At 73.6% G+C, this 50,383-nt stretch carries 41 protein-coding genes and 2 pseudogenes (1 of these 43 only partly in view); 15 read left to right on the top strand and 28 right to left on the bottom strand.

Features of this window, described 5'->3' with window-relative positions:
- The 12 genes and pseudogenes from ACFY6U_RS37945 to ACFY6U_RS37890 form a co-directional block, all read right to left on the bottom strand.
- A pseudogene (locus ACFY6U_RS37945) lies at positions 1–439 on the bottom strand (zinc ribbon domain-containing protein); the annotation flags it as partial.
- Positions 436–996, bottom strand: a complete 561-nt coding sequence (locus tag ACFY6U_RS37940; RefSeq protein WP_390045713.1) for a phage tail protein — start codon at positions 994–996, stop codon at positions 436–438. The gene ACFY6U_RS37940 and the pseudogene ACFY6U_RS37945, both read right to left, overlap by 4 nt.
- Positions 997–1,024: 28 nt before the next feature.
- Positions 1,025–2,986: a putative baseplate assembly protein gene (locus tag ACFY6U_RS37935; protein ID WP_390045711.1), complete on the bottom strand. Its 1,962-nt coding sequence runs from the start codon at positions 2,984–2,986 to the stop codon at positions 1,025–1,027.
- Between the two features lie 5 nt (positions 2,987–2,991).
- Complete coding sequence (locus tag ACFY6U_RS37930) at positions 2,992–3,435, bottom strand: GPW/gp25 family protein (RefSeq protein ID WP_181806072.1); 444 nt, start codon at positions 3,433–3,435, stop codon at positions 2,992–2,994.
- 64 nt (positions 3,436–3,499) lie between these two features.
- On the bottom strand, positions 3,500–5,410 hold the full coding sequence (locus ACFY6U_RS37925; RefSeq protein ID WP_390045709.1) for a VgrG-related protein: 1,911 nt from the start codon (positions 5,408–5,410) through the stop codon (positions 3,500–3,502).
- Complete coding sequence (locus ACFY6U_RS37920) at positions 5,410–6,132, bottom strand: LysM peptidoglycan-binding domain-containing protein (RefSeq protein WP_351494129.1); 723 nt, start codon at positions 6,130–6,132, stop codon at positions 5,410–5,412. The genes ACFY6U_RS37925 and ACFY6U_RS37920 overlap by 1 nt, the downstream gene beginning before the upstream one ends.
- Positions 6,133–6,167: 35 nt before the next feature.
- Positions 6,168–6,590 carry a phage tail protein gene (locus ACFY6U_RS37915; RefSeq protein WP_089100302.1) on the bottom strand — a complete coding sequence of 141 codons (423 nt, stop codon included), beginning with the start codon at positions 6,588–6,590 and terminating at the stop codon, positions 6,168–6,170.
- A 69-nt stretch (positions 6,591–6,659) separates the two neighbouring features.
- The gene (locus ACFY6U_RS37910; protein ID WP_390045707.1) at positions 6,660–7,220 is read right to left on the bottom strand and encodes an extensin; all 561 of its coding nucleotides are present in this window, start codon (positions 7,218–7,220) and stop codon (positions 6,660–6,662) included.
- Positions 7,221–10,175: 2,955 nt separating this feature from the next.
- Positions 10,176–10,346 carry a DUF6760 family protein gene (locus tag ACFY6U_RS37905; protein ID WP_089100305.1) on the bottom strand — a complete coding sequence of 57 codons (171 nt, stop codon included), beginning with the start codon at positions 10,344–10,346 and terminating at the stop codon, positions 10,176–10,178.
- A complete protein-coding gene (locus ACFY6U_RS37900) occupies positions 10,343–10,813 on the bottom strand; it encodes a hypothetical protein (protein ID WP_390045705.1) in 471 nt (156 codons plus the stop codon). Before ACFY6U_RS37900 ends, ACFY6U_RS37905 begins: the two co-directional genes overlap by 4 nt.
- Positions 10,813–11,256 (bottom strand): phage tail protein, encoded by a 444-nt coding sequence (locus ACFY6U_RS37895; protein WP_093500609.1) that lies wholly within the window; start codon positions 11,254–11,256, stop codon positions 10,813–10,815. Before ACFY6U_RS37895 ends, ACFY6U_RS37900 begins: the two co-directional genes overlap by 1 nt.
- 62 nt (positions 11,257–11,318) lie before the next feature.
- A complete protein-coding gene (locus ACFY6U_RS37890) occupies positions 11,319–12,902 on the bottom strand; it encodes a phage tail sheath subtilisin-like domain-containing protein (protein ID WP_390045703.1) in 1,584 nt (527 codons plus the stop codon).
- A 342-nt stretch (positions 12,903–13,244) separates the two neighbouring features.
- On the opposite strand from ACFY6U_RS37890, the gene ACFY6U_RS37885 reads away from it, so the two are divergent.
- From ACFY6U_RS37885 to ACFY6U_RS37870, 4 genes are all read left to right on the top strand, one after another.
- A complete protein-coding gene (locus ACFY6U_RS37885) occupies positions 13,245–18,461 on the top strand; it encodes a hypothetical protein (RefSeq protein WP_390045702.1) in 5,217 nt (1,738 codons plus the stop codon).
- 93 nt (positions 18,462–18,554) lie between these two features.
- Positions 18,555–20,147 carry a DUF4157 domain-containing protein gene (locus tag ACFY6U_RS37880; protein WP_390045701.1) on the top strand — a complete coding sequence of 531 codons (1,593 nt, stop codon included), beginning with the start codon at positions 18,555–18,557 and terminating at the stop codon, positions 20,145–20,147.
- A gap of 83 nt (positions 20,148–20,230) precedes the next feature.
- Positions 20,231–21,664: a hydrolase gene (locus ACFY6U_RS37875; protein ID WP_390045700.1), complete on the top strand. Its 1,434-nt coding sequence runs from the start codon at positions 20,231–20,233 to the stop codon at positions 21,662–21,664.
- A gap of 4 nt (positions 21,665–21,668) precedes the next feature.
- Complete coding sequence (locus ACFY6U_RS37870) at positions 21,669–23,114, top strand: RICIN domain-containing protein (protein WP_390045698.1); 1,446 nt, start codon at positions 21,669–21,671, stop codon at positions 23,112–23,114.
- Between the two features lie 104 nt (positions 23,115–23,218).
- On the opposite strand, the gene ACFY6U_RS37865 is transcribed toward ACFY6U_RS37870, so the two are convergent.
- The 3 genes from ACFY6U_RS37865 to ACFY6U_RS37855 form a co-directional block, all read right to left on the bottom strand.
- Positions 23,219–25,186 carry an ATP-binding protein gene (locus ACFY6U_RS37865; protein ID WP_390045697.1) on the bottom strand — a complete coding sequence of 656 codons (1,968 nt, stop codon included), beginning with the start codon at positions 25,184–25,186 and terminating at the stop codon, positions 23,219–23,221.
- A complete protein-coding gene (locus ACFY6U_RS37860) occupies positions 25,183–25,842 on the bottom strand; it encodes a DUF4255 domain-containing protein (RefSeq protein WP_390045695.1) in 660 nt (219 codons plus the stop codon). The genes ACFY6U_RS37865 and ACFY6U_RS37860 overlap by 4 nt, the downstream gene beginning before the upstream one ends.
- Positions 25,843–25,977: 135 nt before the next feature.
- Positions 25,978–26,628, bottom strand: coding sequence for a response regulator transcription factor (locus ACFY6U_RS37855; RefSeq protein WP_362580375.1), 651 nt, complete (start codon positions 26,626–26,628; stop codon positions 25,978–25,980).
- A 427-nt stretch (positions 26,629–27,055) separates the two neighbouring features.
- Here ACFY6U_RS37855 and ACFY6U_RS37850 point away from each other — a divergent pair, with 427 nt between their 5' ends.
- On the top strand, positions 27,056–29,788 hold the full coding sequence (locus ACFY6U_RS37850) for a LuxR C-terminal-related transcriptional regulator (RefSeq protein ID WP_390045693.1): 2,733 nt from the start codon (positions 27,056–27,058) through the stop codon (positions 29,786–29,788).
- A gap of 12 nt (positions 29,789–29,800) precedes the next feature.
- On the opposite strand, the gene ACFY6U_RS37845 is transcribed toward ACFY6U_RS37850, so the two are convergent.
- The gene (locus tag ACFY6U_RS37845) at positions 29,801–31,036 is read right to left on the bottom strand and encodes an amidohydrolase (RefSeq protein ID WP_390045691.1); all 1,236 of its coding nucleotides are present in this window, start codon (positions 31,034–31,036) and stop codon (positions 29,801–29,803) included.
- Positions 31,037–31,244: 208 nt separating this feature from the next.
- Here ACFY6U_RS37845 and ACFY6U_RS37840 point away from each other — a divergent pair, with 208 nt between their 5' ends.
- Positions 31,245–31,475 (top strand): antitoxin, encoded by a 231-nt coding sequence (locus ACFY6U_RS37840; RefSeq protein WP_390045689.1) that lies wholly within the window; start codon positions 31,245–31,247, stop codon positions 31,473–31,475.
- Positions 31,476–31,493: 18 nt separating this feature from the next.
- On the opposite strand, the gene ACFY6U_RS37835 is transcribed toward ACFY6U_RS37840, so the two are convergent.
- Together ACFY6U_RS37835 and ACFY6U_RS37830 are read right to left on the bottom strand one after the other, a co-directional pair.
- Positions 31,494–32,429: an MIP/aquaporin family protein gene (locus ACFY6U_RS37835; RefSeq protein ID WP_351486487.1), complete on the bottom strand. Its 936-nt coding sequence runs from the start codon at positions 32,427–32,429 to the stop codon at positions 31,494–31,496.
- A 126-nt stretch (positions 32,430–32,555) separates the two neighbouring features.
- On the bottom strand, positions 32,556–33,221 hold the full coding sequence (locus ACFY6U_RS37830; protein WP_390045687.1) for an SDR family NAD(P)-dependent oxidoreductase: 666 nt from the start codon (positions 33,219–33,221) through the stop codon (positions 32,556–32,558).
- Positions 33,222–33,343: 122 nt separating this feature from the next.
- On the opposite strand from ACFY6U_RS37830, the gene ACFY6U_RS37825 reads away from it, so the two are divergent.
- Positions 33,344–33,697 (top strand): VOC family protein, encoded by a 354-nt coding sequence (locus ACFY6U_RS37825; RefSeq protein ID WP_390045685.1) that lies wholly within the window; start codon positions 33,344–33,346, stop codon positions 33,695–33,697.
- A gap of 30 nt (positions 33,698–33,727) precedes the next feature.
- Positions 33,728–33,874, top strand: coding sequence for a hypothetical protein (locus ACFY6U_RS37820; RefSeq protein ID WP_390045683.1), 147 nt, complete (start codon positions 33,728–33,730; stop codon positions 33,872–33,874).
- 10 nt (positions 33,875–33,884) lie between these two features.
- Here the strand turns inward: ACFY6U_RS37820 and ACFY6U_RS37815 are convergent, their stop codons facing one another.
- Positions 33,885–34,553, bottom strand: a complete 669-nt coding sequence (locus tag ACFY6U_RS37815; RefSeq protein ID WP_390045681.1) for a hypothetical protein — start codon at positions 34,551–34,553, stop codon at positions 33,885–33,887.
- Positions 34,554–34,700: 147 nt separating this feature from the next.
- Between ACFY6U_RS37815 and ACFY6U_RS37810 the strand changes: the two genes are divergently transcribed.
- Positions 34,701–35,639, top strand: coding sequence for a formylglycine-generating enzyme family protein (locus ACFY6U_RS37810; protein ID WP_390045679.1), 939 nt, complete (start codon positions 34,701–34,703; stop codon positions 35,637–35,639).
- A 29-nt stretch (positions 35,640–35,668) separates the two neighbouring features.
- Here the strand turns inward: ACFY6U_RS37810 and ACFY6U_RS37805 are convergent, their stop codons facing one another.
- Both ACFY6U_RS37805 and ACFY6U_RS37800 read right to left on the bottom strand, forming a co-directional pair.
- Positions 35,669–36,409 (bottom strand): DUF4232 domain-containing protein, encoded by a 741-nt coding sequence (locus ACFY6U_RS37805; protein WP_390045677.1) that lies wholly within the window; start codon positions 36,407–36,409, stop codon positions 35,669–35,671.
- A 138-nt stretch (positions 36,410–36,547) separates the two neighbouring features.
- Positions 36,548–37,276 carry a DUF6445 family protein gene (locus ACFY6U_RS37800; protein WP_390045675.1) on the bottom strand — a complete coding sequence of 243 codons (729 nt, stop codon included), beginning with the start codon at positions 37,274–37,276 and terminating at the stop codon, positions 36,548–36,550.
- 214 nt (positions 37,277–37,490) lie between these two features.
- Here ACFY6U_RS37800 and ACFY6U_RS37795 point away from each other — a divergent pair, with 214 nt between their 5' ends.
- On the top strand, positions 37,491–38,312 hold the full coding sequence (locus ACFY6U_RS37795; RefSeq protein WP_390045673.1) for a DUF4142 domain-containing protein: 822 nt from the start codon (positions 37,491–37,493) through the stop codon (positions 38,310–38,312).
- 6 nt (positions 38,313–38,318) lie between these two features.
- On the opposite strand, the gene ACFY6U_RS37790 is transcribed toward ACFY6U_RS37795, so the two are convergent.
- Positions 38,319–39,965, bottom strand: a complete 1,647-nt coding sequence (locus tag ACFY6U_RS37790) for an alpha-amylase family glycosyl hydrolase (protein WP_390045672.1) — start codon at positions 39,963–39,965, stop codon at positions 38,319–38,321.
- A 251-nt stretch (positions 39,966–40,216) separates the two neighbouring features.
- On the opposite strand from ACFY6U_RS37790, the gene ACFY6U_RS37785 reads away from it, so the two are divergent.
- Positions 40,217–41,167 carry an LAETG motif-containing sortase-dependent surface protein gene (locus ACFY6U_RS37785; RefSeq protein ID WP_390045670.1) on the top strand — a complete coding sequence of 317 codons (951 nt, stop codon included), beginning with the start codon at positions 40,217–40,219 and terminating at the stop codon, positions 41,165–41,167.
- A 110-nt stretch (positions 41,168–41,277) separates the two neighbouring features.
- Here ACFY6U_RS37785 and ACFY6U_RS37780 read toward each other — a convergent pair whose 3' ends face one another.
- Positions 41,278–42,273: a nucleoside hydrolase gene (locus tag ACFY6U_RS37780; protein WP_390045668.1), complete on the bottom strand. Its 996-nt coding sequence runs from the start codon at positions 42,271–42,273 to the stop codon at positions 41,278–41,280.
- 84 nt (positions 42,274–42,357) lie between these two features.
- On the bottom strand, positions 42,358–43,248 hold the full coding sequence (locus ACFY6U_RS37775) for an SDR family oxidoreductase (RefSeq protein WP_390045666.1): 891 nt from the start codon (positions 43,246–43,248) through the stop codon (positions 42,358–42,360).
- A gap of 98 nt (positions 43,249–43,346) precedes the next feature.
- On the opposite strand from ACFY6U_RS37775, the gene ACFY6U_RS37770 reads away from it, so the two are divergent.
- Positions 43,347–43,919: a TetR/AcrR family transcriptional regulator gene (locus tag ACFY6U_RS37770; protein WP_390045664.1), complete on the top strand. Its 573-nt coding sequence runs from the start codon at positions 43,347–43,349 to the stop codon at positions 43,917–43,919.
- Between the two features lie 23 nt (positions 43,920–43,942).
- Here ACFY6U_RS37770 and ACFY6U_RS37765 read toward each other — a convergent pair.
- A pseudogene (locus tag ACFY6U_RS37765) lies at positions 43,943–44,463 on the bottom strand (His/Gly/Thr/Pro-type tRNA ligase C-terminal domain-containing protein); the annotation flags it as partial.
- A 129-nt stretch (positions 44,464–44,592) separates the two neighbouring features.
- On the opposite strand from ACFY6U_RS37765, the gene ACFY6U_RS37760 reads away from it, so the two are divergent.
- The gene (locus tag ACFY6U_RS37760; RefSeq protein ID WP_390045662.1) at positions 44,593–45,381 is read left to right on the top strand and encodes a hypothetical protein; all 789 of its coding nucleotides are present in this window, start codon (positions 44,593–44,595) and stop codon (positions 45,379–45,381) included.
- Between the two features lie 181 nt (positions 45,382–45,562).
- On the opposite strand, the gene ACFY6U_RS37755 is transcribed toward ACFY6U_RS37760, so the two are convergent.
- On the bottom strand, positions 45,563–46,906 hold the full coding sequence (locus tag ACFY6U_RS37755; protein WP_390045660.1) for a tetratricopeptide repeat protein: 1,344 nt from the start codon (positions 46,904–46,906) through the stop codon (positions 45,563–45,565).
- A gap of 622 nt (positions 46,907–47,528) precedes the next feature.
- Here ACFY6U_RS37755 and ACFY6U_RS37750 point away from each other — a divergent pair.
- Positions 47,529–48,293, top strand: a complete 765-nt coding sequence (locus ACFY6U_RS37750) for an NPP1 family protein (RefSeq protein WP_390045658.1) — start codon at positions 47,529–47,531, stop codon at positions 48,291–48,293.
- A gap of 141 nt (positions 48,294–48,434) precedes the next feature.
- The gene (locus ACFY6U_RS37745) at positions 48,435–48,617 is read left to right on the top strand and encodes a hypothetical protein (RefSeq protein WP_390045656.1); all 183 of its coding nucleotides are present in this window, start codon (positions 48,435–48,437) and stop codon (positions 48,615–48,617) included.
- Between the two features lie 87 nt (positions 48,618–48,704).
- Here the strand turns inward: ACFY6U_RS37745 and ACFY6U_RS37740 are convergent, their stop codons facing one another.
- Positions 48,705–49,760, bottom strand: a complete 1,056-nt coding sequence (locus tag ACFY6U_RS37740) for a hypothetical protein (protein ID WP_390045654.1) — start codon at positions 49,758–49,760, stop codon at positions 48,705–48,707.
- A gap of 261 nt (positions 49,761–50,021) precedes the next feature.
- Positions 50,022–50,383, bottom strand: partial view of a PP2C family protein-serine/threonine phosphatase gene (locus ACFY6U_RS37735; protein WP_390045652.1) — the 3' end only. 760 nt of this gene lie beyond the right edge of the window; 362 of the gene's 1,122 nt are visible here — the last part of the coding sequence; its start codon lies off the right edge, out of view; the stop codon is at positions 50,022–50,024.

The following is a 50,383-nucleotide window of genomic DNA, read 5'->3' as shown; positions in this document are numbered from 1 at the left end:
CCTGAGGGGACGCCGTCGTCGCCGGTGTTGACGGGGCGCCGTGGCCCTGAGGGGACGCCGTCGTCGCCGGTGTTGACGGGGCGCCGTGGCCCTGAGGGGACGCCGTCGTCGCCGGTGTTGACGGGGCGCCGTGGCCCTGACGGGGCGCTGTCGTGGCCGGTGCTGACAGGTCGCCGTGGCTCTGACGGGGCGTGTCCCCGTGGCCCTCTGCCGGGGCTGTCGCTGTCGTTGCTCGGGTGTCTCGTTGGGGGAGGCCGGTGCCGCCGTCTCTGCGGGTGAAGGCGTCCCAGTCGGGGGCGGCGGCGGAGTTGGCGGGGGGCTGTTGTGGGGTCTCCTCGGCGGTGGCCGCCCAGCTCAGGACCGCGCCGCAGGCGTCGCAGAAGGACTGGCCCGGTTCGGCGACCGTGCCGCACTCCGTGCAGTTCCGGTTGGTCGTCATCGCTGCGGGGTCCTTTCGGCGGACGCGGTCACCTGGACCGTGTAGGGCATGTGAGCGGGGCGGGCGGCGGCCACGAGGTGTTCCAGGCGGACCTCGTCGGCCGGGGTGGGGGCGGGCAGCGCGAGGTGGACGTGCAGGCCGGGGCGGGGTGTGCCGGGGAAGGGGCCCAGCGGGCGGGCGCTCCAGTCGGCGCCGCCGCTCTCCGTGATCTCCGGTGTCACGCCGAAGGCCAGCCGGACCGTCTCGGACAGGCCCCAGCGGGTGCCCCGGATCCGGTGCAGGTAGGCGGCCGCGGCCACGGCGGCCCGGAGCAGGGCCTCCGATTCCGTGCCGTCGGTCTCGGCGCCCACCCAGGTACCGAGCCACTCCGCGAAGTCCAGCGGGGCCAGCGCCGGGTCGAAGTAGCTGGGCAGGCAGTCGAGGACGTTCGGGATCGGGGCGATCACGTCGTCCAGGCCGGCGACGAAACGCAGCGCCAGGTCGTCGTCGGCGAAGACCGCGGGGAGCATCGCGCCGATGGGGACGGAGGAGCCGAGGCCGTCGATGGACCCTCTCAACGGAGGCCTCCGGTCGGGTTGTTGCCGGTCATTCGCCGATCACCCTCACCCGGTGGTCGTAGGAGAAGACCAGGGACGGGGCGTCCAGGTCGATGCGGTCGGTCGGGTCGCCCCGCTTGCCGGTCAGCGGGTCGGCGGGGTGCAGGACGACCTCGTCGACGAGTTCGATGCCGGGGACGCGTTGCAGCACCGCGAAGATCTCGCCGGACTGCACCGGGCGCCCGAACGGCCAGCCCTTGCCGTCCGCGCCGCCGGTCAGCGGGTCCAGGTGGCGGTAGAGCGCGTCGTGGGCCTGGCGGCGGACCCGGTCGACGTCCACGCCGCGGAAGGCGTGCACGGTGGCGACGACCGTGACGCCCTGGTAGAAGGGCGGGCCGACCGCGAGCCGGGTGCCGATCAGCCGGCGTTCGTCCAGGTAGCGGGTGATGCGGTCCAGCAGGGCGTCGCCGGGCACGAGTTGCTCGAAACGGAGGCGGCCGCCCGGGTCGGAGACCGCCTGGGGTACCACCAGGACCCGTACCGCGTAGGAGCCGTGCTCGCCCTCCTCGCCCTCCAGGCAGGTGATCCGGGCCGTCTCGGGCGCGGCGCGGCGGGCCAGCTCCTCGTAGTCGCGCAGGGTCACCGCCCGCTCCTGGGCGCGCAGCGTGATCGGCGCGCGCACCTTCGCCTCGGCGACCGTCTCGCCGTCGACCCCGCCGCGCGCGGCCTCCCGGTTGACCACGTCCGCGACGTAAGGGATGGAGGAGCGCAGGATCTGTACGGCTCCGCGGGCCACGTTGCCGTCCCGGCCGCCGCCGGTGCGGTAGCGGCGGGCCCGGATGACCGCGCCCTTCGGGGCCACCGCGCCGTACTGGCGCAGCGAGCCGTCCGGTTCGCGGACCGCGGGGCCGAAGGCGACCTCGCCGGTGGTCGCGTCGAGGGTGAGGTGCCGGTCGTACGGCCCGGAGGCCGCGAAGTGCGGGACGACCTGCCAGTCCACCCAGCCGCCCTCGCCGTCGTGCTCGGCGGTCTGGAGGAGGAGCGGCGGGTTGTCACCGACGACGGGGGCGTGGGCGAGCCGCAGGCGCTGGCCGGGCAGGCCCGTCGACTCGCCGAGCGCCTCGTCCTCGACGGTCTCCGCGTGCACGGCGGCCGTGGTGCCGCCCACCGTGCAGGCCTCGACGAACCGGACCGTCGGGGAGGTGGTGTAGAACGGCTGGTCGGCGTGCGGTTCGGTGACCCGGCAGCGCAGCCAGCTCGCCTCCAGGCCGCCGTTGCGGGACAGCACGTGGCCGCCGGGGACGTGCAGGACGACCTCGCCGGGCCGGTTCAGGCCGCCGGTGCCGTCCCGGTCGACCTCGCACTCCCGCCAGCCGTCCTCCGTCCACGCCTCCCACACCAGCGGGGGCTGCCGCGGGTCCACGCCGACACCGTCGACACGGCTGTCCAGGTCCAGGGCGACCGCGCAGTGCGGGACGGCGGCGGAGAGGCCGAGCAGCATGCAGTCACCGGGGTTCGGGGACTCGGTGAAGCACAACAGGTCCTTGCCCTCGGCGAGCTCGTGGGTGAGGTCGACGACCGCCGAGCCCTCCTGCTGGCGCAGCAGGTGCCGCAACTCGCTGGGCACGATGGTCAGTTCGCGCTCGGTCGCGAAGACCACCGCCTCCTGCGTCTCGGTACGGCGGGTCGCCACCTCGGTGCCGACCGGCACCGGGACCGCCTCCTCCTGGGCCGCCGACAGCCAGAACGTCACCTCCGTGCGGGCGGCGGAGGGCGGGAACAGCGTGATGCCGACCAGGTCCAGGAAGGCGAGGTGGTTCTTCTCCGGGACCCGGTTGAGGCGGTACACGATCTGGTCGGCCATGTGCGCGACCGTCTCCACCAGCGTGATGCCGGGGTCGGAGACGTTGTGGTCGGTCCACTCCGGGGCGCGCTGCTGGATGTAACGCTTGGCGTCGTCGACGAACTGCTGGAAGCGGCGGTCGTCGAGGTTCGGGGAGGGCAGGGCCATCGGGATCAGCGGTCGCTTTCGGAGGAGTCCGGGGAGGCGGGCGGCAGGTCCGGCTCGTCGTGGGAGGGGATGACGTAGAAGGGGAAGACCAGGCTGCGCGGGTTGTTGGTGCCGCGGATCGAGTAGCGGACGTCGATCATCAGCACGCTCGGGTCGGCACCGGTCGTGACCTCGACGTCCTCGACCTCGATCCGCGGCTCCCAGCGGTCGAGGCTGGCGTGCACCTCGTGCTGGATCCGGCCGGCGGTCTGCTCGTTGACGGGGGCGAAGACGAGGTCGTGGATGGCGCAGCCGAACTCCGGCCGCATCGGGCGTTCGCCCGGGGCCGTGGAGAGGATGAGGCGGATGGCCTCCTCGACCTCCTTCTCGCCGCTGACCAGCGCGATGCCGCCGGTGGGCCCGATCCGCAGCGGGAACGACCAGCCGGAGCCGACGAACTGCTCTGCCATCAGTCCCGCACCCGCCCCTCCGGGAAGACCTGCCGGCCGCTCATGCCGGAATCACCGTCCCCGCTCATGCCGGGATCACCATCACCGTCAGTCCGCCCATCATCAGGTTCCCCAGGACCGGCACCTCCGGGGCCTGGATCCCCACCGTGGTGAAGGAGCTGATCGCGACGGCGGCGTTGCCGCGCAGCGACAGGGCGGCGTTCGCCATCACGTTCACGGCGGCGGCGTTCACGGAGACCGCGCCCGCGGGGGACTTGATGTCGACGAGTTCCGCGCTCTGCAGGGACAGCGGCCCTCCGCTCCTGATGCTGAGCGCGCCCGCCGCCTTCAGCGACAGGTTGGCGCCCGCCTCGACCGACACCGACCTGCTGCCCTTGATGGAGACGCTGCCCTTGCTGTCCACGGTGATCTCGGTCTTCTGCCGGTCGAGGAAGACGGTGAGCCTGTCGTCGCCGCTGGCCAGCCGGACGCCCTGTTTGCGGCCGCGCTGGTCGAGCAGGTCCATGCGGTTGCCGACCCGGTCGGAGACGGTGTGCCGGGTGGCCCGGCCGCGCATGCCGTCGTGCAGCGGCACGTCCTTGACCCGGGTCGGCTTGTCCTTGCCGTTGTAGAGGCCGCCGATGACGTACGCGTGGTCGAGGGCGCCGCGGTCGAAGGCGACGAGGACCTCGTCACCGACGTCCATCGGGAAGACCCCGCCGCCGCGCACCCCGCCCCACTGCATGGTCCGGGTCCAGTCGCTGACGTAGGTGTCGTCCAGCCACGGGAACTTGAGCTTCACCCGCCCCTGCTGGAGCGGGTCCTGGACGTCGGTGACGAGGGCCTGCGCCACGCTGAGCTGCCGGTCGCCGCCGGCGTCCCCGCCACCGCCGGAGGCGACGCCGTAGAGCGACCGCCACTGGCGGCCGCTGACGGTCACCCAGGTCTCGTAGTGCTTGGCGTCGCCGAAGACATGCCGTACCGAGGTGACCGTGTACTTCCCCTCGAAGGGGTCCCCGACGTCCGCGAGCGCCACCGGAACCCCCGGCCGCAGCTTCGGGTTGCCCCGCACGACCACCTCCACCTCGGCGAACGTCGACGTGACGTCGTCGGAGAGGGCGTCGGCCGCGAACTTCACCTCGGCCTGCTTGTCGTACGGCGTGCGCGTCTCGACCAGCTTCGACGTCTTGAACTCGCCGGCCGCCGCGCCCGGGGTGGTGCCGATGCTGTAGCCGGTGTTGTCGGCGGGGGTCACGGTCGCCGTGAGCGTCTTCTTCGTCCGTACGTCCCAGCCGCGCGACTCGACCTTGTTCACCTGGTCGGAGGCGGTGACCGCGGTGCGCAGCCGCAGGATGTCGTGCCCGGCCTCCAGGACGAACGGGCTCTTGTCGCCGTCGGTCTGCGGCGACGGCGCCCCGGAGGCGCTCTTCTGCTTCACGAACTGGAACTTGCCGTCCGCGTCCACCGACATGACCATCTCGTTCTCGTCGGCGAGCCGGGCCAGGAAGTCCCAGTCGGTGACGTTCGACTGGCTGATGAACTCGTAGACGGTCTTGGTGGCCTGGATCCGCCCGATCGGCACGCCGTCCTGCGCGGCCAGCTTGCGGGCGATGTCCGAGGCGGTCTGGTTGCGGTAGGCGACGACGCGGCGCTGCCGCATCAGCCGGAACCCGTAGTCGTAGCCCCGGACCACCGCGTAGCTGCCGGTGCCGTCGTACTCGGCCTCCATCCCGGTGACCTCGCCGGTGAGCAGCGGGTCGCCGGTGCCCTGGCCGTCGGAGACCGGCGTGATCACCACCGGGGTGCCGAACTGGACGCCCAGCTTGCCCAGCAGTTTGCGGGCCGGGTCGCGGAAGGTCAGCTGGAAGGCTGCGGGCACCCCGACGCCCTGGTCCACGTGGGCGTCGACGAGATACCGCCCGTACTCCGAGGTGGCGGTCAGCTCCTTGCCGCCGATGACGACCTTGACGACGTTCGAGAAGGCATGCTTCACCATCAGGACCGCACCTCCTCGGCGGCAGGCAGCACCAGTTCCGTCCCCGTCGGCAGCCACCCGGGATCGTCGATGTCGTTCGCTTCCGCGATCGCCCGCCAGGCGCTCGCGTTGCCGTACTCCCGCCAGGCCAGCGACTGCAGCGAGTCCCCGGCGACGACCCGGTGCACGCGCTGCGCGGTGAGCGCACCGGACGTCGGGTTCTGTCCCGCGGTCTTGCTCGGGATCTCGTGCAGCTGGAGCCGGCAGCTGGCCCGGATCGGCATCCCGCTCGTCCCGAAGAGGGAGTAGGAGACGTCGGCGGAGGCGACGTACGCCGTGAAGTTGGCCGTCGAGAACGAGCCCCACTGGAAGACCACCCAGGGCGGCGACGGCTGCTTGGCGGCGATGCTCTTGCTGGTGACCTCGCAGCAGGCCAGCAGCGACTCCACCTTCTTCATCACGTCGTTGCTGTCCGGGTCGTCGGACCTGTCCAGGAAGATCTCCACGCTCATCTCGCGCGGGTGGGTGCCGAGGAACTCCGGCAGCGCGCCGTCCCGTTCGATCGGCGCCGCCGACGACTTCCAGTCCGCCCGCCGGGCGATCGACAGCTGCGCCGGGTTGAACTCGAAGCCGAACGTCTTGATGATGCCGCCCGGGCTCGTGCTGGTGCCCACGGGCGGCTCGTGAATCGCGAGGGTGGCCCGCACGAGGCTCTTGCCGGCGCCCCGGCTGCTCCTGGCCATGATCTGATCTGCCTCTCTCGGTCAGCTCTGTCGGCTCAGTCCGTGAATCCGTGGTGGGCGATCTCCAGGACCTCCGTGGCCACGGACGGACTGCCCGCGTCCAGGGAGGGCCCCTGCCAGCTCACCGGCAGTACGTCCAGCAGCCCCCACCGGGCCACCTCCGAGCCGTCCGCGCGCAGCGCCGTGATCTGCCCGGTGGGCCGCTCGATCCCCGTCTGCACGGACGAGATCCACTTCGCGACCTTCGAGGTGTCCGGGGTGAGCGGGCGGGTCAGCCGGATGTGGGAGAAGGTGACCCGGGTCGGCAGCTGCCACACGAACCCGTTGTTGCCGCCCTCCTGCCGCTGCTCGATCTCCACCTGCGACGACAGCCCCTCGCACCCGTTGAAGTAACCGAGGTCCTCGCCGTCGATGGAGAGGCTGAACCAGACTGTGGTTCCCGGGTCCTGGCGATCCATCGGGAGGCCTTTCTGTGGGGTGGTGCGCGGTCGTCGTGATCAGGGGCGGTCACGGTCGGTCAGAGGTGGTCAGGGTCGGAAGTCGCGGAGCTTGCCCACACGTTCGCGGTCGCGGCGGAGTTCGGTGCGGACGTGCCGGGTGATCCGGTCGATGATCCGGTGGACGAGGGCGTCCACCTGGAACTCGGTGAGGGCGCGCGGATCGAATCCGCCGGCCTCGACCGCCGTGTAGCCGGGCGGCGGATCGTCGGCGGCCGAGGCGGAGGCGGAGTACCCGGGGGGCGGTGGGCCGTCGGGGGGCGGTGGCTGCCTGGACGTCTGGGTCCGGGGAGCCGCCGGGCGGCTGGTGTGGGTGGCCGGCGCCTTCTTCAGGGAGCTCGTCGGGTGGTGGCCGCCGGGGGACGCGGTGGTGAGGGCGTCGCGCTGGACGGTGACGCGACCGAGGGGGGCGACGGGGAGCGGGGTGGTGGCGGAGATCGGGGTGGTCGGGCGCAGGGTGACGGGCTGAGCGGGCGTGGGGGCGGAGGTGGTGGTGGCCGGCTTGACCGGCAGGGCGGCGGGCGGGGTTGCGGCCCGCTGCACGAAGAGGGGCAGGGGTGCCGCCGGTCCGGTGGGAGGTGGGGTGGTCACGGGGAGAGGCGACTGGACCTGGCGCCGCACGGCCGCCTGGCGGCCCCCGGGGCCGGGCGTGGCGGAAGAGGCGGGGGCGGCGGTGCGCTGGACGAAGGGAGGGAGGGGAAGGGGCGAAGGCGGTGCAGCCGTCGCCGGAGTGCCCGACGTGGCGGGGCCGGGAAGAGCTGGTGGCGGCGTCGTCGCGGGGCCGGTGGAGGCCGGGCGGACCGGCTGGGTCGGCGGAGTCGGCTGGATCGGCCGGATCGGCTGGATCGGCTGGGCACGCTCGGCCGTCGTCGTGGGCAGGTCCGGGGCCGTCGCTCGCTGTACCGGCCGGGGCGCCGCGGGGACCGGCTGGGAAAGGGCGACCGGCTGGTCACCCGAAGAACCGCTCGACGAAGCCCGCGAGGAACCAGTCGACGGACCGCTCGAAGAACCAGCCGACGGACCATCCGACGGACCATCCGACGGACCGCTCGACGCCGGTTGCCGCTGCACGGACGGCACAGCCGCCCGACGGCCGGCGGGCCTCGCGGCGGTCGCACTCGCGACGGGGCCCGCGACGGGGGCACCGAGGCCGAGGCGGGGTGCGCGGGGAGTGGTCGTACCGGCACGCTGTACGGAGGCACCGGCGGGACCCGGCTGCGCCGGAGCGGGCCGGGCCGCCGCGGCCGGGGCGGCGGACGACGGGGCGGGTCCCTGCGCGCGCGGGCCTGGCGGGGTCTGCGCAGTCGGCAGGGCAGCGGAGGAGGGCTGCGGGCCCTCCGTCGTCCGCCGCTGTACGGGCACCTCACGGACACCGCTCCCGGCGGCGGACGGAAGCGGAGCGCCGAGGCCGGGGCGAGGGACGTCCGGGGTCGTCGCGGCACGCTGCACGGGAGCCGGCGCGGAAGGGGGCGTGGCCGCCGCCGTCGTCGAGGTGCCGGCCGCGTCGTTCCGGCCGGGCTCACCCGCTGGCATCGGCACGGCAGCCGGTACGGCTCCCCTGCCTGCCGGGCGAGGCGCTTCGCGTACGGCATCGGTTGCGCCCGCGCTGTCCCGCACCGTCCGCTGCACGGGCGCCTCGCGGCCACCGCTCGCGGCCGGGGATACCGAGGGCCGCGCGCTCTGCGGGACGGCCGGGGCGCGTGGGACGGGGGGCGCGGCGCCCGCCGAGGGCGAAGCAGCCGTGGCGGATTCCGTGCCGGTGGCGCCGGTGGCCGCTATACCGGAGGACCTGGGCGTCGGTGCCGACGTCGCCCCCGTGCGACCGCTTTCCGGCGACGGCGGCGTGTGCCGGGCGGCCGGGTCCGTGACAGTACTGCGCTGCACTGACGCCGTCTCGGGACTGCCGGGCGAGGGCGGGGTCGGCGGGGCCGGGGTGCGGTCGCCGCCGCTCACCGCCTGCCGTTGCACAGCGGTGCGCGCCCCGGCGCCGGACATGCCGGAAGGCCCGCCGTCGCCCGGCGCCGTTGCGGATGCCGAGGGTGACGCAGGCGCGGTAGCAGGGACGGGAGGGGGTGTCGGTGTGGGCGAGGCGGAGGTCGTACGAGCCGTAGCCCCGGGCGACACGGGTACCGAGGCCGTACCACCGCCACGGCCGGAGGACGCCCTGGTCGGAGTCGGATTCGGCCCCGGAGCCGTCGTGTTCGGCCGGGCGGTCGCCGGTGCGGCACCGGACGCGGAGCGCTGTACGGCGGCAGGTGCCGGCGCCCGTCCGGGGACCGCGGCCCGCGAAGCGCGCGGGGCGCCGCCGGAGGAGTCAGGGCCGTCACCGCGCGGACGCGACCAGCCGCCGGTCACGCGCACCGGATCCCCGCCGCCGCCCTCGACCGTCCGCTGTACGACCCCGGGCGGCGCCGTTTCGCCGCCCGCTCGGTCACCCTCACCCGACGTCGGCACCGCGCCCTCGGTGGCCGTCGCCCGGGGTGCCGACGGCAGCGTACGCCGCTGCACAGCCGTCACCGACGGGCTCGCCGACGCCGTCGTCAGCGCGCTGCGGCGCGGCGGGACGGGAGGGGCCGGCGCGACGCGCGGACCGGTGGCCGGAGCCGGGGCGACCGGAGTCGGCTGCGGCGCCCATGCCACCGGCACCGCGCTCGAAGCGGCGGGGGAAGTGGCGGCCGAGGTCGCGGCAGCCGACGTGACCGACCGCTGGACAGCAGGCACCGCCCGCTGCCCGGACCCCGGTGCGGTGGGCGCAGATCCCCTGTCCTGGACGGTCGACGGGGCCGCCGAGCCCGGCGCGCTGTTCCCGTTCCGTACGGCTCCCGGTGTTACCCCGGTTCGCCGCGCGGCCGCACCACCACCATGCCGGCCCGCCGACGGCACCCGCTGTACCGCCGGCGCCACCGATCCGGCCGATCCGGCCGATCCGGCCGATCCCGAAGATCCGGAAGGTCCCGAGCGTCCCGCCGAAGCAGCCGAACCCACGGCCCCGGCAGACCCAATGGATCCGGCGGACCCCGCGGACTCCCGGAGCCTGGCCCGCTGCGGGTCCGTCGTGGCCGGCCGCGCAGTTCCCCGCGCCCCTGACGGGGCGCTTCCGCCCCCGACCGCCCGCAACGGCACCACCGGAACCGACGCACGGCGGCCGGCCGTCGGACCCGCCGGCCCCGCCGCTGCCGTCGGTCCGGCCAACGGCAGTGACTGGACCGGACGTTCGAGGCCGGACACGGCCCCCGCGCCGGATGTTCCCGGGCGGCCGCCGCCGGCCAGGCGGGCGCTGGACTCGCCGTCCAGGACGGCGTGCGAGCGCGTGCCCGTGAACGACGGGTTCTGCCAGGTCGGCAACCGGCCGCCGAACCCGGCGTCCGCGACCGGCCCGCCCGCCCCCAGCGCACGCTGGATCGGCGGCAGCCCGGACCAGGCCGCCGCCACCACGGGACGCGGCGCCTCCGCGGGAGCCTCAGGCGCACTCCCGCTCCCGGTCCCGGACTCTCCGGCCTCGGACCCGCGACCGCGCCCCCGTACCCGATCCCACAGCCCCACCCGTCAGCCCTCCGCCCCTGCGGAGGCCGCCGCCCTGGTCACCAGAGACGCGATCTCCGCCGTGTAGCGGCGGCGGTCGGCGTGCTCCAGGTCCAGGATGTCCTCCAGGTTCCAGTGGAAGTGGTAGGCGACGTACGCGATCTCCTCGTGCAGCCGGTCGGTCGCGTACGTCACGATTCCCCCAGGCGGCTCCCGCCGAGTTCCACTTCGAAGGGCTCGGAGCAGTGCGGGCAGTTGACCGCGGCCCGGGTGTGTCCCTCGGCGTTGATCTGTCGGTAGAAGTCCTGGAGGAACGCCAGGTCGGAGGCGAACATGTTCTCCACGACCCCGTCGTGGACGAGCGGGAGCGTGCCGAGGCGGGTGATGACCCGGCCCAGCAGCACCACCGACAGGAACGCGGGGTTCTCCTGGACCCGGACGTCCCGCAGCGGGACCAGCTCGTCCCGGGCCGTCGACAGGCGCATCACGCCGTCGCGGTGGACGGTGCCCTGCTCGTCGACGTACCCGCGCGGGAGCTGGAACGGGAACTCCGTGCGCAGCACCTCGACGGGCGCCTCCGGTTGCTGAGGTGCCTGGGGCACCGCCGCCTCCGGTGCGAGCGGCGCCCCCACACCCTGGGCCCTGACAGCCGAACGCCTCATTACTCGATGACCAGTTCTTCGAACGTGATGGTCACCGTCTCGGTCAGCGCGGACGCCTCGCCCGCCTTCACCGTGCTGGTGTCGATCTTGCTGCACCAGGCGTTGCGCAGGTTGTAGCGCTTCACCGGGTTGTTCTCGAAGTCCATCATGATGATGGAGGCGTTCTTGCGGGCCGTGGTCATCTGGCCGTTGATCGACTCGTTGATCCACTGGGTGAACGACGAGGACTGGGTCATACCGCGGACGACCGTGCAGGTGCCGTTCTTCTTCACGCCCGGCAGGTTGCGGACGTGGTTCTTCCCGTCCGGCGTGTTCTGCTGGTAGGTGATGACGTCCTGTTCCATCGTCATGCCGCTGACCTCGGCGAGGTACTCGACCATCACGCCGTCGATCTGCAGGCCGAAATTGTGCGATGTGAGGGCGTCACCCGGCTGGAGACTCATGTGTTACTGCCCGTTCTTCTCAAGGTGCCGTGACAACAAGGGGGTTGGGGACCGAGGGCCCGCTACTCCTGCAGTTCGCCGCTGCCGCTGCTGAACTGGGCCAGCCGGAAGATCACGAACTCGGCGGGCTTGACCGGCGCGATGCCGATCTCGCAGATCACGCGGCCGACGTCGACCGACTCCGGCGGGTTGGTCTCCTCGTCGCACTTGACGTAGTACGCCTCTTCGGGCCGCTGCCCGAACAGGGCACCGCTGCGCCACTCGTTGACCAGGAACGCGGAGATGTTGCGCCGGATACGGGCCCAGAGGTTGTGGTCGTTGGGCTCGAAGACCACCCACTGGGTGCCGATCAGGATCGACTCCTCCAGGTAGTTGAAGTACCGGCGGATGTTCAGGTAGCGCCAGGCCGGGTCGGAGGAGAGGGTGCGGGCGCCCCAGATACGGATGCCGCGGCCGGGGAAGGCGCGGATGCAGTTCACGCCGATCGGGTTGAGCAGGTCCTGCTCGCCGCGGGTGATCTGGAGCTCCAGGTCGACCGCGCCGCGGATGACCTCGTTGGCCGGGGCCTTGTGGACGCCGCGCTCGGCGTCGTTGCGGGCCCAGACGCCGGCCACGTGGCCGGACGGCGGGATCAGCCGGGACTGTCCGGAGGACGGGTCGAAGGTCTTGATCCAGGGGTAGTACAGGGCCGCGTACTTGGAGTCGTAGCCGGCCGTCTCCTGGCGCCAGACCCGGATCTGGCGGGCGTTGAGGCCCGGCGGCGGGTCGATGACCGCGACCCGGTCGCCCATCAGCTCGCAGTGCGCGATCAGACCGAGCTGGACGGCCTTGACGGCCTCCAGGTCGATCGCGCCGCGCTGGTAGGCGGCCATCAGGTCGGGGACGGCCACCATGGACACCTCGTCGACGGCCTCCAGGCCGCCGAAGCCGGTGCGGTCGGCCGAGTCGCCGAGGTAGTCGGCGGGGCCGGGGTGCGAGCCGGCGCCCGCGACGGGGGACGCGGACGCCGGCGTCTGGGTCGGGGCCACGAGGGCCACCGTCTGGTTCTCCGGCCGGGCCAGCTGCGCGGCGGGCGCGGCCTCGGTCACGGTGATGAGCTTGGAGCGCTCCTTGACCTGGGTGACCACGTAGTTGCGGCCGCCCTTCTTCGCGGTCACGTCGAAGGTCTCGGCGGTCTTGCCGCCGTCCTTGACGACCAGCTTGAAGCGTTCGGCGGGGCCCTCGCCCTCCGGGTCGGCGACCTCGACGCTCAGGTCGCCGGAGGCGATGGCGCTGACGGTGAAGGTGCCGAGCTGCTTGGCCTCGCCGGGCGGCAGGGCGGCCGGGGCGGCGGCACTCCCGACGGCGGCGGGCGCGCCGACGGTGCCCTCGGCGTCTTCCCTGCTGCCGCCGACACGGACCACGTAGGCCGCCGTGCCGCCGTTGTTGAAGAAGCCGTAGACGGAGTGCGCGAGGTAGTACCCGTCGGTGAACTCACCGAAGGACGCGACGTACTGCGTCCAGTTGGTCACCAGCGTCGGCTCGTTCAGCGGACCGGTCGGGGCCAGGCCCACGAAGGCCGCCACCGACGTGCCCACCCCCTCGATGGGGCGCGAGCCGCTGGCCACCTCCTCGACGTAGACGCCGGGCGACAGGTAGGACGGCATGCTCTGCTCTCCTCGGGGTACGAGACAGGAACGCTTCCCACCCTCACGCGCGAAGCGCGTCCGCCGAAACGGCCACCGGTGCCCGGGCCCGGGCACATCTGTTGCCCCCAAGGGCAACCCCTGGGGGCAGCCACTCGCCGTACGTCACCGACCACGGGCCGGGAGCGCCTCGAATCCCCTTCGTTAACCGGTCCGTTCCCTGAACAACCCCTTGTGAACCCGTCCCGTTCACGCGTTACCCTGCACGGCCAGACGGGCTGCGTCCCGTCACGGGCGCCCGCACGCGCCACCAGGACGACGCGGACGGGGCCCCTGGTCCCGGCGGGGACGGGAGTGCGCGGGATGCGGCGGACAGGGAAGCCGGCGGCGGGCGAGGGCGCGGCGAGCGGTTCCGGGGTGAGCCGCGCCGGCCAGGGCAGAGGCGAGGGACTCCTCCGCCGGCAGCCGTCGATGCCGGGTACGCCGGGCGGGCCCCCGGTCGCCGTGGAGATGCAGAACCTGCAGAGCACGGCGGGGAACGCCGCCGTGGCCGGCCTGTTCGAAGGCGGCCGGCCGCCCGCCCCGACCCGCACTCCGCCGCCCGTACCCGCCGGGGCCCGGCAGCAGGGGCCGCTCACGCTCCCCCCGTACCTGGCTGCGATGACCTCGGCGGGCCTGTCCACCGCCTCAGGACTGACCGGCCACCCGTTCGTCGCCGCGGAGGTGACCCGGGTCACCGGGCAGGCAGGCGCCGAAGTGGAGGCGATCGGGCAGGAGCTGGCGGGCCGGCCGGAGACCTTCTACGGCCGCGGGCGGGCCTTCGCCGTGCGCGGGGCGAACGGGGCGGTGCACGACGTCACCGTCGCCATCAGGCCGCGGGACGAGGAGGACGCCGCCGCGCTGTCGTTCGCGGACAGCGCCCAGGGCGAGGACGCCGACATCAAGGTCGACCACCTGCACAACTCGGCGGGCACGGTCGCCGCCGACACGGTCCGCGCCCGCCGGTGGGGCGCCGCCGCCTCCGGCACCGTCCTGGTCCCGACGCCCACGCCCGGCGTCCTGGGCGGCGCGCAGCTCGCCGGCGGAGCCGCTCTGACCTCCACCCAGGACACGCACTCCTCGCGCACCGTGTCCGAGCCCCGGACCTTCCGCAGCGGCGGCGGCACGGTCACGGCGCGGCGCCGGGTGAGCTATGTCGTGCGGATCAAGCAGCACGGCGCGCGGGGCCGGCACATGGCGAGCGGCGACGGCTCCCTCGTCATGCGCGTCCCGCACGAGCACCTGGTGCCGCACGGCACCGTACGGCCCGTCCCCGGTCCGGAGCTGAGCGAGGAGCAGGCCACCTCCGTACGGCAGGCCGTGTCCATGGCGGCACTGGCCGTGGAGGACCCCGGTGGTCCGCACGGCGGCGGGGGCGGGCTGTTCGACACCGTCGCCTCCGTCCTCGCGCCGTCGGTGACCGCGCCGGGCGCCCCCGGCCGGGAGCGGCTGTTCCAGGCCACCGCCGGCACGACCGTGCTGCAGGACCTGCCCCGGCTCCTCGCGGGCTGGGTGCCCGGCGAGGACCTGCCCGCCAAGGACGGCGGCGCCGCGAGCGCGTACCGGATGCGCGCCGACATCGTGTCGCTGACCCCCGGCTGGGGTGCGGGACAGACCCAGCTGCGCACCCACCAGCAGAGCGCGCACGGCGCGGGCCGCACCGGCTCGAAGGGCGCGAGCGCGCTGTTCGGGGCCGGCCCCGCGGTCGCCGTCGGCGCCCCGGGGGTACCGGTCGCCCGGTTCCAGGGCATGGGCTCCGCCGCTCTGAAGAGCGCCCGGTTCTCGTCGTCCGACCAGACCGTGGCCACCCGGAAGGGCGCCGAGATCCGCGGTGACAAGGTGCTCTACCTCGGCCGGGTCAGGCTGACCGTGCAGGGCGTGGGGCCCGCGTCCCCCGCCCAGCGGCTGCACCCCGCGCGGCGCACGGCCGAGCACACCCTGGACAGCTGGGTCAGCCTGAACGCCCAGGAGGCCCGGCACCTCGGGCTGCCGCTGCCGGAAGGCGTACAGGCGGACCCCCTGCGCCGCAGGCCCACCGAGACCGCGCCCGACGGGACCGAGCGCGAGACCGAACGCCACCTGCCGTTCGGCGCCGTCGGCAACAGCGTCTCCCTCACCCACCTGGACGTGCGCCCCCTCGTCGAGGCGCTGGAGCGGCTGTTCGCGTCCCGGCCCGAACTGGCCGGCTATCTGCCGGACTTCGGCACCGGAGACCGGCCGGCGGGGCAGTCCCCCGACCCGGAGGAGGCCGAGGCGCGCATGCGCAACTACCGCGAGCTCGTCACCGTGCTCTCGGAGACCAACCTGCGGGCGAAGAAGAACCAGCTCCTGGGCGCCGGCGTCCCGGTGCGGCTGCGCCGGAAGACCACGCTGCACTCCCACGACGTGCAGGTCCGGGTACGCGGACGGGTCGGCGAGCTCAGCTATCTCGGCGACACCGACAACTGGCTGGTGCGCAGCAGTTCGGGCGTCGCCTCCGGCGGGCAGACCGGCCGCACCACCGCCCGCCGGGCCGGCGCACAGGGCAGCGTCAACGTCACGCTGCTGCCGGGCGCGCTGTCCTTCGGCGTCACCGCCAACGCCGCGCTGGAGAGCGCGCGCCGGGTCCAGGGCGGCCCCGCGGTCCGGGGCGACTCGCTCAACAGCGGTGACGTGCGGACGAGTACGTTCGGCACCCGGCTGCTGCTCGACGCCAAGGTCACCATGACCACCCGGGAGCGCACCCTGAAACGCTCCCTCACCCCCGGCGGCCCGGGCCGCGAGCGGCCCGAGGCCCGGACCGTCGCCTCGCTGGGCGACCTGGACGCCGCCGTACCGCAGCACTTCGACGGGAGCGCGGAGGGGCAGGACGTGGAGCTGAGCACGCCCGCCGCGCTCACCGTGGGCGCCGGCGAGCGCCGCAGGACGGCCGCCCGGCGGTCCCGGCCGGCCAGGTTCCACCTCGCCTCCGGGGCCACCGGCATCCACGACCTGCTGACCCGGCCGCCGGGTACGGACACCGAACGGCAGGTGCGGGACTGGGACTTCGTGGAAACCGTCGGAGACGGTGAGCAGCTGCGGCAGCTGGCCTTCCGGCTGCTCGCCCTGGCCGCGCGCAAGGGCGACCGGGACAAGCCGGGCGACACCGCGTACCAGGCGGAGGGCCTCGCCCCGCGCCTCGCGCTGGAGGAGCGGCTCGGCCCGGAGTCCATCACCGCGGCCCTGCGGCAGGCGACCCGTACCGGCTGGGTGGTCGGCGACCTGCGCCACGCCCGGCGCACGGCCGCGCTGAACGGCGCCGTCGGCACCCGGCTGGCCCTCACCAACCCGCGGGTCCTGCACCGCAGGCCGGAGCAGAACGGGGCGGGCGGGGCCGGCGTCGAGAACATGGTCCTGGGCGGCCATCAGGCGTCGGGGCAGCACGCGTCGACGACGAGCAAGGCGGTCACCTTCAACGGCACCGGGTCGGAGCGCGGCTCGGGGTGGACGCTGGCCCAGAGCGTGTCACCCGCCTTCGGGCAGGCGACGACCACGACGGACACGTCGACGACCGGCGGCACGATCGAACGCAACTCCGTCCATCCCCGCTCCAGGCCGCTCTACCTCGTCCAGTGCGACCTGTCCGCGTGGATGGTGGCCGAGGTCGCGGTGAACGGCCGCGGCCCGTACGCGATGTCGCAGCGGCTGACGGTGCCGGGCGCCGTCGGACTCTGGCTCACCGAACCGCAGTTGCGAAGGGCGGGCCTGCGGACGCCGGAGGAACGGGCCCGGGAGCAGGAGCAGGCGCTGGCGGAGACCGCGGACAGGTGGCGGCCGGCGGCCGGCACCCCGGCTGCGGGCAGCGCCGCTCCGGGGTCGGGGTCCGGACCGGGGATGTCGGAGAAGGCCCGGGGGAAACTCCCGGAGCGGGCGGAGGGCTCCGGCGGGCGGGAGCAGCGGGTCGCTCCGGCCGCACCTCCGCGGGACGTGTCCGACGTACCGGCGCTCGCCGCGCACCTCCCGCTCGGGGCCGGCCTGGTCGAGGACATGCCCGACTTCGTGCCGCTGCTCGGACGGCTGCGGGCGGCGGTGCGGGACCGGGCGCTGGCGGCGGACCTGCTGCCGGCCCGGGTGCTGGACGACAGGTTCGAGAACGTGCAGCGGCTGCTGCGGGTGCTGGACCAGGACGGCTCGGTGGGTCTGCTCGCCGGTGCCATGGACGGCGGCGTTCCCGTCGAGCTGCTGCGGAACAGCTCCGTCCCCGGCCGCCGGGCCACGTCGTACTGGGCCGTCTTCCACATCCGCCGCACCGGGCCGGGCACCGTGGCCGGGCCGTCCGGGAACGACCGCGAGATGGAGTTCGCGACCGTCGCGTACTCACAGCGCGCGACCAGCCGCCAGGAGAGCCGCACCAGCGAAGTCGACGCCTCGCTGACCGGTGCCGGCAAGCCGCACGACGACCTGGTCGGCAGCGCGGGCGCCGTCGCCGGCCCCGGCATCGGGAAGACCACGTCGACCAGGCAGGCCGCGTCCGTCCGGACGCAGACCGGCCTGCGCACGATCGTGGACACCGAGGCAGGCTCGGTGAACGTGACGGTCCCCTTCCAGGCGGAACTCGAACTGCGCTCCGCGGACGGCCGGCTGGCGTCCGTGACCCTCGACGGGTCCTTCCTGCACCGTGTGCTGGACAACGACCTGAAGGCCCTGGCCCGCGCCCGGCCGGAGCGCACCGCGGGACCCGCCCGGGCGAGCGCCGCCCCCGTGCGCGACGCCACTCCGGCCGCCCTGGCCGCGTGGCGTGCGGACGGCGCCCGACTGCCCGTGGAGGCACAGGTCAACGGCTTCCGGGGCGCACCGCAGATACGGGAGCTGGTCGGCCGGGCCATGGCGCAGGCACACGTCGGCGGCGGCTTCCGGAAGGCCGGTGACGCGGCGCACCACGCCCAGCGGGAGGCGGTGTCCACCGAGTGGCTCACGGCGGCGTTGCCGCTGCTGGTGTCGGCCGGCGCGCAGCTGCCGCCGGTGCACGTGTCCGGCGTGGCGGGCCAGGACGTCGCCTGCTCCCTGCACGCGCGGCTGCGCGACGGCGAGATCCTCGGCGGCGGCGACAAGACGACCTTCGAGACCGTCGCGCAGAGCGGCCCCGAGGGGCGCCCCGCGGCCGCCGACGCACAGCACGCCGCGCACCACGGCCGTGCCGCGCGGTTCATGGGCGGCGAGGGTCCGGTCCGCGCCGACTACTCGGGCATGAACAACGTCCCCGGCACGTACGGCCGCGACGGCGGCCCCACCGACGCCGCGGGCAGCGCCTCCGGCACGGTGCCGCTGCGGAAGCCGAAGGCGGCGTCGGTGCTGGTGCAGTTCACCCTGCAGGTCAGGGCCGTGGCCCAGGTGCGGCACCGGCACACCGGCGCGCTGCGGGGTCCGGCCGGTGCGGTCGGCGTGCAGGACCACACCCTCACGTACCCGGTGGTGATCCGGATGCCCGAACCGGCGGTGCGGCGCATGGCGGCCGCCGCGGGGGGCGGGCACGCGCCGGCCGACCCGCACGGCGTACTGGCCGCGGCGGACGGAGAGTCCTGAGGCTGTTGCCCCCGAGGCTGCCCGAACGCCCCTTGCGCACCCGGCCCCGGCACTCGTAGTTGTGGTCAAGGGTCCGTCGCCGAAAGGTAGTTCATGCACGCACAGGAGGAACACAGCCAGGCCGGCCACCCGCAGGCCGTCCACCGCCCTGCGGCACGGGAGACGTCCGCAGGTGCCGACCGTACGGCCGTGACCGGCACCGCGGCCGGGCTGCTTGCTCTCCAGCGAACGGCGGGCAACGCGGCGGTGACCCGCACCGTCGAGGCGTCGCGCCACCGGCACGACGCGAGCTGCGGCCACCCGACGGCGGTGCAGCGGCAGACGGCCGGCGCGGAACTCCACGAGCACGACGCTGCCTGCGGCCACGTGCCGGCGGTGCAGCGCCGGGCCCTGGTGCACCGGGTGATCGAGTCCCCGGGCCAGAGCATGGACCAGGCGCTGCAGTCGGAGATGGAGACACGTTTCGACGGCGCGGACTTCAGCGGCGTACGGGTGCACACGGGGTCGCTGGCCCGGGAGTCGGCGAAGGAACTCGGCGCCAAGGCGTACACCACCGGCCCCAACATCGTGGTCGGCGACACCATGACGAAGGAGGACTGGGCCCACGAACTGACCCACTACGAGGATCAGTTGAAGGGCCCTGTCCCCGGTACGGACTCGGGCGGCGGGGTGCGCGTCTCCGACGTCAACGACTCGGGTGAACGCCACGCGGTGGACAACGCCCGCAAGGTGATGAGCGGTCCGGTGCCGTCGGCCCAGCGGACGCCGGCGACGACGGCGTCCGCCGCGCCCGCGGCCACCGGCGCCGTACAGCGGGTCACCGCCGTGCAGCGGGTCACCAACCTGGCCGTGCAACAGGGGCCGTCCTGCTGGCTCTACGTGCTGGAGGCCATCGCCGAGCACCACGGACTGCCCGTTCAGGCGCTGTCCGTCGCGATGCGGGCCTACCCCTCCACGGCCGACCGCGACGACCGCCAGCGGGAGGAGAAGCAGAAGGGGAACAAGATCGAGGGGCGCCGGCTCGCGGTCATCATGACGGCCGAGGCGCTGGACTCCATGGTGCGCAAGCTCGACAACTGGCGCGCCCACCAGGACCAGGCCGTCACGGACATCAGCCGCGACGAGGTCGCCCTCTTCGCCCGCCGGTCCATGGGGGCGGAGACCTCGCTCGACAGACTGGACTTCCAGGACGGCAGGGCGCAGTTCGCCTCGATCCGCGAGGTCTATTCCAAGGCCTCCGACCGCGCCAGGATGTTGATCCAGAAGGTCGGCGCGCCCGGCGACGAGGTGAGCAAGCTCCTCGACACCGCCCCCGCCCACATCGACGCGAGCCAGAGCCTCGACGACGTACGCCTTGCCATGGAGAACCAGAGCCTGCCCTGTTACGCCGGTATCAGGCGGAGGTTCAAGCTGGGGAAGGACGACGACACGGCCGCCGGGGTGATCGACCTGACCAGCCGGTCGGCGAGCACGATGGAGAGCACGGTCCACGCCGTCCTGATCGACTCCTACGACAGCTCGGCCCGGGTCGTCACCTACAAGGACCCCAACTACGGGAACGTCTCGCTGAAGGTGACCCTCTTCCAGCTCCGGGCGATGGCCGGCAACAGCTCGCAGAGCATGACCCTGCGGCCCTACTCGACCGGCCCGCGCGCGCGGCCCGGACTCGACGACCTGACGGACTGACCGCCGCCACTCTGCCCCGCCGGTCACGCGATGTGCCCCAAAACCTCCTGACCGGCGCGGGCGACCACCCCTAGCGTGACGACGTGAGTCTCTGGACCTCCCTCGAACCCGCCTCCGCGACCGTGGACCCGGGCGCTTCGACCCGTGTACGCCTGCGGCTGCGCAACACCGGCGACGTCGTCGACGAGTACCGCTTCGAACCGGTGGGCCCCATCGCGCCCTGGACGACCGTCGAGCCCGCCACGCTCCGGCTCTACCCGGGGACCACGGGCACGGTCGAGCTCACCTTCGCCCCGCCCCGCACCCCGGACGCGACGGCAGGACCGAACCCCTACGCCATCCGCATCACGCCCACCGAGCACCCCGAGGCGGTCACCGTCCCCGAGGGCAACCTCACCATCACGCCCTTCACCGAGCTGCGCGCGGAGCTGGTCCCGCCGACGGTCAAGGGCCGGTTCCGGGGGCGCCCGAAGCTGGCGATCGACAACCTCGGCAACACGAAGCTCACCGCCTCGGTCAGCGGCAGCGACAACGGCGACCAGCTCGTCTACGACCTGCACCCCAGCAACGTCCAGATCGAACCCGGCCGCGCCGCCTTCGTGAACGCCACGCTGAAGCCCCGGCGGATCATCTGGTTCGGGCCCAAGGAGCAGCGGCCCTACCGGCTCAGCGTGCAGCGGTCGGGGGTGCAGCCGGAGCCGGTCGACGGAACGTACATCCAGCGCGGCTTCCTGCCCCGCTGGCTCGCCACCCTCTTCGGCACCCTGCTGGCCCTCGCCCTCACCTTCGCGCTGATCTGGTTCAACTACAAACCCCACGTCCAGAGCCTCGCCCAGGAACAGCCCGTGGAAGCCGGGGTGAGCAGCATCGCCCCCAGCCCCTCGACGACCCCGACCCCGCCGCCGGCGCCCACCCAGACGGCGGCCGCGGCGCCGGCCGCCCCGACCACCGAAGCCGGAAACGACAACGGCGGCGGTGGCGGAGGCGGAGGCGGCGGGGGCGCGACGGCCACCGTCACGGCCAAGCCCAAGCAGGACACGGCCGCGACCGCCGTGAACCGGCTCGCCGCCGCCGACCCGGGCGGCCGGCACATCTGCTACCGCGCCTACATCCAGGGCACCGGCTGGTCGAAGCCCGTCTGCGACGGCACCATCGCCGGCACCATCGGCAAGAACACCCCGATCAAGGACATCAACGTCGCGGTGTACGGCGTCGACGGCTCGGCCGGCAACTCCTTCGTCTACGACTCCCAGTCCACCAACGGGCAGGGCAAGTGGCAGACCTGGACCAAGATCGTCGCCGACGGCAAGGACAACTACATCGGCAGCACGAAGCCGGCCGACCCCTACCTGGAGACCTTCACCCTCAACGTCGGCAACGGCCAGGTCTGCGGTTTCGCCCACGTCCGCAACGCGGGCTGGAGCAACCAGGCGTGCAGCGACGCCCGTCCGGCCCTGCTCACCCTGGGCACCTGGGACAACACGCTCTGGCTCGAAGCCTTCAAACTGACGGTGTGACCCCATGACTCTCTGGACCTCGCTCGAACCCGCCTCCGCGACCGTGGACCCGGGCGCTTCGACCCGTGTACGCCTGCGGCTGCGCAACACCGGCGACGTCGTCGACGAGTACCGCTTCGAACCGGTGGGCCCCATCGCGCCCTGGACGACCGTCGAGCCCGCCACGCTCCGGCTCTACCCGGGGACCACGGGCACGGTCGAGCTCACCTTCGCCCCGCCCCGCACCCCGGACGCGACGGCAGGACCGAACCCCTACGCCATCCGCATCACGCCCACCGAGCACCCCGAGGCGGTCACCGTCCCCGAGGGCAACCTCACCATCACGCCCTTCACCGAGGTCCGCGCCGAACTCGTGCCGCCGACGGTCAAGGGCCGGTTCCGGGGCCGCCCCCAGCTGGCCATCGACAACCTCGGCAACACGAAGCTCACCGCCTCGGTCAGCGGCAGCGACAACGGCGACCAGCTCGTCTACGACCTGCACCCCAGCAACGTCCAGATCGAACCCGGCCGCGCCGCCTTCGTGAAGGCCACCCTCAAGCCCCGGCGGATCATCTGGTTCGGGCCCAAGGAGCAGCGGCCGTACGCTCTCACCGTCCAGCGGTCGGGCGTCAATCCACAGCCTGTGGACGGCACCTACGTCCAGCGCGGCTTCCTGCCCCGCTGGCTCGCCACCCTCTTCGGCACCCTGCTGGCCCTCGCCCTCACCTTCGCCCTGATCTGGTTCAACTACAAACCCAAGGTCGGAAGCCTCGCCCAGGAACAGGTCCAGGAGGCCGGGGTGAGCAGCATCGCCCCCAGCCCCTCGGCCGGCGCGCCCCTGGCGGCAGCGCCGGCGCCCTCGCCGACCCCGGTGGAGCAGCAGCCGGCGAACGACGGCGACACCTCGTCCGGCACCCAGGCGGGCGGCAGCGGCGGCCACTCCCAGCCGACCCCGAAGGCGACGAAGAAGAAGGCCCCGAAGCCGGTCGTCCCGGCGACGAACATCCTGCTGCGCAACACGACCACCAAGAAGTGCGCGGACATCCCCGGCTACGGCAACGGCACCAGCAACGGCCCGGTGCGCGAGTACACCTGCGACGAGACCACCAACGACAACCAGCTGTGGAACCTCGAGGTGCGGTACGCGAAGGGCGGCCCCGGCTCGGCCGCGCTCTTCCAGATCCGCAACGCCAAGGACCAGCTGTGCATGGACCTGCCCGACTACGGTTCGGCCAAGCTGTCCTCGCCGATCACCGAGTACAAGTGCGACGGCACCAAGGCAGACAACCAGCTGTGGTGGATCGACAAGCAGCCCAGCGGCGCCTACTGGATCCGCAACTTCGCCAGCGACAACCTCTGCCTCGACGTGGCCGGCTACAGCACCGGCGGCAACGACACCAACCTGACCCTGTACTACTGCTCGAACACCGACGACCAGGAGTGGCTGATCGTCCACCCGTCCACGGACTGACCACCCGTCCGGCGACTGCTCACCCCGTCAGGGGGGCGGGGAACTGCGCGACCGGCCACGACGGCGCGGCAGACATAGGACGGCGCGCGCCCCCCGTGCGTCACTCACGCCCACGTGCCCGGCACCAGCCGCCCCGCCTTGCGGTACTCGCGCCGCGCCCCTTCGAGCAGGTCCGCCGCGCCGACGGCTTCGCCCCGCCCCGCCGCGAGGTACGCCGCGGTCACCACCGCGCTCCGGATGGAACCGCCGGCGAGCTCGAACTCCGCTGCCAGCGGGCGCAGTTCGACGCCGTCCTCACTCGGCACGTGCACCAGCCCGTGCCGCCACAGCGCCAGCCGCTGCTCCTCGTCCGGGAACGGAAAGTCGACCACCAGGTCCAGGCGCCGGGTGAAGGCCTCGTCGATGTTGGCGCGCAGGTTGGTGGTGAGCAGCGCGATGCCGTCGAAGGCCTCCAGTCGCTGGAGGAGGTAGGCCGACTCCAGGTTGGCGTACCGGTCGTGGGCGTCCTTGACCTCGGAGCGCTTGCCGAAGACGGCGTCTGCCTCGTCGAAGAGCAGCACGGCGTCGGTGCGGTCGGCCTCGGTGAAGATGCGTTCGAGGTTCTTCTCGGTCTCGCCGACGTACTTGTCCACGACGGAGGAGAGCTGGACGACGTAGAGGTCGAGGCCGAGTTCGGCGGCCACCACCTCCGCCGACAGGGTCTTGCCGGTGCCCGACTCGCCCGCGAAGAGGCCGAGCACTCCGCGGCCCCTGCCGCCGCCGGCGCTCAGCCGCCAGTCGCCGAGCACCCGATCGCGGTGGCGGGCGCGCAGCGCGAGCTCCCGCAGTTCGGTGAGCGGCCGTTCGGGCAGCACCAGGTCCCGCCAGTCGACGGCGGGCCGGATCCGGCGGGCGTGCTGCTCCAGGCCGGAGGCGGACTGCTGGCGGGCACCGAGCCGCAGGTGGGCGGCGGTCAGCGGGGTGCCCTCGAAGGCGGCGAGGTCCTGCGCGGCGCGGGCCGCCCGGGTGAGGCGCTCGCCGCCGAGGTGGTACGGGGCGACGGTGGCCGCGAGGTCGAAGCCGGGGTCGCCGGGCAGTACGGCCGCCCAGGCGTCCGGGGCGGCGGCGCGCCGGGAGGGCACCTCGAGGACGAGGGGGTCACGGGGGCCGCACCACTGGGGGTCGTAGGGACGGGCGGTCGTCACCAGCATGGTGACGTCCGCGGCGGCGTCACCGCTCAACGCCTTGAGGACAGCGCCCGGTTGGTCGCTGTCGACCAGGATCGCCCGCCCGCTCAGGCGGGCCTCCCGCAGCAGCTCAGGGATCCGCTCCTCGGGCCCGGTGCAGTGCAGCCCCGCCCGCCCCGCGAGCCGCAGCGCGGCGGCCGCGCAGCCGAGACCCTCGCCCTCCTGCCGCTCCCGCAGGAAGGCGAAGAGCGGCCCGGCGGCGATCCGCGCGGCCAGCCGCCCCACGAACTCCGGGTCGGCGGACTCGCCGCCGTACGACAGCTCCCGCAGGTGTCCGGTGAGCGCCGCGTCCGGGGTGTCGTCGCCGAGGAGGTGGGCCAGGACCCGGTCGGGGACGCGCAACGAGCGGCTGAGGAAGGGGCGTTCGGGCTCCTCGACGGTGAGCAGGCCGAGCGCGGTGAGCGGGGCGGTGGGGTGGAAGCGGGCGCGGGCCGCCGCGAGGTGCGCGGGGGCACCGCACAGGTCCAGGGCGAGGCCGACGGTGGCGCGGCGGCGGCCGACGTCGTCGTTGAGGTAGCCGTACAGCTGCTCGAAGGTGCGGTCGAGGTCCGGGGCGAGGGCGATGAGGAGGAGGGTGGTGTCGAGGGGGGCGAGGCGCAGGCGGGTGGCGAGGGCGGCGAGCGGGTCGGCGAAACCGTCGGCCAGGGAGGGCAGTTCGGCCGGTTCCGGCTCGGGGCCCAGCAGGTGCCGTACCGCTTCCTCGGAGAGGTAGAGGCCGCGCAGCGGGTCGCCGGCCGTCGGGTCGTCGGCGGAGCGGTGGGCGACCAGGGCGGCGACCCGGTCGCGCAGCGCGGAGAGCCGGGTGAGGAGCGCGGCGGCCGGCTCCAGGGAGACGTCCAGGGTCACGCCCGGCCCCTCCGGGCGGCCGCGGCCTCGGCGACCTGGCCGGGCCGGTGGGCCCGCTCCTCGAGGACCGGCGCGCCGTCGTCCATCCCGTCGCGCACCCGCACGGCGGCACCCTCGGTGACCGGCGGACCGGCGTCGTACTCGGGATAGGCCGGGAAGGGCGCCGTGATCACGACGTCCAGGGACGGCTTGAGCTCGCCGCCGAGCGCCGACCAGATCTCGGCGAGGGAGCGCGCCTCGGACTGGATGCCGGCGCACGACAGCGGGATCGTCAGGCCCAGCGCGCCGAGTGAGCCCGGCAGTTCCGAGGGGTGGATCAGCTCCCGCGGGATCAGGGTCGCGAGCACCGCGCTGATCAGCCGGTGCTCGTCCTCCGGCCGCTTGGTCCACGCCGTCACCAGGTACGACAGCCGGAACCACCGGGGCGGCTGGCGGCGCTTGACCACGACGTCCCGGTCGTCGCGGACGTCGATGTGCCCGCGCTGGCGCCGGTTCACGTCCTCCCGGATGTCGTACAGGTAGCTGTTGATCACAGGCCCGTTGCGGCGGGCCGACCAGTCGCGGGTCGGCGCGTCGAAGGAGACCTCGATGCCGGAACCCTCCAGCGCACCGCTGGTCAGCAGGTTCCGCAGCACCTGGTCCACCTCGTGGATCACGCCGTACTCACCACCCCATGGACCCGCGCGGCCCCCTCGGCATACACACCCATCCTGCCCTTCGCCCCGGCCGCCTCCGCAGGCACAGCCGGGCAGACCGGCCTGCCCCTGAGCCGGTGTCAGCTGCCCGACCGGTCAGATGTAGCCTTCCCGGAGGGCATGGGCGACGGCGTGGGCCCGGTTGCGCAGATGCAGTCGGGTGGTCAGCCCGTGCATCACGTTCTTGACGGTGCGCTCGGAGTAGGACAGCTTGCTGGCGATCTCACCGGTGTCGAGTCCCTCGGCGACCAGCCGCAGGACGTCCACCTCGCGGGCGGACAGCCCGGCGGCCGGGGCGCCCGGCCGGCCGGCGGCGCTGCGGTGCAGGGTGCCGACCTGGTTGATGAGCCGGCCGAGCAGGTCGGCGGGCAGGTCCCCGTCGCCCCGGGCGGCCGCCAGGACGGCTTGCACGAGCCGGAGTTCGGTGGCCTCGTGGCGCCATACGATGGCTCCGACCCCGCACTCGATCACATCGAGCAGCTCGGTCTCGCGGAGGGCCCCGACCACGAGTACGGCCCGCGCCCCCTCGCTGCGCACCACCCGGCGCAGCCGGGTCAGTTCGGGTTCGTCGAGGCTGTCGCTGATGAGCAGCGCCACCGTGCCTGGCCCGGTCTCGGACTCCTCACGTATCTCGACCTCCGGGTGGCGCCGCAACTGGCTGAGCGCGCCCTCGCGGGAGATCGGGTCCGGCGCGTACACCGCCACGGGCGTGCGGCCGACCGACGCGAATGAGCTGTTGCTGACCAACCGCTTCCCCTATGTCCACGTGCCCGTCGTCTCCGAGGGAACAGTGACGGGCGGTAGTACCCCAGCCTGCTGTGGCCAAAGGGGCAACGACAATCGTGGAGCACCACGAGAAGGACCACGAGATGTTCGGGGGCCCTGAGGTTGTGGGCGACTGCGGACACCGGTGGGGGTTGTTCACGCAGTTCCCCGCGCCCCTTTGAGGTTGGACCAGTGGACCCACCATCTTGGGGGCGCGGGGAACTGCGCGACCGGCCACAGATCACCCGCACCCGTGAACGGACCGGCACCGACACCCGGATGCACAGCCCCGTATCAAATGTGCAGCCCCTGCAACAAACCCACCGTCCACCCCCGGCACCCCACAACCTCTCCCACTCCCGCCACCTCTAACCCCGCGAACCCACCAGCGCACCGCGAGGAGCCAGGCATGACCCGTCCGTCCCCTGAACTCGCCGCCGCCATGCACCTGTTGGCCGAGGAAGCCGAGCGCACGCTGGCCGGCAGCGGCCGCCTCGTGCTTCTCCGGGGCGCCACCGGAACCGGACGCACCACCGTCCTGGAGGCCGCCGCCGAGCAGGCGAGCGCCCTCGGCCTGAAGGTGCTCCGCGCCCGCTGCTCACCCGGCGACACCCCCATCTCCTTCGCGACCGTCCTGCAACTCCTCGGCCCGGTACCGGAGTTCGCCGATCTCGCGGTGGACGGGGACGAGCGGTCCACCGCCGCCGGCCTCTGGCGGGTGCTGCGCGCCTACGCCGACGACTCGCCGCTCCTGGTCGCCGTGGACGACGTCCACCTCGCCGACGCCCCCTCGCACCGCTGGCTCGTGGAGTCCGCCCGGCACATAGACCGCTTACCGATCCTCCTCGTCGTCAGCGAACGCAGCCAGTACGACCTCGACCCGCCCGCCCCCGGCTTCACCCACACCCTGCCGCCGGCGCTGGTCCGCACCCACACCCTCGCGCCCCTCGCCCCGGCGGCCGCCGCCGCCCGGGTGCGCGCCGAGTTCCCCGACGCGTCCCGGTCCTGGGTCGACGCCTGCGTCCGGGCGGCGGCCGGCAGCCCCCTGCTGCTGGGCGCCCTCCTCGACGACCTCGACGAGAGCCGGCACCGGGACGTGCCCGAGACGACGGCCGCCCTCTACCCGGGCGCGTACCCGGCCGCCGTCCAGTGGTGGCTGGACAGTGCGGGACCGGCCACCACCGAGGTCGCCCGCGCCCTCGCCGTCCTGGAGAAGGATCCCGACACCGGCCTGCCGGAGAACGAGGTCACCCCGCTCCTCGCCGAACTGGCCGACGCCGACCCCACCCGGGTGGCCGGCTGGCTCACCGCCATGACCAACCTCGGCCTGCTCACCCTCGGTGCCGACGGCCGCCCGCACTTCCCGCACCCCCTGCTGCGCGACGCGGTCCTCGCCGGCGTCCCCGCCGCCCGCCGCCGCACCGCCCACCGGGCGATCGCCGAGGCGATGCTGCGCCAGGACGCCCCCGCCGAGGCCGTGGCCCGCCAACTGCTCGCGACCGGACCGGTGGACGCCCCCTGGGCGCCGGCCCTGCTCCGGGACGCGGCCGCCGTCGCCCTCTACGAGGACCGCGCCGAGGACGCCGTCGCCTATCTGCGCCGCGCCCTGGAGGAACCCCTCCCCGACGACCACCGGCAGCGGCTGCTGACCGAGCTGGGCTCGCTGGAGTACGCGGCGCCCCGCTCCTCCGCCGCGATCCCCCGCCTCGTCGAGGCGGTGCGGCTGCCCGCGGCCCCGCAGGACCGGGTGCGCGCGGCCGTCGCCCTCGGCACCGCGCTGACCGGCCGGGGCCGCACCCGCAAGGCCGTCGAACTGCTCCGCTCCGTGAACGGCGAACTGGACGGCCACCCCGACCTGGTCCGCACCCTGCACACCGCCTCCGTCCTCCTGTCCGACCAGGACCAGGAGGTACGGCAGGAGGTCTACCGGCGGCTGTCCGAGACCGCCGACCGCTCCCCGGAGCTGGTCGGCACGGCCGGCCAGGCCCTGCTGGTGCGGCACGCGGCCTCCGCGGGCCTCACCTCCGCCCGGGACGCCATGCGGCAGCTGCGCACCCTGCTCGCCGAACCCGCCGACCCGCTCACCGAGCCGTTCCTGGTCGGCACCGCGGCCACCGTCGCCCAGTGGGCCGACGAACTCGACGAGGCGGAACGGCTGGTGGACCGCGGCCTGGCCGGGCAGCGCCCCGACCTGCTGCACCCCATGCACCAGGCGCTGCTCAACAGCCGTACGGACATCGCGGCGGCCCGCGCCGACTACACCCGCCCGGCCGCCGTCCCCGACGCGGTCACGCCGTCCAACGCCCACGCGCAGGCGCTGATCGCGCTCGTGGAGACCGGCCGCGGCGCACAGGCCGCGGGCCTGGTCGCCGGGATCGACCTCAGGGAGGCGCCGGACTCCTGGGAGCTGAACCGGTTCCTGTACGCGCGGGGCGTGGTGCGGGTCGCCGCCGGCGACCCGGCCGCCGCGCTGCACGACTTCCTGGAGTGCGGGCGCCGCCAGACGGCCCGTGACGTGATCAGCCCGGTGGTCACCCCCTGGCGTACCGCCGCCGCCGAGTGCCGGCTGGCCCTGGACCGCCCGCTGGAGGCCATCGCCCTGGCCGAGGAGGAGTTGCGGCTGGCCCGGGTCTGGGGCACCCCGCGCACGGTCGGCCGGGCGCTGCGCGTCCTCGGTACGGCGACCGGCGGCCGCCGGGGCCTGGAGCTCACCGAGGAGGCGGTGCGGCTGCTGCGGGACGGCGGCCCGGCCGGTACCGAGCCTGCGCTCGCCCTGATCGCGCTGGGCCGCCAGCTGACCGCCGCCGGTGAGGGGGCCCGCGCCCGCGACTGCCTGCGGGAGGCCGCCGAGCACGCCGAACGGCAGGGCGCGGTACGGCTGTCGGAGCTGACCGAGGAGATCCTGCGGAAGGGCGGCGCCCGCTCTCCCAGACGGCGTACCGGCGCCGCCTCCCTCACCGGCAGCGAGCGGCGGATCGCCGAACTCGCCGCCGAGGGCCGCACGAACGGGGAGATCGCGGCCCTTCTCCACCTGGCCCGGCGCACCGTGGAGACCCATCTCACGCACACCTACCGCAAGCTGGGCATCCGCCGCCGCGCGGACCTGCGCCCGGCCCTGGACCAGACCGCCCCCCGTCCGTAGCGGACGAGGGCGTCAGGGGGCGAGCCAGTGGGCCGCCGCCGCGAGGAGTGCCCGGACGCCCGTCTCGATCGTGGGGTCGGGGACGGGAGCGAAGTGCGGGGAGTGGTTGGAGGGGATCTGCGGGGGGATGCCGTCGCGGACCAGGGCCTCCAGGTCGACGCCCTCGTAGAGCCTGTGGTCGGCGCCGCCGACGAACCAGAAGACCGAGGGCACCCCCAGGGTCGTACCGAAGGCCCCGAAGTCCTCGCTGTTGGGGACGGGTGAGGTCAGCTCGAAGGTGAGGCCCGGGAACTCGCCGGCCAGCGCGGCCTGGACGGCCTCGGTCGCGTCGGGGTCGTTGTGGGTGACCGGGAAGGAGTCGATGGGGACGATCTCCGGCTCCCTGGACACGTCGGAGGCCGCGGCCTCGGCCCGTATGATCCGCTCCACCGCGGCGAGCACCCGCTCCCGGACGGCCGCCGTGGCGGTCCGTACGTTGATCTTCAGCTCGACGCTGTCCGGGATGATGTTCTCCTTGGTCCCGCCGTGGATCGAGGCGACCGTGACGACGGCCTGCTGGCCCGCGGCCACCTCCCGGGAGACGACCGTCTGAAGCCGCATCACCACCGCGGCGGCCAGCACCACCGGGTCGACGGTGGCCTCCGGCGTGGACCCGTGCCCGCCCCGCCCGAACAGCGTGACCCGCATGCTGTCCGCGCCCGCCATCAGCGCCCCCGCCCGGGTCCCGACCAGCCCGGCCGGCGCCGCCGCCACATGCTGGGCCAGGCACACGTCCGGCCGCGGGAACCGCTCGGCGAACCCGTCCGCGAGCATCTTCGGTGCCCCGCCCACCTCCTCGGCCGGCTGGAACACCGCGACCACCGTCCCCCGCCAGCCCTCCCGCCCGGCGGCCAGCTGCCCGGTGGCCCCCAGCAGACAGGCGACGTGCAGGTCGTGCCCGCACGCGTGCATCACCCCGCTGGTCTTCGAGGCGTACGGCAGCCCGGTCTCCTCCTGCACCGGCAGCGCGTCCATGTCGGCCCGCACCAGCACGACCGGCCCGTCCCCGTTGGCCAGCACCCCGACCACCCCGGTGCCGCCGACCCCCTCGGTGACCTCCCAGCCCTGCTCCCGCAGCCGCCCCGCGACGACGGCCGCGGTCCGCTCCTCCGCGAAGGACAGCTCCGGGTGCGCGTGCAGGTCCTCGTAGAGCGCCCGCAGTTCGGGAAGCCGGTCGCTCAGGCCGGTCAGGAGGGGGCTGGTGCTCATGTCGTCGTCTCCCGGGGTGTGTGCGTCGCGTGCCCGCCGAATCAAGGATCAGGATCAACCTCGCGACCGGGCTTCGCACGTGAACGCCGGAAAACGACGCGAACGACAGGGACGGCGACGCGGACTGTGCGGACGCTCCTTTCACGCCCTGCCCCGTGCCCCGGGCGCCGTCTTGCCGCCGCCCGCTCCCGCCGGGGACGATTCCCGCATGTTCGAGGGAATCGGCGGAATCGACGGACTCAAGAACCTGGCGGCCAAGGCGAAGGACGTCGCCGAGGAACACGGTGACGCGATCGGGACCGGTCTGGAGAAGGCGGGCGACCTGGTCGACGAACGGACCGACGGCAAGTACACCGAGCAGATCGACACCGGGGTCTCCAAGGCGCAGCAGCTGGTGCGGCGCCTCGGCGAACAGGCGGACGACAAGCCGCGGCCGTAGAAGCCGCCGCCCCGGCCGCTACTCGTCCGTGGTCGGGCGGGTCCGGCCCGGCTCCGGCAACTCGCCGAGCTTCAGCCGGGCGTGCAGGACGTCGCCGATGAACAGGTCGTAGACCAGCACGCCGATCACGCCGCCGACCAGCGGACCGACGATCGGGATCCACCAGTAATCGCTGAACGTGGCCCCGTTCCCCGGGAACGCGAGACTCTTCCACCCGGCGAGCCAGGTGAGCACCCGCGGACCGAAGTCACGGGCCGGGTTGATGGCGTAGCCGGCGTTCGCGCCGTAGGACATGCCGATGGCGGCGACGGCCAGGCCGATGACGAACGGGCCGAGGTTGGACCCGACGGCCGTGTTGCGCAGGTCGACGACCGCGACGACGAACATGACGAGGAAGGCCGTACCCACGATCTGGTCGATCAGCGGCCCCCAGATCCCGCCGTGGAAGTACGGCGCCGGGAAGGTGGCGAAGATGGAGAAGGTGGCCTCGGTGTGCCCGCCCACCTTCGGCGGCTTCGACGCGGCGTCGAACGCGTTGATCGCGTCGTGGTACACGAGGAAGACCAGCGCGGCCCCGGCGAAGGCGCCCAGTACCTGCGACACCCAGTAGGGCACCACCTTCACCCAAGGGAACTTGCGGCGCACGGCGAACGCGAGCGTCACCGCCGGGTTCAGATGGGCCCCGCTGACCCCGCCGGCCACGTAGATGGCGAAGGTCACGGCCAGGCCCCAGCCCCAGGCGATCAGGAGCCAGTCACCGGCGGCGAGGAAGATCGTCGTGGGGGTCTCCGCCCGCCCCGACCCGGGCAGCGCGGCCACTGCCATCGCCACGACACCGGCTCCGAACGAGAGGATGACGAAGGTCCCGAGAAACTCTGCCAGGCACTCACCGAGCAGGCCTCCACGGCTTCTGAGCCGGGAGGGCTTGAGGAGAGGAGGTATTTCCACAGCCATCGCTGGCCCCCTTTAGCCATCGCTGACTCCCTGAGAGGAGCAATCGGGCCGAACACCATATTGACCCACAAATGATGTTCGCGCAGATCGGTCCGTCCCGCCCGACGGGACCTCTCCTCCCCGGATCTATCCGTCGAGGTCGTCGGCGTAGTGCCGGAACCCGTGCCGGTCGCGGTGCATCCCCCACAGCGCGTCGGCGAGCACCGCGGGGTCCTTGCGGGCGTGCCCCGCGACGATGGCCCCCGGGATGACCAGCTGCCCCACGTAGATCCCCTCCCCCGCGAGCCGGTCGTGCAGCAGGTGCCCGTACGCGCTCTCGGCGGCGAAGGCGATGGAGGTCCCGGCCCGGTCGGGGTGCGGGATGACGGCCGTACCGCCGTTGACGAGCAGGATCGTCCCCCGCTCCAGCTCCCGCATCCCCGGCAGCACCTGCTGCACGGCGGCGACGGGCCCGTACACCGAGAACTCGACGGGCCCGAGCAGGTCCGCGTGGGTGGTCTCCAGGACCGGCAGCATGAAGTCCCGCTGCGGTACGGGGCTGTACTGGAGGACCTCGACGGTCCCGAGTTCCTCGGCGGCCCGCGCCAGCGCCCCCGCGAGGGCGAGCGGGTCCCTGACGTCGACGGCGTACCCGCGGGCCCGGACGCCTTCCCGGGCCAGTTCCCCGGCCAGCGCGCCGAGCCGCTCGCCGTCCCGCGCCAGCAGGGCCACCGCGAACCCCTCCCGCCCGAACCGCCGGGCGACGGCGGCCCCCAGTCCGGGCCCGGCCCCCACGATGGCAACACTGCTCACGACGACTCCCGACGAGCGACACGGCTGACACGGCTGACACGGCACGCTTGCACCTACGTCCGTACCGCACGCCCCCCGACTTCACACGTGCGGGCCGTCTCCGGCCTTGGCAGGATGGCGGCATGGAACGTGTGCTTGGAATCGGCGGGTACTTCCTGCGGTCCGCCGACCCGGCGGCCCTGAGCGCCTGGTACCGCGACTGCCTCGGCCTGGACACCGACGACCACGGCCTGTGGCAGCAGCCGGCCGGACCGACGGTGTTCGCGGCCTTCGAGTCCGGGACCGACTACTTCGGCTCCCCGGCCCAGCAGACCATGCTCAACTTCCGGGTCCGCGACCTGGACGCGATGCTCGCGCAACTGCGCGCCAAGGGCGCGGACGTCGCAGAGGAAACCCAGGACATGGACGGCGTGGGCCGCTTCGGCTGGGTCACCGACCCCGAGGGCAACCGCATCGAACTGTGGCAGCCGGCCTGACCTCGGCTCACGGCGTACGCGTTGTACATCGTGGCCGTCGAGCTGTCGCCGTGGGTGTCGTCGTGGGTGTCGGTGACCGTCGAGCGCAGGCCGCTGTTGCCGACGGGCGGTCTCGGTCTGGACGCCCTGTCCCTCCGGCGGGCCCGGGGCACGGACCGGGAGCCGGCGAGCCGGTGACCCGCGGACGTCAGTCCTCCGGGGGCCGGCCCTCGATCAGGCGTTCCGCGATGTCGTCGGCCCAGGTCTGGGCCCACTGGCGGAGGGCGGTGATCTCCTCGGCGTCGGGGCCGTGCCGTGCGAACTCCCGGTCGTCGATCCAGTCGGTGCCGGTCAACCGGGACTGCAGGTCGGCGAGGTCGAAGGTGTCGCGGGCGTGCCGGCGGCCGAGGTCCTCCAGGTCGGGGAGGGTCCAGCGGTCCGCGGCGGCGTGCACGATCAGGAGGTCGCGGGGCAGGCCGCGGTCGGCCAGGGCCCAGACCCGCATGCCGACCACGTCCTCCAGGGCGAGGGTCAGGCCGAGTTCCGTCCGGACGGGAGGCTGCCAGAGGGCCTCCTTGAGGAGGTTGACCTCGCCCTCCTCCGCCGCGACCGGGTCACCGGCGACGAGTTGCGCGGAGAGGGGGTCCGTCTCGCGGGCGTCGACCCGCCAGCCGCGCTCGCGGAGGCCGCCCGCGACCGTCGCGGCGATCGTCTGCATGGGCTCCGGGCTCTGCGTGGCCGCGTCCACGGTCCGGCCGGGGCGGTCGAACAGGCCGTGGGCCTGGGCCGCGTAGTCACCGGCCAGTGCCAGGGGGTACCCGGCACCGACCGACAGCAGGTCGGGCAGCAGGCGGCGGTGCAGGTGGGTGACGTTCACGCGGCGACGGGCGAGGAGGGTGCCATGGGGCGATTATCGCTGGCCGGGGGGCGGGCGACGCGAGGACTCGGCGCCGGGCACCGGTCGATTCGGCCGGGCGGTGGCCCCGCAGCCCGGCGTCACAGGTGGCTGCGGCACACTCCGGTCATGGAGTCCACCCAGCCGCCGCCGTCCTCCTGCTGCGCGCCCGCCGTGCCCGCGCAGTTGCCGGTGCGGCCCCTGCCCGCCCCCGGCGGCAGCGCCGCCGGCGGCACCGGCATGGTCGCGCTGCCCGGCGGTGAGTTCCTGATGGGCGCCGAGGACGCCGACGGCTTCCCGGCGGACGGGGAGGGTCCGGTGCGGGCCGTGCGGGTGGCGCCGTTCCTCGTCGACGCGTGTGCCGTGAGCAACGACGAGTACGCCGCGTTCGTCGCCGACACCGGCTACGTCACCGACGCCGAACGGCTGGGCTGGTCGTACGTCTTCGCCGGGTTCCTGCCCGCCGCGCTGCGCCGGGGTGCGCCCCGGCCGCCGGAGACACCCTGGTGGTGTGCGGTCGCGGGGGCCGCCTGGCACGAGCCGGCCGGGCCGGGCAGCGGGCTGGAGGGGCTCGGCCGGCATCCCGTCGTGCACGTCTCCTGGTACGACGCCGCCGCCTTCGCCTCCTGGGCCGGCAAGCGGCTGCCCACCGAGGCGGAGTGGGAGTACGCGGCCCGGGGCGGTCTGGAGCAGGCCCGTTATCCGTGGGGAGACGAGCTGGACCCGGACGGGGAGTACCGGTGCAACATCTGGCGCGGGACCTTCCCGACCCGGAACACCGCCGCCGACGGGTACCGCGGGACCGCGCCCGTCGACGCCTTCGCGCCCAACGGGTACGGCCTCCACAACACTTCGGGCAACGTGTGGGAGTGGTGCGCCAACTGGTGGACGACCGAGCACGGCACGGACGGCGGCACGGCCCACGGCACCGCCCGCGTCATCCGGGGCGGCTCCCACCTCTGCCACGCCTCCTACTGCAACCGCTACCGGGTCGCCGCCCGCACCGCCAACACCCCCGACAGCTCCACCGGCCACACCGGCTTCCGCTGCGCCCGCGACGCGGGGTGAACCCAGCGGGGTGAGGCGACGGCCCGCGGTCACTCGCCGACGGGACCGATGTACGTACCCGGGTGGGTGGCGCCGTCCTGGAGCACCACGGCACCGCCGTGCCAGGACAGGTCGAACGACGTGCGCTGGTTCGGCGCGGTGACGACGACCGTGGTCGGTGTGAACGTGGTGGAGGAGTCGCCCTGCGCCGGCACCAGGAAGGTGATCGCGAAGTTGGTGGAGGCGCCGTTCGCCAGGGTGACCCGCTTCGGGGTGGCGTTCGTCCGCTGGAGCGACCACTTCTGACCGCTGTTGACCAGGTCGACGCCCGGGAAGCCGTACATCGTGCAGGAGTGGCCGCTCTTGTTGGTGAACGCCACGACCGCGTGCTTCTGCTGGCCCGTGCCGCTGCCCGGGTCGGCCCAGGAGTAGCCGAGCTGGGAGGCCTGGCAGGCGGGCACCGAGCCGGTGGCCGAGGAGCCCCCGGAGGAACCGCCGGTGGAGCTGCCCCCGGTGGCGGACGAACCGCCGGACGCCGACGAGCCCGAGGTGCTCCCGCTCCCGTTGCTCCCGCTGCCGGAGCCGCCCGTCGAACCGCCGCTCGAACCCCCCGTCGAGCCGTCCGCCGTCGTGGAGTCGCCCGCGGCCGGGGCCGCCGAACCGCCGTCGGCGCTGACGGAGCCGCTCGCGGTGCCGTTGCACGCGGTCAGCAGGGCCAGCAGCGCGGCGGCGCCGGTCACGGCGACAGCGGTCTTGCGGACGTTCGTACGGCGGTTGCGAAGCTTCGACATGGGATCCCCCAGCGGCGGTGTCCTTCCCGGCTCTCTGCCGGACACCCCTTTCGATGCGGCCCCCGGACGGGAAGTTCGGAGACCGCCGTCACGGGCCCGTCGTGGTCGTGTCACGGCCGCCGTTACAGACGCGCCCGCTCACGCCATCCAGAAGAACACCGCCGTCATCCGCTTCTCCTCCAGTGTCTTTCCGGCGTAACCGGTCGCGCTGTGCACGAGGTTGGCGTTGTAGAGGAGCAGCCGGTTGTACTTGTGCGGGACGCGGACGTCCTCCTCGAAGTGGTCGCCGGGGACGAACCGGGTGCCGAGCGCCTCGACGAGGTTGTTGTGCGGGGCCTGCACGATGTTGCCGCCGAGCCGGCCGCCGGGCAGCGACTGGCGGTAGAACGCGGTGCCGCAGTCCTTGGCCACCCCGGGGTTGAGGTACAGCACCGCCGCGTACCGGCACAGCGCCCGCGAGTCGGTGTGCGGGCGCGGCTCGCTCTCGCCCTCGCCGACCACCTGGACGCAGTTGTGGTTGAGGGTGCCGCCGCCGGGCGCCTGCTGCACCCACAGCTTCCCGGCGCCGGTGGCCTTCCGCACCAGCTCCTCCACGACGGCGAGTTCGGCGGGTTCCAGGCCGGGCATGGTGCGCAGTCCGGGCCAGGTCTCCGAGGTGTACGGGTATCCCTGGACCCAGTCGTCCTTGGCCAGGCACCGCTCCCGTACGGCGTTCACGTCCGCGAGGACGTCGTCGAACACCCAGTAGTCGCGGCCTCTGGTGGGCTTGCGGTAGGGCAGGACGGGCAGGGCAGGTCGCGCGGCGGGGCCCCGGCCGGCCGGTCCGTTGGGCAGGCGGGGGATGCGGGGGGATGACTGTGGGGGCATGCGGCGAAGCCTGCCCGCGACTTTGTCATGACCACTCTCACCTGGGGAAAGCATCACCCTCCCATGGTCAGGACATGGGACCACGGCACCCCGAGCGGGGTCGCTCCTCACAAGTTCTTTACCAAACCAAAAGGTTCACGGCGCTTCCCCGTCCGTATTCCTCTGCGAACCGACCCCGCCCCTGCGCGGGACCCCCGACCGGCAGGAGGCACCGGTGCGCTTTTCGCGGAACGCGACGGGAACGCTGTTCGTTGGCGGAGCCCTGAGCTTCACCCTCGCGGCGCTCGCCTATCCGAGCATGCTGGGCCTGAACACCGTGTCCAGCGACACCAACCGGATCATCGCCAACACCCAGTGGGGCCCGCTGACCGAAGGCGACCGGGACTTCGTGGTGAAGGTGCGGGCGGCCGGCCTGTGGGAGTACCCCGTGGGCCAGCTCGGCCTGAAGAAGGGCCAGTCCCAGGCGGTCATCACCGCGAGCAAGCACCTCATCGACGGACACGCCGCGCTGGACGCCAGCTGCCGCAAGATCGCGCCGATGCTCAACATCACCATCCCCAACCTGCCCTCTCCGCAGCAGCAGGGGTTCGTCAACACCCTGACCGCGGACACCGGGAAGAAGTTCGACACGGACTTCGCCAACATCCTGCGCGTGACGCACGGTTCGATCTTCAACACGATCGCGAAGATCCGCTCGACCACCCGGAACACCCTGGTACGGATCCTGGCCGACCAGGCCAACGCCACGGTCCTGGACCACATCACGGTGATGGAGCAGACCGGCCTGGTCGACTTCCCGTCGGTGCTCTTCCAGGAGACGACCCCGCCGAAGCTGCCGGCCACCGACCTGACCCCGCCGCCCCCGGCCGCGGGCCAGCCGGAGGTCGTCCTCACCCCGCCGGTCAACAGCACGACCAGCCCGCCGGCCCTCCCGGGCGAGAGCGGCTTCACGGGCAGCGGAGCCGGTGTCGGCACCGGCAACGGCCAGACCACCGGGGTGAACGTGACCCCGGGTGCCACCCCCACCGCCGGCTGAGTCACCTCAGGCGCCCAGCCACACCGTGGTGTCGGGCGGCAGCGTGCCGTCATGCGGCAACGGCACGCTCGCCAGCAGCACTTCGCCCGGCGGCAGCGGCACCGGCGCGTCCGACAGGTTCGTGACGCACCGCCAGCCCTCCGTCCGGGCGAAGTGCAGCACGCCCGTCGGCGCCTCCGCCCAGGTCAGCGTCTCGCCGTCAAGGAGCTTGCGGCGCAGCCGCAGGGCGGTGCGGTAGAGCTCCAGGGTGGAGCCCGCCGTACCGGCCTGCGCCTCGACGGCGTACGACCCGAACCACTCCGGCTGCGGCAGCCAGGCATTGCCGGCCCCGAAGCCGTACGACGGTCCGTCCGCCGTCCACGGCAGCGGCACCCGGCAGCCGTCGCGGCCCTTGCGGGCGTGGCCCGTCTGTTCCCAGATGGGGTCCTGCAGGACGGTGCCGGGCAGGTCGGCGACCTCGGGCAGGCCGAGCTCCTCGCCCTGGTAGACGTACGACGAGCCGGGCAGCGCGAGCATGAGGAGGGTGGCGGCGCGGGCGCGCCCCAGGCCATGGGGGACATCGACGTGGGGCGTGTGGCCGCCGGACAGCAGCCAGGCGTTCTCGTCCGTGCCCGGCGGCAGCGTCAGCCTGGAGGCGTGCCGTACGACGTCGTGGTTGGAGAGCACCCAGGTGGCCGAGGCGCCGGCCGCGCGGGCGGTGGCGAGCGAGCCGGTGATGACCTCGCGGAGCGCCTCGGCGTTCCAAGGGGTCTGCAGGTACTCGAAGTTGAAGGCCTGGCCGAGTTCGTCCGGGCGGGCGTACAGCGCCCGTCGCGCGTCCGGTACCCAGGCCTCGGCGACGGCCGTGCGGGGCGGGCTGTAGGTGTCGAAGATCTTGCGCCAGTCGCGGTAGACCTCGTGCACCTCGTCGCGGTCCCAGTAGGGGTGGGTGCCGGGCGGGACCCGCTCCAGCGCCTCCTCGCCGGTCGGGCCGAACTCGGCGACGTCCCGCAGCGGTTCGGTGAGGTCCTTCACCAGGGCATGGGCCACGTCGACGCGGAAGCCGTCCACGCCCCGGTCGGACCAGAAGCGCAGGGTGGTGCGGAAGTCGGCGCGCACCTCCTCGTGCTCCCAGTTCAGGTCGGGCTGCTCGGGCGCGAACAGGTGCAGGTACCACTCGCCGTCCGGGACCCGGCGCCAGGCGCTGCCGCCGAACACCGACTGCCAGTCGGAGGGCGGGAGTTCGCCGTGCGCGCCGCGGCCGGGCCGGAAGACGTAGCGCTCCCGGGCCGCGGAGCCGGGGCCGGCCAGCAGGGCCTCGCGGAACCAGGCGTGCAGGTGCGAGGTGTGGTTCGGGACGATGTCGACGATCACCTTCAGGCCCAGCCGGTGCGCCTCGGCGACCATCGCGTCGAAGTCGTCCAGGGTGCCCAGGCGCGGGTCCACGTCCCGGTGGTCGGCCACGTCGTAGCCGCCGTCGGCGAGTTCGGACGGGTAGAAGGGGCTGAGCCACAGGGCGTCCACGCCGAGCGCGCCCAGATGGGAGAGCCGCCCGGTGACGCCCCTGAGGTCACCGAGCCCGTCGCCGTCCGCGTCGGCGAAGCTGCGCGGATACACCTGGTAGATCACGGCCTGACGCCACCAGTCGGGGTTCCTGGAGGAGAGGTCGACCACGCGCGTTCCTTTCCGACGAGGGAGCAGGCAACCAGAAGCCTGTCCATATTGACGGGAAAGGGAACCTTCACACCGCACGGAGGGGATCATTCCCCCTGTGAGGGAGTTGTGGTGGACTTCCAACGACCCTTGCTTCACCGCAGGTTGACAGGGTTCGGCACGCCCGACGACCATGGGCGCACGCTGTGGCGCATGTGACCAATGGGCCCGGTGTTTCTTCGCGTTCCGCGAGCATTCACGATGGGATATCCATGTCCATAGCCAGACATGTCACCGCGCGCCGCCTGCTGGGGACGGGCGTCGCGTCGTTCGCCCTGTGTGCCGTCTCCGTCGCCGGCGCGTCCGGCGCCTGGGCGCACGGCACACCCGGTGGTGACGGCTGGAAGTCCGGCGGCCACTACAGCCCCGGCACGGGTGCCGGCACGGAGACCGGCACCGACAAGTGCCAGTTCTCGATCGACGGCTCGAACTTCTTCGACTCGGTGAAGGTCGACGACCAGAACCTGAAGGTCAGCGACGACGGCAAGGTCCACCTCAAGGTCCGGGCCGCCGCGGACGCCGCCTCCTGCACCGCCTCACTCGCCTCCTACATCGCCCACGGCCCCTCCTTCGCCACCTCGGGGCAGCAGATCTTCGTCGACTTCGACTCGGTGACGGTCAAGCAGGGCCAGACCGACTCGCTCGACATCGCGGTCCCGGACGCCGGCTGCTTCGCGCAGATCGACCTCTACCGGGGCGCGACGAAGTTCGACGGGAAGACGGACGCCAACGACGGCTTCCAGCACGGCGACCTGCCGGCCGGCCCGGACCACGCGGTCATCAAGGACAAGCTGATCGCTTCCTGGAACGGCGGTACGAAGGACTGCTCGACGACCCAGTCGTCCTCGCCGTCCCCGTCCTCCCCGGCGTCCTCGACGCCCTCCGCCCCGGCCCCGGCCTCCACCCCGCCGGCCGCGCAGACCACCACGCCGACGCCCTCGGAGACCTCGGCGACCGGCACGGCCTCCGCGTCCCCCTCCCCGTCCGGGTCGACGACCGCCCCGGCACCGGCCCCGAGCACGAACTCCGGCGGTGGCGGCGACCTGGCCCACACCGGCGCCAGCTCCAGCACCGGTTACATCGCCGGCGGCGCGGCCCTGCTGCTGGTCGGCGGCGGCGCGATCGTCGTCGCGACCCGGCGCCGCAAGGCGACCCGCGCCTGATCCCTTCGGGTACGTCCGTACGCCCCGGCCGTCGGTGACGGCCGGGGCGTACGCGTCTGCGGCCGGGGCCGGTGCGGCGGGTGAGCCGGCGAAGGGCGGTCCGGGTGCCGTCAGCCGGCCTGGGCCCGGCCGCCGGCGACGGTCTCCAGGTACAGCTTCACGTACCGCTCCACGTCGACGTCCAACGCCACGTCGACCAGGGCCTGTTCGCGGGCGCCGCCGTGGATCTCGGCCTCGCCGGGGCGAGGCCGGCGGTCGACGACGGTCTGGCCCCGGGTCGGGCCGGGGGCGAGGGAGACCTCGACCGGGAGGAGCCGGGTGGTCAGACCGGCCGGATCGGCGACGGCACAGACCGCGCCCGCGTCGCCGAGGCCGCCGGCCGGGTCGTCGCCGTCGGGCGCGTCGCCGTCCGGGTCCGGGGCGGCCGGCCGGTGGGCGAGAAGCTCCCCGGCGAGCCGGGCCCCCGGTTCCGCGCTCGCGCGCAGCCGTCGTACCTCCGCGCCCGGCACCACGACCCGCTGGAAGACGTCCAGGCCGTACATGGTGATCGGCACACCGGCGGTGAGCAGGACGGCGGCCGCCTCGGGGTCGTGCCAGACGTTGAACTCGGCGACCGGGGTGGCGTTCCCGGTGGCGACCGCGCCGCCCATGAACACGATCCGCTCGATGTTCCGGGTCACCTCCGGGTGGGTGCGCAGCAGCAGGGCGATGTTGGTGAGCGGCGCGGTGGGGATCAGGGTGACGGGGCGGGGCGAGCCGAGGATCTCGCGGCGCAGCAGGGTGACGGCGTCGACGTCGGCGGGGCGGCGGGTCGGCGCGGGCAGCCCGAGATCGCCCATGCCGTCCGTCCCGTGCACATGCCGCGCCGACCGCGCCGCCTCGATCAACGGCCGCTCGGCACCCCGCGCGACGGGAACGTCCCCGGCCCCGGCCCGCTCCAGCACGGTCAGGGTGTTGCGGACCACCCCGTCCACGTCCGTGTTCCCGGCGACACAGCTCACCGCCCGCAGCTCCAGCCCCGGGTGGCGCACGGCGAACAGCAGGGCGAGGGCGTCGTCGACACCGGTGTCACAGTCGATGATCACGGGGGTGGGCTGACCGCTCACAGGGGGCTCCTTTCGCCGGGCCCGACTCTAAACGCCCTTGCGACCACCCTCGACCACTCGTGACCACTCTCGACCGCCTCCGGACTACTCCCCGTCGAAGTAGTGCCCCTGCTCCAGGTCCGCCACCAGCCCCGGTTCCTGGGGCTGCCACCCCAGCAGCTCCCGGGTCCGCCCGCTGCGCACCGGCACGTCCAGCGTCACGAACGCCCCGAAGAACCCGAAGTGCTTGGCGCGCCGGTCCTCCGGGACGCTCTGCACCGGAACCCCCAGCCGCCGCCCGATGACGTCGGCGATGTCCCGCACCGCGACCCCCTCCTCGGCCGCCGCGTGCAACTCGGCGCCCGCCGGCGCCTTCTCCAGCGCCAGCCGGTAGAGCCGGCCGAGGTCCAGCGTGTGCACGGCGGACCACTGGTTGGAACCGTCCCCGGCGTAGCCGGAGACGCCCGTGGCCCGCGCGATCCGGATCAGCGTCGGCAGGAACCCGCCCCGGTCCTGCGCACTGTGCACGACCGGCGGAATCCCGACGAGCACCGTACGCACCCCCTGTCCGGCGAGCTCGCCGAACAGCCGCCCCGTGGCGGTCCTCGGATTGGCGCTGTACGCCGCGCCGAGGTGCTCGTTGCCGTCGCCGTGGCCCATGCCGACCCCCAGGAGGGCCTTGCCGGTCCCGGCGAGCGCCTCGCCGAAGGCCTGCACCACGGTCCGGTCGGTGGCCGCCGCCCCGGCCATGTCCCCGGCGGCCATCGCCGCGTGGTCGAAGGCGAGATGGACGACGGCGTCGGCCTCGGCCGCGGCCGCCCGCAGGCCGTCCAGATCCTCCAGGTCGCCGCGGCGGACCTCGGCCCCCAGGGCCTTCACGGCCGCCGCGGAGTTCTCCGACCGGGCGAGGCCGACGACCTCGTGCCCGGTGTTCAGCAGTTCGGGGATGACGGCGGAGGCGATGTGACCGCTGGCGCCGGTGACGAAAACACGCATGACAGCACTCTCCCGAGGGACGAGAAGAAGGTGATGTGACTGGGTACCGTCACCATACCCTCGTGACGGTACCGAGTCACATCACTTAGGCTGTCCCCATGGCCCGATGGGAACCGAACGCACGACTGCGCCTCGTGCAAGCCGCGATCGACCTGTTCGGCGAGCAGGGGTACGACAGCACCACCGTCGCCCAGATCGCCGAGCGGGCCGGGCTGACCAGGACGACGTTCTTCCGGCACTTCCCGGACAAGCGCGAGGTGCTGTTCGCGGGCCAGGAGGAGCACGGCCGCCTGCTGGCCGAGGGAGCCGCAGCGGCACCGGACACGGCGACCCCGCTGGAGGTGGTGACCGCAGCCCTGGACACCCTGACCGGCTCCTTCACCCCGGAGCAGCGCGCGTTCGGCCCACGGCTGATGCAGGTCATCGACAGCCACAGCGAGCTGCGCGAACGCGCCGCGTTCAAGAGCCTCAACCTCAGCACGGTCCTGGCCACGGCCCTCCACGACCGCGGCGTGCCCGACCCCGCCGCGTCCCTCGCCGCCCACCTGGGCGCCCAGGCCTTCTCGGCCGCCTTCGCCCGCTGGATCACCCCGGCGAACGACCGCCCCCTCCCCGACCTGGCCCGCGCCTGCCTGACCGAACTCCGCGAGGCGACCGCGGCCCTGACGTAGCCGCCCTCACGTGGCGGGCCGGGTCACTTCCACAGCGCGGTCCCCCGCCCCGCCACCCGCTCCCGAATCCGCCCCAGCACCTCCGCCACCGGCAGCTCTCCTACTCGCCGCCCGTCCCGCAGCCGTACGGCCGCGAGCCCCGCCACGTCCTCCCGCGCACCGATCACCGCCAGGTAGGACACCAGCCGGGCGGCCCGCACCCGCGCCCCGAGACTCCCCTCCTGCGGCCGGCCACCTCGGCCCGCAGCCCGCCCTCGGCCGCCGCGGCGACCAGCGCCTCCGCCCGCCCCGCCTGCTCCTGCCCGACCGGCAGCACCACCAGCTGCACCGGCGCCGGCCAGGCCGGAAAGGCCCCACCGTGCACCTCGACGAGGTGCGCGACGGGCCGCTCGACACTCCCGGTCACGCTCCGGTGCACCATCACCAGCCGGTGCCTGCGGCCGTCCGCCCCGACGTACCGCAGCTCGAACCGCTCCGGCTGGTGGAAGTCGATCTGAACGGTGGACAGGGTGGACTCCCGCCCGGTGGCGTCCGCGATCTGCAGCACGCGGGGACTCACCCGGACGGACCGCTGCGGTGGTGGACGGGGGCCGGGGATGGTGGCGTGGGAGCACGCGTTGCGCCGACTGCGCGCTGCGCTGCTCCCGAGTCCTGGTCCTGGAGAGGCCCCCGCATGAAAGCCATCGCCTCCGGTCTCGCCGTCGTCGGCCTGCTCGCCGGCTCCGCCTGCACCGCCGAGCCGCCGCAGGCGTCCGCCCCGGCCGCCACTGCGACCACCGCCGAACGGCCCGCCCCGGCCAGCCCCGTCGCCTCGCCCGGCACCTCCGGTACGTCCGGCACCCCGGCGCTCACCGTCGAACAGGCGCAGGCCGCGCTGATCGACGAGGGCGACCTGGGTGTGCCGTGGACGGCGACCGACGGCACCGCCACCTGGCACGACGGCCTGCTCAAGGCAGCCACCGGCCAGGCCGACTGCCAGCGCCTCCTGGAGGGCCTGTACACCGACGAACTGCTCGGCACCCCCGCCGGCCCGCAGGCCGCCACCGCCCTCGACGACGGCGACGACGCGGCCCAGCTCCGCTACCAGGTCGACGCGAGCCGCTCCGCCGACGTCGAGCGGACCCTGGCCTGGCTGCGGACCCTGCCCCGAACCTGCGGGCAGTTCACCGCGCAGACGACCGCGGCCGGGACCGAGGCCGTCCAGATCACCGACGCCGGGCTGCCGAACGACCTCGGCGACGCGCGCCAGGGGCTCCGGATGACCCTCACCGCGCAGCCGACCGCCACCGACGCCCCGACCACCCTCACCCTCGACGTCGCCGTCGTCCGGGTCGGCGACGACGCGATCGTCCTGACCGCCGGCGCCCTCGGCACCCTCCCCGACGACACCACCGAGCAGGCCCTCGACATCGGCGCCCAGCGCCTCGCCCAGGTACGGGAGAAGGGCCGGGCCCAGGCCTAGGGCCCGGCCGGCGGGTCTCGTACGGGCCCGAGGGCTGCTTCACCGTCCTCGCCGACGTCGCGTCCGGCACCGGCGGCCACGCCACGTCCGAGCCCGGTTTCCCCCTGGGGTGCCAGGTGCCGGTGATCCCGTCCCCTCACGGGACGGGCGCGGGACGGGCGGCGCAACGGACGGGGTGGTCCTACAGGGGCGGCTGTGCCGGTGCCGGTCCCAGGGTCGTCGTGCCCGGGGCCGTACGGTGGCCGAGGCCGGTCCGGTAGGCGTCCAGAGCCGCCTCCACCCGGCCGGTGCGGCGCAGCAGGTCGCCGAGCAGACGGCACAGGTCCGCCAGGTCGCCGGCCGCGCCCGCCCGCTCCAGCAGGCTCAGCGCCCGTACGTAGTGCTCCTCCGCCGCCTCCGTGTCCCTGGCGTCCTCGGCGATGATGCCGAGCAGCCGGTGCGCGGCGGCCGAGTGGACCGCGCCGCGCTCGGAGGAGAAGTCGCCGAGCACGTCGTGGAGGAGATCGGCGGCCTCGTCCGACTTGCCCCGGCGGTGCAGGACGTCGGCCAGCTCGACCGCCGCCTGGCTGCGGTACAGAGCGGCGCGGGTCTCCGACAGCATGGCGAGAGCCTCCCGCAACTCCCCTTCCGCACGCTCCAGTTCGCCGTTCTGGGCGCAGACGTAGCCGCGCATCCAGTGGCAGTTGGCGAGTTCGGTACGGAGCTGGAGCTGGCGGTACAGCTCGGCGGCCTTGGCCAGGGAGGCGTCGGCCTCGGCGACCCGGCCCTCGGCGAGCAGGGTACGGGCGACGGACCGGTGCATCCGGGCGATCAGCGCGGGGTCGCCGGCCTGGGGGGCGAGGGCGAGGGCGAGTTCGGCGGCCTGGGCGGCGCGGGCGTGGGCGCCCATGTCCATGTACGGGCCGATGGCGGAGGCGTAGAGGAGCAGGAGGGCGTCCGGGTCGTGCAGGCCGCTGCGGTTGAGTTCGTCGAGCGTGGTCTCAAGGAGATAGACGGCGTACCGGAGTTCACCGGCGAGGTAGTGGCTGACCGCCCGGCCGCGGATCGCCGGTACCCGTACCGGGAGCGGCTCGTCGGCCGTCCACAGCTCGGCCCGTTCGAAGTACTCCCTGGCCCGCCCCAGTTCACCGGTGTCCAGGGCGCATTCGCCCATCCCGAGCAGCGCGGTGGCCTGTTCGACCGCGAGCCCGTGCGCCTCGGCCTCCGCGAAGAGGTCCGCGTACTGGGCGGCGGCGGCCTCGGCCGCGCCGGTGGCCAGGGTGCGCTGCGCCTCGGTGAGCCGTAGCCTCAGGTCGGTGGCGAGGTGGGCGGGGCGCCCGCTGGCCAGCTCCTCGAAGCCGACACCGAGCCGGCCCGCGATGTGCCGCAGCGCCTCGTCGGAGGCCCGTACCCGCCCGGCCTCCAGCGTGGAGATGTAGGCGGGCGTATAGGCCGGTTCGGCCAGTTGCCGCTGGGTCAGCCCCCGCTCGGTGCGCAGTTGCTGCACCCGCCGCCCTATGGTCTCCGGATCGTCCCGCTCCTGCATCCTGCCCTTCCCCCCAACTCCCCCAGAACCTCTTGCCGTTGAGCTCTGACTGCCCCTAGGTTAAACCGCGAATTAAACGTGCTTAACCCGCCCCTGTTGTTGCGAGGTCGCCGTGCTCGGACGCACATCCGCACGCCCCACCGCACGCCCCCGGTCCCGAGTCCGCTCGATCGGGGGGACCCCCACCGCGAGGAGTGTCGCGGCAGCGGTGATCGCCGTGGCCGCACTCATCACCGCCGCGAACGCCGGCCCGGCCCGGGCGACGGACAACGCCCCCGCTTCCCCCACCACGGCGACCGCCCGGCACACGGCCGGCCACTAGGCGCTCCGCCGGTCACGCGGATCGTCCGCCGCGCCCCTCGCGGGGCACGGTTTTGCACCCCCACCCCACGATCGCCCCCGGCGGGACCCTCCCCCTGTCCCGCCGGGGGCCTTTTGCTGTGGACGGACGTTGATCAGTTCCGCGAATTGCCGCCCCCCGTTTTACAGAAAGCCCTTCCATTGAACTCTCGACTTGCCAATCTTGGAGTCCCGACCCGGATGTCATGTCCGGGACGAAAAGACCGTACCAACGGACCGCGTCACCGCACACCAACCCCGGACCGTCGACTGGAGCCCCCCGATGTCCCGAACCCGGACCCGCCGCCTCGGCCGAGCCGCCGCCGTCGCGGGCAGCGCCGCCGCGCTCACCCTCGCCCTCCCGTTCACCGCCTCCGCCGGGGTGCTCCAGAACCTCCCGGAGAACGCGACCTCGTACGAGAAGAACTTCGAGCCGCTGTACGACTACGACACGGACAGCTGCTACCCGGCCGCCGCCATCGACCCCGACGGCAACCTCAACGGCGGCCTGAAGCCGACCGGTTCCGTCACCGGCAGCTGCCGCACCGGCCACCTCGACCACGCCAACACCTACTCGCGGACCAAGTGCAACAACGGCTGGTGCGGGACCATCTACGCCAGCTACTTCGAGAAGGACGAGGCGTCCCCCGGCATCGGCCACCGCCACGACTGGGAGTGCATCGTCGTCTGGGTCAAGCAGGGCGACTCCACCCCGTCGTACCTGTCCGCCTCCCAGCACGGCGACTTCGAGACCGAGGCGGTCGCCGACGTCCCGATGAGCGGTCAGCGCGTCCAGGTCGTCTACCACAAGGACGGTCTGAGCACCCACGACTTCCGGTTCGCCAAGTGGGGCGAGACCCCGGAGAACGACGACGGCGCCTGGCACCAGGAGAACCTGCTCACCTGGGAGAACATGGCCTCCAACCTGCGCACCGTCCTGAACGCCTCCGACTGGGGCGACGCGAACTTCCCGCTCCAGGACGCCAAGTTCGACGACCACCTCAACAAGGCCAAGCCGAGCGCCATCACGTTCGACCCGTACGCCTGAGCCGGACGACGCCCGGCGGTCTTCCTGGACGGCCGGGCAGCTGATGAGGACGGACCGACGCCGGACATCGAAGGAGCCGCCAGGCCGGCTCAGCGCTTCCTGGACGAAGAGACCGGGCCGGGCGACGCCCCCCTGGCTCTCGTGGCGGAGGAACGCGCTCACGCAGGCGGCCTGTACTACTTCGGCTGCCAGTCGGTCGCCTGCCTCCGCAGCGGAGAATTCCGGGACACGGCCGTCGGCACGGGCGGCGTATCCGTCGACGCGGAGACCGGGACGTGCCGTGCTCTGGGTGCGGTCGAGGCCGCTGGACTCGACCTCTTCTGACGTGCCGCACCACATCGAAAGCAGGTTCTGCAAGCGCTCGGCCGAGGTTTCCCAGCCGAGCGTTCTGCGTGGGCGTGGCCCCCAGCCCTAGTTCGTCTGCAACTGCCGCAGGTGCTGCTGGACGTTCTCCAGTGCGCCCTCCCGGCGGCCCGGCACCCTGAGTCTCAACTCCGCGAGGGCGGGACCGAGTTCGCGGGCCCGTGCCGTGTCCTTGATGGCGCCCCACTGGTGGTGGGCCCGGTCCACGGCCGCCTCGACGGCCGGTGCGTCGGCCGGCTGCCCCGCGGCCAGCCGGGCGTGCGCCACGGTCAGCCAGGTACGGCAGCTGCGCGCCGCGTCCCCCGCGAACATCGCGAGGTCGGCCCGTACCTCGGACCAGTGCAGTGCGTCCTCGGAGGCCGGCCCGTGCGCCCGCGCGGCCGCCTGCTCCCAGCGGGCGGCGAGCTCGTCCGCCTCGGAGTACCGCCCGTCCCGTACGGCCGCGCTGATCGCGTCGTGCGGATCCCCGCCGGCCGGGGTGTGCGTGCTGAGCAGCATGTCGGAGGCGACGTCCGCCCCGAGCCGCGCGACCACCTGCTGGTGCAGCTCCGCCATCGCCGGCCGGTGCCCGCTCCGCAGCAGGGTCGCCACGGCCTTCATGTACGACGGTGAGCCGATCCCCCGCCGGGCGGGCGGCGGCGCGATCCGCCCGTGCACGGCGTTGTTCCGCCCGCAGTCGAGCGGAACCGTGTGCAGCTGCTCCCAGGTCTCCGGATCCGCGTGCAGATCGAGCACCAGCGTCGTCGCCCCGGCCGGCCGCAGTCGCAACTCCTCGCGGACCCAGTGCCAGGGCAGGCCGGTGTACCGGACGGTGGCCGACGTGGTCCGGGCCAGCGCGAGATGCGGCAGTCGCTGCTTGCGGTCCAGGTGGAGCTGGCCCGCGACGAACACGGTGAGCGGACCGGGGGCGGCCGCGGCGGCCCGCAGCCGGGTCAGCACGGCCTGCGGCTCCAGGGGGTCGGCGAGTTCGACGACGTTGGCGGTCTCGGTGCCGGAGAGTATCGCCGGGGGCACGGCCGCGAGCACGGAGAGCACGGAGGCCGCGTCCACCATGCGCGCTTTGCCTGTCGGCGAGGCCGCGATCAGCAGCACGGTTCCGGGCATCGGGCCCTCCCCCTTTGTTCCCCGTTTTCACTTACGCCAGCACGGTAACCGCTGCGCTTGCAAAGCGGGGGGTACGGGGGAGGTTTGGGCCGGGTAAGGACCGGTACGACCACCACGGGGGCTCGCCGAGACCACCCTTCCTGCCCCTGCTCCTCTTGACGACAACACCCTCCTGGTACCGCCCGGTTGCGACGTGCAGCGCCGTCGTGGCCGGCCGCGCAGTTCCCCGCGCCCCTGACGGGGCGCTGCAGTACCGCGTCTCTAAGAGGTCGCGGTGCGGCGTACCGCGAAGATCGTGGTGTCGTCGGAGAGGCGGCCGTGGCTGTGGCGCAGGACGCCGTCGCGGATGTGGGCGACCAGGTGGGTGGGGTCGGGGGCGGGGGCCTGGGTGACTGCCTCGGGGAGGGGGAAGAACGTGCCGTCCCTGTTCCTCGCCTCTGTCACGCCGTCCGTGGTGATGAGGAGGGTTTCGCCGGGGGCGAGGGTGACGGTGAGGGTCGGTGGTGGGCCCTTCGACGCGCTCAGGTCGGCCATGCCGAGGGGGAGACCGCCGCCCGGGGGGAGGGGGCGTACCCCCGTCGGCCCCACCGCCAGCGGCGGCTCGTGGCCGAAGTTGATCAGTT

Source organism: Streptomyces sp. NPDC013157 (assembly GCF_042899865.1).
Lineage (GTDB): Bacteria > Actinomycetota > Actinomycetes > Streptomycetales > Streptomycetaceae > Streptomyces.
Note: the sequence above shows the minus strand (reverse complement) of the source record. Positions and strands in the feature narration are given on the sequence as shown.

Excerpts from the sequence above, each read along its gene's own strand:
- ACFY6U_RS37840 (WP_390045689.1), top strand. The coding sequence starts at position 31,245 with ATGTTCGAGGGAATCGGCGGAATCGACGGACTCAAGAACCTGGCGGCC.
- ACFY6U_RS37785 (WP_390045670.1), top strand. The coding sequence starts at position 40,217 with ATGTCCATAGCCAGACATGTCACCGCGCGCCGCCTGCTGGGGACGGGC.
- ACFY6U_RS37825 (WP_390045685.1), top strand. The coding sequence starts at position 33,344 with ATGGAACGTGTGCTTGGAATCGGCGGGTACTTCCTGCGGTCCGCCGAC.
- ACFY6U_RS37885 (WP_390045702.1), top strand. The coding sequence starts at position 13,245 with ATGCGGCGGACAGGGAAGCCGGCGGCGGGCGAGGGCGCGGCGAGCGGT.
- ACFY6U_RS37740 (WP_390045654.1), bottom strand. The coding sequence starts at position 49,760 with ATGCCCGGAACCGTGCTGCTGATCGCGGCCTCGCCGACAGGCAAAGCG.
- ACFY6U_RS37900 (WP_390045705.1), bottom strand. The coding sequence starts at position 10,813 with ATGAGGCGTTCGGCTGTCAGGGCCCAGGGTGTGGGGGCGCCGCTCGCA.
- ACFY6U_RS37880 (WP_390045701.1), top strand. The coding sequence starts at position 18,555 with ATGCACGCACAGGAGGAACACAGCCAGGCCGGCCACCCGCAGGCCGTC.
- ACFY6U_RS37760 (WP_390045662.1), top strand. The coding sequence starts at position 44,593 with ATGAAAGCCATCGCCTCCGGTCTCGCCGTCGTCGGCCTGCTCGCCGGC.
- ACFY6U_RS37870 (WP_390045698.1), top strand. The coding sequence starts at position 21,669 with ATGACTCTCTGGACCTCGCTCGAACCCGCCTCCGCGACCGTGGACCCG.
- ACFY6U_RS37930 (WP_181806072.1), bottom strand. The coding sequence starts at position 3,435 with ATGGCAGAGCAGTTCGTCGGCTCCGGCTGGTCGTTCCCGCTGCGGATC.
- ACFY6U_RS37845 (WP_390045691.1), bottom strand. The coding sequence starts at position 31,036 with ATGAGCACCAGCCCCCTCCTGACCGGCCTGAGCGACCGGCTTCCCGAA.
- ACFY6U_RS37805 (WP_390045677.1), bottom strand. The coding sequence starts at position 36,409 with ATGTCGAAGCTTCGCAACCGCCGTACGAACGTCCGCAAGACCGCTGTC.
- ACFY6U_RS37850 (WP_390045693.1), top strand. The coding sequence starts at position 27,056 with ATGACCCGTCCGTCCCCTGAACTCGCCGCCGCCATGCACCTGTTGGCC.
- ACFY6U_RS37920 (WP_351494129.1), bottom strand. The coding sequence starts at position 6,132 with ATGGCCAGGAGCAGCCGGGGCGCCGGCAAGAGCCTCGTGCGGGCCACC.
- ACFY6U_RS37800 (WP_390045675.1), bottom strand. The coding sequence starts at position 37,276 with ATGCCCCCACAGTCATCCCCCCGCATCCCCCGCCTGCCCAACGGACCG.
- ACFY6U_RS37895 (WP_093500609.1), bottom strand. The coding sequence starts at position 11,256 with ATGAGTCTCCAGCCGGGTGACGCCCTCACATCGCACAATTTCGGCCTG.
- ACFY6U_RS37750 (WP_390045658.1), top strand. The coding sequence starts at position 47,529 with ATGTCCCGAACCCGGACCCGCCGCCTCGGCCGAGCCGCCGCCGTCGCG.
- ACFY6U_RS37925 (WP_390045709.1), bottom strand. The coding sequence starts at position 5,410 with ATGGTGAAGCATGCCTTCTCGAACGTCGTCAAGGTCGTCATCGGCGGC.
- ACFY6U_RS37755 (WP_390045660.1), bottom strand. The coding sequence starts at position 46,906 with ATGCAGGAGCGGGACGATCCGGAGACCATAGGGCGGCGGGTGCAGCAA.
- ACFY6U_RS37770 (WP_390045664.1), top strand. The coding sequence starts at position 43,347 with ATGGCCCGATGGGAACCGAACGCACGACTGCGCCTCGTGCAAGCCGCG.
- ACFY6U_RS37810 (WP_390045679.1), top strand. The coding sequence starts at position 34,701 with ATGGAGTCCACCCAGCCGCCGCCGTCCTCCTGCTGCGCGCCCGCCGTG.
- ACFY6U_RS37775 (WP_390045666.1), bottom strand. The coding sequence starts at position 43,248 with ATGCGTGTTTTCGTCACCGGCGCCAGCGGTCACATCGCCTCCGCCGTC.
- ACFY6U_RS37890 (WP_390045703.1), bottom strand. The coding sequence starts at position 12,902 with ATGCCGTCCTACCTGTCGCCCGGCGTCTACGTCGAGGAGGTGGCCAGC.
- ACFY6U_RS37935 (WP_390045711.1), bottom strand. The coding sequence starts at position 2,986 with ATGGCCCTGCCCTCCCCGAACCTCGACGACCGCCGCTTCCAGCAGTTC.
- ACFY6U_RS37835 (WP_351486487.1), bottom strand. The coding sequence starts at position 32,429 with ATGGCTGTGGAAATACCTCCTCTCCTCAAGCCCTCCCGGCTCAGAAGC.
- ACFY6U_RS37915 (WP_089100302.1), bottom strand. The coding sequence starts at position 6,590 with ATGGATCGCCAGGACCCGGGAACCACAGTCTGGTTCAGCCTCTCCATC.